This is a genomic window from Paracoccus shanxieyensis, assembly GCF_009711265.1.
In the GTDB taxonomy this organism is placed as follows: domain Bacteria; phylum Pseudomonadota; class Alphaproteobacteria; order Rhodobacterales; family Rhodobacteraceae; genus Paracoccus; species Paracoccus shanxieyensis.
Genome location: NZ_WMII01000007.1, coordinates 1 through 55,578, shown reverse-complemented (window position 1 = coordinate 55,578; position 55,578 = coordinate 1). Strand labels below are relative to the sequence as shown.

56 protein-coding genes and 1 tRNA gene (1 of these 57 only partly in view) are annotated in these 55,578 nt (G+C 64.7%); 11 read left to right on the top strand and 46 right to left on the bottom strand.

The genetic code is table 11. From position 1 onward, the window contains the following. On the bottom strand, positions 1-705 hold the 5' portion of the coding sequence (locus GL284_RS08850) for a class I SAM-dependent methyltransferase (RefSeq protein WP_155044246.1). Its footprint begins 351 nt before the window's first position; the window shows 705 of its 1,056 coding nt (coding positions 1-705); its start codon is at positions 703-705; its stop codon lies off the left edge, out of view. Then, entirely contained in the window at positions 702-1,586 is an 885-nt protein-coding gene (gene lgt / locus GL284_RS08845; protein ID WP_155044245.1) for a prolipoprotein diacylglyceryl transferase, read from the bottom strand. The genes GL284_RS08850 and lgt overlap by 4 nt, the downstream gene beginning before the upstream one ends. Before the next feature lie 126 nt (positions 1,587-1,712). Here lgt and GL284_RS08840 point away from each other — a divergent pair, with 126 nt between their 5' ends. Next, positions 1,713-1,955 (top strand): accessory factor UbiK family protein, encoded by a 243-nt coding sequence (locus GL284_RS08840; protein ID WP_155044244.1) that lies wholly within the window; start codon positions 1,713-1,715, stop codon positions 1,953-1,955. Here GL284_RS08840 and GL284_RS08835 read toward each other — a convergent pair. After that, on the bottom strand, positions 1,945-2,250 hold the full coding sequence (locus tag GL284_RS08835) for a DUF6476 family protein (RefSeq protein ID WP_230383006.1): 306 nt from the start codon (positions 2,248-2,250) through the stop codon (positions 1,945-1,947). The genes GL284_RS08840 and GL284_RS08835 overlap by 11 nt on opposite strands. On the opposite strand from GL284_RS08835, the gene GL284_RS08830 reads away from it, so the two are divergent. The 3 genes from GL284_RS08830 to GL284_RS08820 all read left to right on the top strand — a co-directional run bounded on the left by GL284_RS08830 (position 2,249) and on the right by GL284_RS08820 (position 5,609). Continuing rightward, complete coding sequence (locus tag GL284_RS08830) at positions 2,249-3,304, top strand: RluA family pseudouridine synthase (protein ID WP_155044243.1); 1,056 nt, start codon at positions 2,249-2,251, stop codon at positions 3,302-3,304. The two genes, GL284_RS08835 and GL284_RS08830, sit on opposite strands and share 2 nt — an antisense overlap. A 45-nt stretch (positions 3,305-3,349) precedes the next feature. Then, on the top strand, positions 3,350-4,255 hold the full coding sequence (gene rpoH / locus GL284_RS08825; RefSeq protein ID WP_155044242.1) for an RNA polymerase sigma factor RpoH: 906 nt from the start codon (positions 3,350-3,352) through the stop codon (positions 4,253-4,255). Between the two features lie 337 nt (positions 4,256-4,592). Beyond that, positions 4,593-5,609 (top strand): Rossmann-fold NAD(P)-binding domain-containing protein, encoded by a 1,017-nt coding sequence (locus GL284_RS08820; RefSeq protein ID WP_155044241.1) that lies wholly within the window; start codon positions 4,593-4,595, stop codon positions 5,607-5,609. 19 nt (positions 5,610-5,628) lie between these two features. Here GL284_RS08820 and GL284_RS08815 read toward each other — a convergent pair whose 3' ends face one another. The 6 genes from GL284_RS08815 to GL284_RS08790 form a co-directional block, all read right to left on the bottom strand. Beyond that, positions 5,629-6,639 (bottom strand): SPOR domain-containing protein, encoded by a 1,011-nt coding sequence (locus GL284_RS08815; protein WP_341870337.1) that lies wholly within the window; start codon positions 6,637-6,639, stop codon positions 5,629-5,631. Positions 6,640-6,724: 85 nt separating this feature from the next. Continuing rightward, positions 6,725-7,357, bottom strand: coding sequence for a uracil phosphoribosyltransferase (upp, locus tag GL284_RS08810; RefSeq protein ID WP_155044239.1), 633 nt, complete (start codon positions 7,355-7,357; stop codon positions 6,725-6,727). Beyond that, positions 7,354-8,310: an adenosine deaminase gene (locus GL284_RS08805; RefSeq protein ID WP_341870338.1), complete on the bottom strand. Its 957-nt coding sequence runs from the start codon at positions 8,308-8,310 to the stop codon at positions 7,354-7,356. Before GL284_RS08805 ends, upp begins: the two co-directional genes overlap by 4 nt. Next, on the bottom strand, positions 8,307-9,488 hold the full coding sequence (locus tag GL284_RS08800) for a phosphopentomutase (protein WP_155044238.1): 1,182 nt from the start codon (positions 9,486-9,488) through the stop codon (positions 8,307-8,309). The genes GL284_RS08805 and GL284_RS08800 overlap by 4 nt, the downstream gene beginning before the upstream one ends. Continuing rightward, positions 9,485-10,765 (bottom strand): thymidine phosphorylase, encoded by a 1,281-nt coding sequence (locus tag GL284_RS08795; RefSeq protein WP_155044237.1) that lies wholly within the window; start codon positions 10,763-10,765, stop codon positions 9,485-9,487. The genes GL284_RS08800 and GL284_RS08795 overlap by 4 nt, the downstream gene beginning before the upstream one ends. Next, entirely contained in the window at positions 10,762-11,157 is a 396-nt protein-coding gene (locus GL284_RS08790) for a cytidine deaminase (RefSeq protein WP_155044236.1), read from the bottom strand. Before GL284_RS08790 ends, GL284_RS08795 begins: the two co-directional genes overlap by 4 nt. Positions 11,158-11,303: 146 nt before the next feature. Here GL284_RS08790 and GL284_RS08785 point away from each other — a divergent pair, with 146 nt between their 5' ends. Continuing rightward, positions 11,304-13,583 carry an NADP-dependent malic enzyme gene (locus tag GL284_RS08785; RefSeq protein ID WP_155044235.1) on the top strand — a complete coding sequence of 760 codons (2,280 nt, stop codon included), beginning with the start codon at positions 11,304-11,306 and terminating at the stop codon, positions 13,581-13,583. A gap of 93 nt (positions 13,584-13,676) precedes the next feature. Here GL284_RS08785 and aroA read toward each other — a convergent pair whose 3' ends face one another. The 28 genes from aroA to uvrA form a co-directional block, all read right to left on the bottom strand. After that, positions 13,677-15,008 (bottom strand): 3-phosphoshikimate 1-carboxyvinyltransferase, encoded by a 1,332-nt coding sequence (aroA, locus tag GL284_RS08780; RefSeq protein WP_155044234.1) that lies wholly within the window; start codon positions 15,006-15,008, stop codon positions 13,677-13,679. A gap of 56 nt (positions 15,009-15,064) precedes the next feature. Next, positions 15,065-15,766, bottom strand: a complete 702-nt coding sequence (trmB, locus tag GL284_RS08775; RefSeq protein WP_155044233.1) for a tRNA (guanine(46)-N(7))-methyltransferase TrmB — start codon at positions 15,764-15,766, stop codon at positions 15,065-15,067. Positions 15,767-15,802: 36 nt separating this feature from the next. Continuing rightward, complete coding sequence (locus GL284_RS08770) at positions 15,803-17,479, bottom strand: ribonuclease J (RefSeq protein ID WP_155044232.1); 1,677 nt, start codon at positions 17,477-17,479, stop codon at positions 15,803-15,805. Further along, a complete protein-coding gene (locus GL284_RS08765; RefSeq protein ID WP_155044231.1) occupies positions 17,472-18,251 on the bottom strand; it encodes a type III pantothenate kinase in 780 nt (259 codons plus the stop codon). The genes GL284_RS08770 and GL284_RS08765 overlap by 8 nt, the downstream gene beginning before the upstream one ends. A 10-nt stretch (positions 18,252-18,261) precedes the next feature. Beyond that, positions 18,262-19,014: a biotin--[acetyl-CoA-carboxylase] ligase gene (locus tag GL284_RS08760; protein WP_196216754.1), complete on the bottom strand. Its 753-nt coding sequence runs from the start codon at positions 19,012-19,014 to the stop codon at positions 18,262-18,264. Beyond that, entirely contained in the window at positions 19,007-20,512 is a 1,506-nt protein-coding gene (gene nuoN / locus GL284_RS08755) for an NADH-quinone oxidoreductase subunit NuoN (protein ID WP_155044229.1), read from the bottom strand. Before nuoN ends, GL284_RS08760 begins: the two co-directional genes overlap by 8 nt. A gap of 9 nt (positions 20,513-20,521) precedes the next feature. Then, complete coding sequence (locus tag GL284_RS08750) at positions 20,522-22,063, bottom strand: NADH-quinone oxidoreductase subunit M (protein ID WP_155044228.1); 1,542 nt, start codon at positions 22,061-22,063, stop codon at positions 20,522-20,524. A gap of 1 nt (position 22,064) precedes the next feature. Next, positions 22,065-24,317, bottom strand: coding sequence for an NADH-quinone oxidoreductase subunit L (gene nuoL / locus GL284_RS08745; protein ID WP_155044227.1), 2,253 nt, complete (start codon positions 24,315-24,317; stop codon positions 22,065-22,067). A 7-nt stretch (positions 24,318-24,324) separates the two neighbouring features. Next, positions 24,325-24,630: an NADH-quinone oxidoreductase subunit NuoK gene (gene nuoK, locus GL284_RS08740; protein ID WP_142661222.1), complete on the bottom strand. Its 306-nt coding sequence runs from the start codon at positions 24,628-24,630 to the stop codon at positions 24,325-24,327. Positions 24,631-24,718: 88 nt separating this feature from the next. Beyond that, the gene (locus GL284_RS08735; RefSeq protein WP_155044226.1) at positions 24,719-25,321 is read right to left on the bottom strand and encodes an NADH-quinone oxidoreductase subunit J; all 603 of its coding nucleotides are present in this window, start codon (positions 25,319-25,321) and stop codon (positions 24,719-24,721) included. Next, positions 25,318-25,722, bottom strand: coding sequence for a carboxymuconolactone decarboxylase family protein (locus GL284_RS08730; protein WP_155044225.1), 405 nt, complete (start codon positions 25,720-25,722; stop codon positions 25,318-25,320). The genes GL284_RS08735 and GL284_RS08730 overlap by 4 nt, the downstream gene beginning before the upstream one ends. After that, positions 25,719-26,210, bottom strand: coding sequence for an NADH-quinone oxidoreductase subunit NuoI (nuoI, locus tag GL284_RS08725; protein ID WP_155044224.1), 492 nt, complete (start codon positions 26,208-26,210; stop codon positions 25,719-25,721). The genes GL284_RS08730 and nuoI overlap by 4 nt, the downstream gene beginning before the upstream one ends. Next, positions 26,210-26,392, bottom strand: coding sequence for a hypothetical protein (locus GL284_RS08720; protein WP_155044223.1), 183 nt, complete (start codon positions 26,390-26,392; stop codon positions 26,210-26,212). Before GL284_RS08720 ends, nuoI begins: the two co-directional genes overlap by 1 nt. Positions 26,393-26,395: 3 nt before the next feature. Continuing rightward, on the bottom strand, positions 26,396-27,433 hold the full coding sequence (gene nuoH / locus GL284_RS08715; protein WP_155044222.1) for an NADH-quinone oxidoreductase subunit NuoH: 1,038 nt from the start codon (positions 27,431-27,433) through the stop codon (positions 26,396-26,398). A gap of 18 nt (positions 27,434-27,451) precedes the next feature. Beyond that, entirely contained in the window at positions 27,452-28,234 is a 783-nt protein-coding gene (locus tag GL284_RS08710; protein WP_155044221.1) for a hypothetical protein, read from the bottom strand. Positions 28,235-28,239: 5 nt separating this feature from the next. Next, positions 28,240-30,261, bottom strand: coding sequence for an NADH-quinone oxidoreductase subunit NuoG (gene nuoG / locus GL284_RS08705; RefSeq protein WP_155044220.1), 2,022 nt, complete (start codon positions 30,259-30,261; stop codon positions 28,240-28,242). A 94-nt stretch (positions 30,262-30,355) separates the two neighbouring features. Further along, positions 30,356-30,790, bottom strand: coding sequence for a hypothetical protein (locus GL284_RS08700; RefSeq protein ID WP_155044219.1), 435 nt, complete (start codon positions 30,788-30,790; stop codon positions 30,356-30,358). A gap of 8 nt (positions 30,791-30,798) precedes the next feature. Then, entirely contained in the window at positions 30,799-31,197 is a 399-nt protein-coding gene (locus GL284_RS08695; RefSeq protein WP_155044218.1) for a DUF5333 domain-containing protein, read from the bottom strand. Positions 31,198-31,358: 161 nt separating this feature from the next. Further along, positions 31,359-32,654 (bottom strand): NADH-quinone oxidoreductase subunit NuoF, encoded by a 1,296-nt coding sequence (gene nuoF, locus GL284_RS08690; RefSeq protein ID WP_155044217.1) that lies wholly within the window; start codon positions 32,652-32,654, stop codon positions 31,359-31,361. Positions 32,655-32,661: 7 nt separating this feature from the next. Beyond that, the gene (locus GL284_RS08685) at positions 32,662-32,904 is read right to left on the bottom strand and encodes a DUF5337 domain-containing protein (RefSeq protein WP_155044216.1); all 243 of its coding nucleotides are present in this window, start codon (positions 32,902-32,904) and stop codon (positions 32,662-32,664) included. Further along, entirely contained in the window at positions 32,901-33,590 is a 690-nt protein-coding gene (locus tag GL284_RS08680; protein ID WP_341870339.1) for a helix-hairpin-helix domain-containing protein, read from the bottom strand. The genes GL284_RS08685 and GL284_RS08680 overlap by 4 nt, the downstream gene beginning before the upstream one ends. A gap of 86 nt (positions 33,591-33,676) precedes the next feature. Beyond that, positions 33,677-34,426 carry an NADH-quinone oxidoreductase subunit NuoE gene (gene nuoE / locus GL284_RS08675; protein WP_155044214.1) on the bottom strand — a complete coding sequence of 250 codons (750 nt, stop codon included), beginning with the start codon at positions 34,424-34,426 and terminating at the stop codon, positions 33,677-33,679. Then, positions 34,426-35,664, bottom strand: a complete 1,239-nt coding sequence (locus GL284_RS08670; protein WP_155044213.1) for an NADH-quinone oxidoreductase subunit D — start codon at positions 35,662-35,664, stop codon at positions 34,426-34,428. The genes nuoE and GL284_RS08670 overlap by 1 nt, the downstream gene beginning before the upstream one ends. A 43-nt stretch (positions 35,665-35,707) precedes the next feature. Next, complete coding sequence (locus GL284_RS08665) at positions 35,708-36,325, bottom strand: NADH-quinone oxidoreductase subunit C (RefSeq protein WP_155044212.1); 618 nt, start codon at positions 36,323-36,325, stop codon at positions 35,708-35,710. 3 nt (positions 36,326-36,328) lie between these two features. Then, complete coding sequence (locus GL284_RS08660) at positions 36,329-36,862, bottom strand: NuoB/complex I 20 kDa subunit family protein (RefSeq protein ID WP_196216755.1); 534 nt, start codon at positions 36,860-36,862, stop codon at positions 36,329-36,331. Beyond that, on the bottom strand, positions 36,853-37,218 hold the full coding sequence (locus tag GL284_RS08655; RefSeq protein ID WP_341870340.1) for an NADH-quinone oxidoreductase subunit A: 366 nt from the start codon (positions 37,216-37,218) through the stop codon (positions 36,853-36,855). The genes GL284_RS08660 and GL284_RS08655 overlap by 10 nt, the downstream gene beginning before the upstream one ends. 203 nt (positions 37,219-37,421) lie before the next feature. After that, positions 37,422-37,802 carry a DUF4260 domain-containing protein gene (locus tag GL284_RS08650; RefSeq protein ID WP_341870341.1) on the bottom strand — a complete coding sequence of 127 codons (381 nt, stop codon included), beginning with the start codon at positions 37,800-37,802 and terminating at the stop codon, positions 37,422-37,424. Then, positions 37,799-40,648 (bottom strand): excinuclease ABC subunit UvrA, encoded by a 2,850-nt coding sequence (uvrA, locus tag GL284_RS08645; RefSeq protein ID WP_155044210.1) that lies wholly within the window; start codon positions 40,646-40,648, stop codon positions 37,799-37,801. Before uvrA ends, GL284_RS08650 begins: the two co-directional genes overlap by 4 nt. 144 nt (positions 40,649-40,792) lie before the next feature. Between uvrA and GL284_RS08640 the strand changes: the two genes are divergently transcribed. Beyond that, positions 40,793-41,266 (top strand): molybdopterin-dependent oxidoreductase, encoded by a 474-nt coding sequence (locus tag GL284_RS08640; protein WP_155044209.1) that lies wholly within the window; start codon positions 40,793-40,795, stop codon positions 41,264-41,266. Here the strand turns inward: GL284_RS08640 and moaA are convergent. Further along, a complete protein-coding gene (gene moaA / locus GL284_RS08635) occupies positions 41,263-42,282 on the bottom strand; it encodes a GTP 3',8-cyclase MoaA (RefSeq protein WP_155044208.1) in 1,020 nt (339 codons plus the stop codon). The genes GL284_RS08640 and moaA overlap by 4 nt on opposite strands. Before the next feature lie 140 nt (positions 42,283-42,422). On the opposite strand from moaA, the gene GL284_RS08630 reads away from it, so the two are divergent. Then, entirely contained in the window at positions 42,423-42,968 is a 546-nt protein-coding gene (locus GL284_RS08630; RefSeq protein ID WP_155044207.1) for a hypothetical protein, read from the top strand. On the opposite strand, the gene GL284_RS08625 is transcribed toward GL284_RS08630, so the two are convergent. Further along, positions 42,956-43,657 (bottom strand): DNA alkylation repair protein, encoded by a 702-nt coding sequence (locus tag GL284_RS08625; protein ID WP_155044206.1) that lies wholly within the window; start codon positions 43,655-43,657, stop codon positions 42,956-42,958. The genes GL284_RS08630 and GL284_RS08625 overlap by 13 nt on opposite strands. Before the next feature lie 107 nt (positions 43,658-43,764). Here GL284_RS08625 and GL284_RS08620 point away from each other — a divergent pair, with 107 nt between their 5' ends. Continuing rightward, complete coding sequence (locus GL284_RS08620; RefSeq protein WP_155044205.1) at positions 43,765-44,235, top strand: pyridoxamine 5'-phosphate oxidase family protein; 471 nt, start codon at positions 43,765-43,767, stop codon at positions 44,233-44,235. On the opposite strand, the gene GL284_RS08615 is transcribed toward GL284_RS08620, so the two are convergent. The 6 genes from GL284_RS08615 to GL284_RS08590 all read right to left on the bottom strand — a co-directional run bounded on the left by GL284_RS08615 (position 44,232) and on the right by GL284_RS08590 (position 50,785). Then, complete coding sequence (locus tag GL284_RS08615) at positions 44,232-45,521, bottom strand: PQQ-dependent sugar dehydrogenase (RefSeq protein ID WP_155044204.1); 1,290 nt, start codon at positions 45,519-45,521, stop codon at positions 44,232-44,234. The two genes, GL284_RS08620 and GL284_RS08615, sit on opposite strands and share 4 nt — an antisense overlap. A gap of 389 nt (positions 45,522-45,910) precedes the next feature. Then, positions 45,911-46,537: an SCO family protein gene (locus GL284_RS08610; RefSeq protein WP_155044203.1), complete on the bottom strand. Its 627-nt coding sequence runs from the start codon at positions 46,535-46,537 to the stop codon at positions 45,911-45,913. Then, positions 46,524-47,495, bottom strand: coding sequence for a copper chaperone PCu(A)C domain-containing protein (locus GL284_RS08605; protein WP_155044202.1), 972 nt, complete (start codon positions 47,493-47,495; stop codon positions 46,524-46,526). Before GL284_RS08605 ends, GL284_RS08610 begins: the two co-directional genes overlap by 14 nt. 60 nt (positions 47,496-47,555) lie before the next feature. Next, positions 47,556-47,984 (bottom strand): hypothetical protein, encoded by a 429-nt coding sequence (locus GL284_RS08600; RefSeq protein ID WP_230383007.1) that lies wholly within the window; start codon positions 47,982-47,984, stop codon positions 47,556-47,558. A gap of 257 nt (positions 47,985-48,241) precedes the next feature. Continuing rightward, on the bottom strand, positions 48,242-49,042 hold the full coding sequence (locus GL284_RS08595; RefSeq protein ID WP_155044201.1) for a sugar phosphate isomerase/epimerase family protein: 801 nt from the start codon (positions 49,040-49,042) through the stop codon (positions 48,242-48,244). A gap of 9 nt (positions 49,043-49,051) precedes the next feature. After that, positions 49,052-50,785, bottom strand: coding sequence for an FAD-dependent oxidoreductase (locus tag GL284_RS08590; RefSeq protein WP_230383008.1), 1,734 nt, complete (start codon positions 50,783-50,785; stop codon positions 49,052-49,054). A 136-nt stretch (positions 50,786-50,921) separates the two neighbouring features. Between GL284_RS08590 and GL284_RS08585 the strand changes: the two genes are divergently transcribed. Continuing rightward, the gene (locus GL284_RS08585; protein WP_155044199.1) at positions 50,922-52,802 is read left to right on the top strand and encodes a bifunctional sugar phosphate isomerase/epimerase/4-hydroxyphenylpyruvate dioxygenase family protein; all 1,881 of its coding nucleotides are present in this window, start codon (positions 50,922-50,924) and stop codon (positions 52,800-52,802) included. A gap of 7 nt (positions 52,803-52,809) precedes the next feature. On the opposite strand, the gene GL284_RS08580 is transcribed toward GL284_RS08585, so the two are convergent. Next, entirely contained in the window at positions 52,810-53,217 is a 408-nt protein-coding gene (locus tag GL284_RS08580) for a metallopeptidase family protein (RefSeq protein WP_155044198.1), read from the bottom strand. Positions 53,218-53,293: 76 nt separating this feature from the next. Here GL284_RS08580 and gltX point away from each other — a divergent pair, with 76 nt between their 5' ends. Both gltX and GL284_RS08570 read left to right on the top strand, forming a co-directional pair. After that, complete coding sequence (gene gltX / locus GL284_RS08575; RefSeq protein WP_155044197.1) at positions 53,294-54,619, top strand: glutamate--tRNA ligase; 1,326 nt, start codon at positions 53,294-53,296, stop codon at positions 54,617-54,619. Between the two features lie 361 nt (positions 54,620-54,980). After that, a tRNA-Met gene (locus tag GL284_RS08570) sits at positions 54,981-55,057 on the top strand. Positions 55,058-55,578: the final 521 nt, after the last annotated feature.

Below are 55,578 nucleotides of genomic sequence, written 5' to 3'. Positions count from 1 at the left end.
GCCGAAACCGGCCCAGTTGCCATAGTCGAGGACGATGGCGCAGCCGCCCCGCGCGGCAATCAGCCCGGCGATGCGCGCCATGATCGGCCCGGCCTGCGGGCAGGTCTCGCGGATTTCATCCATGGGCGCGTCCGGTCCCGATGTCACCGGCCCCAGCGCAAAGCCCAGCCCGTCGCCCTGCAAGGCCACCAGCCGGTGCGACCAGCCGCCTGCGACGCGCTGCACCTGCCGGATCGGCAAGGCGTCGAAGAATTCATTCGCCACCAGAAACAGCGGCTGATCGGGCAATTGCGATACATCGTCCAGATGCCGCACATCGCCCAGCCTGTCACGCTGCACGCCGCGCAGATGCGCCGAGACCTCGATCAGCGTGACCTGCGCCGCCTGCGCCATGCCCGGAACCACGCGGATCGTGCGCAGGATATCGGCCATCAGCGTGCCGCGCCCCGGCCCGATCTCGGCCAGCGTGAAGGGCGTGGGCTGGCCCTGATCCAGCCATGCCTGCGCCAAGGCCAGCCCCAGCATCTCTCCGAACATCTGGCTGATTTCGGGCGCGGTGGTGAAATCGCCGCGCATGCCGAACGGATCGCGGGTGGCGTAATAGCCATGGTCAGGATGCAGCAGGCAAAGCTGCATATAGTCGTCCAGCCCCATCGGCCCGGTCATGGCGATCCGCGCCGCGATAATGCGGCCCAAAGGCGTCATGCGGCAACCGCTGGCCGCGCGCGTGCCCGCAGAATGAAGGCCAGACCGATCAGCACCATGGGCAGCGACAGCAATTGCCCCATGCTGAGGCCCCAGACCGCACTGCCCAGCACATGGCCCAGCGGATTGTCGGGCGTGATGAATTGCGCATCCGCCTGACGGAAGAATTCGACGATAAAGCGCGACACGCCATAGCCCGCGACGAACACGCCCAGACACAGGCCGGGACGGCGCAGCGCACCGCGGCGCACCATGACGAACAGGACCAAGGCCAGCACCAGCCCCTCCAGCACGGCTTCATAAAGCTGGCTGGGATGGCGCGCGCAAAGGCCCGCGACGATGCCGGGGCAGGTCTGCGCGGCCTCGCCGGGAAAGATCACGCCCCATGGCAGATCGGTCGGACGGCCCCACAGCTCGGCATTGATGAAATTGGCCAGCCGCCCCAGCCCCAGCCCGATCGGCGTCGCCACCCCCAGCGCGTCGGCCATGCGCAGCGCGGGAATGCCATGCGCGCGGCAATACAGCCAACTGACGATGACCACGCCCAGAAACCCGCCGTGAAACGACATGCCGCCGTTCCAGACCTGCAGGATCTGCGACGGGTTCGCCAGATAATAGGCCGGTTCATAGAACAGCACGAAGCCCAGCCGTCCGCCCAGAACGACGCCAAGGATGATCCATGTCAGCAATTCCTCGGGCTGTTCGGGGCGCATGGGCGCGCGGTCGCCCCACAGGGCGGGGCGGCGCATCAGCATGACCATGATCCGCCAGCCGATCAGCAGCCCGGCCAGATAGGCCAGCGCATACCAGCGCAGCGACAGCGACAGGCCGAACAGATGGACGGTAAAGATATCCGGCGAAATATCGGGGAACGGGATCATGGGTGTCCTTCTCTGGCGGGCGCGAGGCTGTCCCGCGCGTCAGGGGGTGTCAACATGCGAGCGCCCGATTGAACCGCGCCACGTCAGGGGCCATATAGAGGGCCACGCCAAATCGAAAGGCCCGCCATGACCGCAAATAACCGTTTCTTCGACGATCTCTCGAAATTGATGACGAATGCCGTGGGCGTGGCCCAAGGTGCCAAGGATGAGGCGCAGACCGCCTTCAACAGCTGGATCGACCGCTGGCTGGCCGAGCGTGATTTCGTCACCCGTGAAGAATTCGAGGCCGTGCGCGAAATGGCGATCAAGGCCCGCGCCGAAAGCGCCGAGTTGCGCGCCGAGATCGAGGCGCTGAAGACTAAGGCGTGACCGTCTGACGCAATCTGCCCTGCCGGTCAAAGACCAGCACCTCGCCGCCTTCGGTCACCACGACGATCCAGTCGCGGGCAAAGGTCAGGGCGGCGGGGGTGGCCCCTTCGGGCAGGACGAAGCCTTCGGGCAGTTGCGGCAGGGGCGCCTCGGACAGGCGCAGCCACAGCAGCGCCACGATGGCGATGATGCCCAGCCCCATCACCGCGGCAAGCGACGTGACCAGAAGACGCAACCAGCGCAGCATCGGCAGCGCTTCCACCGCGCCCGCTTCCGCCCTATCATCCCGTGACATGCCCGAAATCCTTATCCACGTCCCCGAAGGACATTCCGACCGGCTTGATAAGACGCTTGCCGCCCTCGCGCCAGAGGAAGCGGCGCTGTCGCGTTCACGCCTTGCCAAGCTGATCGCCGAGGGCGCGGTTCTTGGCCCGCGCGGCACCGTCACCGACGGCAAGTCCCGCGCCGAGCCGGGCGAATACGCCATCGACATCGGCGAGCCCGCGCCGCTGGACGCCCAGCCCGAGGCCATTGCGCTGAACGTGGTCTATGAAGATGACGACCTGATCGTGATCGACAAGCCTGCGGGCATGGTGGTGCATCCCGCGCCCGGCGCGCCTTCGGGCACGCTGGTCAATGCGCTGCTGCATCACTGCGCCGACAGCCTGTCGGGCATCGGCGGCGCGGCGCGTCCGGGGATCGTCCACCGGATCGACAAGGAAACCTCGGGGCTGCTGGTCGTGGCCAAGACCGACCGCGCGCATCAGGGGCTGGCGGCGCAATTCGCCGATCACAGCGCGCATCGTCGCTATCTGGCAATTGCGCATGGCATGATCGACCCCGCCGATGCGCGGCTGCGCGGCCTGCCCGGTCTGGCCTTCGAGCCGGGCAGCGTCCTGCGCATCACCACCATGCTGGGCCGCCACCCCAGCGACCGTCAGCGGCAGGCCGTCAGCTTCGACCGCGGCCGGCACGCGGTGACGCGCGCGCGGCTGGTTCAGGCATTTGGCTCGCCCGCCTCGGCCATGCTGGTCGAATGTCGGCTGGAAACCGGGCGCACGCATCAAATCCGCGTGCATATGGCCCATGCCGGGCTGGGTCTGGTGGGCGACCCGGTTTATGGTGGGGCAAGGCGACCCTCGGCAAAGGCGCTGGGTGCAGAGGCGGCGGCGGCGATCATGGCCTTTCCGCGTCAGGCGCTGCATGCAGCCGAACTGGGCTTCGTACATCCGGTCAGCGGCCAGACGCTGACTTTCGCCAGCCCCCTGCCCGCGGATATGGCAGAGCTTCTGGCACGATTGCAGGGCGGGCCCGACGGGCCTTCCGACAGGGAACCGGGTGCGCAATGATGGCGTTCCCATTTACCCGCAGAATTGCGGGCAAGGATTGAACGCATGGCCAATTACACCAACCTTCCGGCACCCAGCCCCGAACAGGGGCTGAACCGTTATCTTCAGGAAATCCGCAAGTTCCCGCTGCTGGAACCTGAGGAGGAATACATGCTGGCCAAGGCGTGGGTCGATCACGAAGACCCGCAGGCGGCCCAGCGTTTGGTCACCAGCCACCTGCGTCTGGCCGCCAAGATTGCCATGGGCTATCGCGGCTATGGCCTGCCGCAGGCCGAGGTGATTTCGGAAGCCAATGTCGGTCTGATGCAGGCGGTGAAGCGGTTCGATCCGGAAAAGGGTTTCCGGCTGGCGACCTATGCGATGTGGTGGATCCGCGCCTCGATTCAGGAATATATCCTGCGGTCGTGGTCGCTGGTGAAGATGGGCACGACCTCGGCGCAGAAGAAGCTGTTTTTCAACCTGCGCAAGGCGAAATCCAAGCTGGGCGCGCTGGAGGAAGGCGACCTGCGCCCGGAAAACGTGCGCCAGATCGCCACGGATCTGAACGTGTCGGAACAGGAAGTCATCGACATGAACCGGCGCATGTCGGGGGGCGATGCCTCGCTGAATGCGACGGTCGGCTCGGGTGACGGGGAATCGACGGCGCAATGGCAGGACTGGCTGGAGGATCAGGACGCAAATCAGGCCGAAGCCTTTGCCGAGGCCGATGAGCTGTCTACCCGGCGCCAGATGCTGCTGTCGGCAATGGATGTGCTGAACGACCGCGAAAAGGACATCCTGATGGAGCGTCGCCTGCGCGACGAGCCGATGACGCTGGAGGATCTGTCCACCCGCTATGAAGTCTCGCGTGAGCGGATCCGCCAGATCGAGGTCCGCGCCTTCGAGAAGTTGCAAAACCGCATCCGGGAACTGGCTCGCGACCGTGGCCTGTCGGTGCCCGAAAGCGTCTGAGACGGAGATTGCCACGGTCCCGCCCGCCATCTGACCCCTCAAGGCGTGACCCCGCAAGGCCGGGCCGCCGGGCTGGTCAGGCAGGGCGGGCGTTTCGCTGCGGCGCGGGGGCATTGCAATCCGGCTTTGCCGCTGCGCCGTCTGATCGTGATGCCATCGCGCGAACCGTAGCCAATGGCTTGATATCGCACCCTGCGGCCCCCCAATCTGCCACCAATCGCGTTTTCGGCCTTTCCTGCGCCGCAAGACCCGCTAGAAACGATGCGGTTTCAGGTGTTTGCGGTTACGGAAAGAAGCAGATGACAGGATCGCCGCGCCCGCCGCCCTCAGGTGCCCGATGACGGCACTGCGCCAATATCAGCGCCTTGAGGCGGGCGGCGTCTGGCGTGAAACCAAGGCCGCAAAGCCGCGCGATGTCGTCGTGTCCTTTGGCGATGCGACGCTGGTGCTGACCGATCCCCGCACGGACATGCCGGTGGCGCATTGGTCATTGCCAGCCGTCACGCGGCTGAACCCCGGCCAGATGCCCGCGATCTATGCCCCCGGTCTTGACGATACCGAGGTGCTGGAGATCGAGGACGATCTGATGATCTCGGCCATCGAGAAAGTGCATCACGTCATCGAAAAGCACCGCCCCGGCTCGGGCAAGCTGCGGCGGGGGCTGATGCTGGTTGCCGCGCTTGGTATGGTCGTTTTGGGCGTGACATGGGTGCCATCGGCCCTTGTGCGCCACGCCGCAGACATTGCCCCACCGGCGCAGCGGGCCGAGATCGGCCGGATGATCCTGTCCGAGATCGAGCGCAGCACCGGCGGCGCCTGTTCGCGCCCGGCGGGGGATATGGTGCGCCTGAAGCTGGCGCATCGCCTGATCGGCCCCGATGCGCAGATTGCCGTCTTGCCCACAACCCTGCGCGGCGCGCTGCGTCTGCCCGGCCCGCTGACCGTCATCGGCGAGGATCTGGTCGAGGGTCAGGCCACGCCCGAGGTCGCGGCGGGTCATATCCTGTCCGCGCAAGCGGCGGCGGTCGCCGACGATCCGCTGCTGCAAGCCTTGCGCTATGCCGGGCCGCGCGCGACCTTTCATCTGCTGACCAAAGGCAACCTTCCCGCCTCGGCGCTGACCGGCTATGGCGAGGCGCTGCTGGCCCAGCCCATCCCGCGCCCCGATGACGAGGCGCTGCTGGGCTATTTCACCCGTGCCCGCATCTCAAGCGAGCCTTTTGCCCGCTCGCTTGATCCCACGGGCGAGGCGACGCTTGGCCTGATCGAGGCCGACCCCTATCGCACCGCCGAGCCGCAGCCGGTGCTGAGCGTGCGCGACTGGGCCGCGCTTCAGGAAATCTGCGACCAGTAACGGGTCTGAGAGAGGCGGGCTAACGCGGATAGGCGTCGCGGAAACCGCCGCGCCGCAACCCGTCCAGGGCACGCACGATCGCCTCGCGGCTGTCGAAGGGGCCTGCCATGATGATCTGCACCTCGGCCCCGCGCGCCCGGTCCCGTCCGCGCAGGACCGGATAGCCCAGGCGCCGCGCACGTTCGGCGGCGCGGTCGGCATTGCCCGCATTGGCATAGGTGCCGATCTGCACATAGCGCGCGCCGGGCGGGATCATTCCCACCGATGGGACCACCGGGGCAGGCGCGGATTTGGGTTTCGGCGTCTGGGCACGCGCGACAGGCGCAGCGGGCGCGGCAGCCGCAGGCGGCGCGGCTGTGCGGCGCGCCGGGCCGACGGTCGCGGTCTCTGCTTTCGCCGCTGGCGGGCCGGGATCTTCGACGCTGCGGTTGGCCGCCGGACGGGCAAAGCTCAGCCGCGACAGATCCATATCCGGCAAGGTGCCACAATAGCCCTTGGTCGGGTCGCTGCCGATGGTCGTGGCGGGCACGGGGCTGCCGTCATAGCCCAGCAATTCGCACAGCCGCTGGTTTGGTTTCAGATCGCGGCCCATCCCCTGCCGCACCGCGCTGGCGGCCTTCACCGTAGCCCGCAGCGCCTCCAACGGAGCCTCGGATGCCGGTTCAGGGCCCATATCGGGCAGTTTCTCAAGCGGGCGCGGATCCGAGCTCAGCTCGCCCGGCTGCAATTGCGTGACCACGGTGCGGGTCAGCGCCTCTTCGATCAGTTGCGAATGGGTCTTGCCCGCATTCGGATCCAACACGGAAAGCCGCGGGCGGCCTTCCAGCCCGCGGATCGTCTGGGTCGGGGGATAGCCGCAGATTTCAGTGCCATCGCGCGCCAGCCGCGCCTGCCAGCGCCCGTCATCGTCGCGCAGAAACACGCAGCCCCGGCTGTCGATATATTGCCGTGCGGCATAGTCATCGGGCGGCATTTCCGCAGGCGCAGCCACCGCCGACAGCGGCAGCAGCAACAAGATCACCCAAAGCACGCACCGACCCATCGCAGCAGTCCCGAATCACACCCAATGCGGATGTGATACGGCAAATGCGCTGAACAGGCGGTTAACGCCGGCCTTATTTCGTGCCGAACATGCGGTCGCCCGCATCGCCCAGACCGGGCACGATATAGCCGTGATCGTCCAGCCGCTCATCAACCGAGGCCGTGACGATCGGCACATCCGGATGCGCCTCGAGCATCCGCGCCACCCCTTCGGGCGAGGCCAGCAGGCACAGGAAACGCAGGTTCCTCGCGCCCTGCTTCTTCAACAGATCGATCGCCGCGACCGAGGAATTGCCGGTGGCCAGCATCGGATCGACAACGATGGTCATGCGCGCGTCCAACTCATTGGGAACCTTGCAGTAATACTGTACGGGTTGCAGCGTTTCGGGATCGCGATACATGCCGACAAAGCCCACACGCGCGCCCGGGATCATCTCAAGAATGCCGTCCATCAGACCATTCCCGGCCCGCAGGATCGAGATCAGCGCCAGCTTCTTGCCCTCAAGCGTCGGGGCCTGCATGGTCTGCAACGGCGTTTCGATGGTCGTGGTCGTCATCTCAAGCTCGCGCGTGACCTCATAGGCCAGAAGCAGGCTGATCTCGCGCAGCAGCCGGCGAAACCCTGCGGTCGAGGTGTTCTTGTTGCGCATGATGGTCAGCTTGTGCTGCACCAGCGGGTGGTCGACGATGGTCAGATGCTGGGTCATGACAGGTCCTTTAGCAGTCGTGTTCGGGTGGCGTCGTCGCAGAAAGCTGCCTCGGCAGCCCATTGATTCATTTGCAGGAACTCGGCCTCGGCCCAGCCGAAATGGTCGGCCAGCATGCGGTATTCCTGCGAGAGCGAGGTCCGGAAGAACGGCGGATCATCGGTCGAGACGGTGACGCGCAGCCCCGCATCCGCCAGCCGCGCAATGGGATGGCTGCGCCAGTCGGTCAGCCCCAGCGCCACGTTCGAGCCGGGGCAGACCTCCAGCGTGATCTGGCGTTCGGCCAGATCGCGCAGCAATTGCGCGTCTTCGATGGCGCGGATGCCGTGGCCGATGCGACTGACGCCCAGCGACAGCGCGTCGCGGATGCTGTCCGGGCCGCGCCATTCACCGGCATGAACCGTCAGACCCAGCCCCGCCTCGCGCGCGCAGTCAAAGGACCACGCGAAATCGCTGGCCTCGCCCGCATCTTCCGCCCCGCCCATGCCAAAGCCCGCCACCCAGCCGCCGCTGGTTTCCGCCGCACAGATCGCCGTCTTGCGTGCGCGGTCGGGGCCGAAATGACGGATGCAGGTCAGGATCGCGCGGCTGTCGATGCCCTGCGCGCGGGCAGTTGCCGCGACCTCTTGCATCGCGCCCAGATGGTCGCGCCATGCGGCCAGATCGGCACCGCCGCAGAACTCGGGCGACACGAACAGCTCGGCATAGATCGCGCCCTGTTCAGCGCATTCCGCCAGCACCACCTCCAGCAGGCGGGCATAGTCGCGCGGCCCCTGGATCATCGCGGTCGCGGCCTCATAAACCCGCAGGAAGTTCTTGAAATCGCGAAAGGCATATTGCCCGCGATCATCGAACATGCCGTGCAGGTCCTGATGCTTTTCGGCAGCAAAGCTGCGGATCAGCGCCGCAGGGGCCGCGCCTTCCAGATGCAGGTGCAACTCGATCTTTTTCACAGAAACGCCTTTCCCGGTCCGACGGGCGGCAGGCCCAGATGTGCTGCGACCGAGGCCGCGATATCGGCAAACCCCACCTGCCCGATGGCCCGCGCGCCATAGCCCCAGCCCAGCACGGGCACGCGTTCGCGGGTGTGGTCGGTGCCGGGCCATGTCGGATCATTGCCGTGATCGGCGGTGAAGATCGCCAGATCGCCGGGCCGCAGCCGCGCCAGCACCTGCCCCGCGACAGCGTCGAACCATTCCAGCGCGGCAGCATAGCCCTCGACATCGCGGCGATGGCCGTAAAGGCTGTCGAATTCGACGAAATTGGCGAATGTCAGGCTGCCCGGCGCGGCCTGATCCGCCAGCCGGATCAGATGATCGGCCAGGACGGCATCGCTGCCCTTGTGCAGCTGGGCAATGCCGCGATGCGAGAAGATGTCGCCAATCTTGCCCACCGCGTAGGTTTGCCGCCCCGCCGCCTGCGCCGCGTCAAGGATCGTCTGACCCGGCGGCGCGATGGCAAAGTCACGCCGGTTCCCGGTGCGGGAAAAGCCGCCCTCGGCGCCGGTAAAGGGGCGGGCGATGACGCGGCCCACGCGCATCGGATGCACCATGGCCGCCACGTCCTGACACAGGCGATACAGCCGCTGCAGCCCGAAGCTGTCCTCATGCGCGGCAATCTGCAGCACGCTGTCGGCCGAGCTATAGCAGATCGGCCAGCCGGTCCGCAGATGCTGCGCGCCCAGCCGCGCGATGATCTCGGTCCCGGACGCATGTTCGTTGCCAAGAATGCCCTCTGTGCCCGCCGCCTGCGCGATACGGGCCGACAGATCGGGCGGAAAGCTGGGGCGGGTGTCGGGGAAATAATGCCAGTCCCACGGCACCGGCACGCCCGCAATTTCCCAATGCCCCGAGGGCGTGTCCTTGCCCGGCGACACCTCGGTCGCGGCGCCCCAGATCCCTTGCGGCGTGGCGCCCAGACCCGGCGCCCGCGCCCCGCTGGCAAGCTGCAATGCCGCACCCAGCCCCAGCGCGTCCAGATGGGGCATGTGCAGCGCGCGCGCCTGCGCGATATGGCCCAGCGTATTGGCGCCGCTGTCGGGCAGCGTGCCGTTGAAAAACTGCGCGGCATCCGGCGCGCCGCCGATACCGACCGAGTCCATGACGATCAGGAAAGCGCGGTTCTGGGTCATGCAGGCAACACCTTGGACAGGATCAGCGGCCCCGGCGCGGGACCATCCCCCATCAGATAGGCGGCCTGCACGGTGGCGATGGCGGCCATGGCCTGACCTTCGCTTGCGGCATGGACCATGCCCAAAGGACGGTCGGGACCGGCCTCATCGCCGATCCGCAGCAGGCTTGCAAGGCCCACGCGCGGGTCGATGCGGTCGCCCTTGTGCAGCCGCCCGCCCCCCAGCGCGACGACAGCATGGCCAAGCGCCTGCGTATCGATGGCCGCAACCCGCCCCTGCGCCGGGATTGGCAGGATGACCGGCGCGGGCGGCAAATGCCGGTCCGGACGCTGGATCAGATCGGCAGGACCGCCCTGCGCCCTGACCATGCGGGCAAAGACCTCGGCTGCGGCACCGCTGTCCAGCGCCTGCACAGCCCCGCTCAGCCCCCCCAGCGCAAGGCAGGCGTCGCACAGCGCCAGCGTCAGGTCGCGCAACGCCCCGCGCCCGCCACGCAGCACGGCAATCGCCTCGTGCAGTTCGACCGCGTTTCCGGCGGCGGGGGCCAGCGGCTGGTCCATGTCGGTGACAAAGGCGCGGGTCGGGCAACCTGCGGCATTGGCGCAATCAACCAGCGCGCGGGCCAGATGCTGGGCCGCATCGCGACTGCCCAGAAATGCGCCGCTGCCCTGTTTGACATCCAGCACCAGACCGTCCAGCCCGGCCGCCAGCTTCTTCGACAGGATCGAGGCCGTGATCAGATCGACCGAGCCGACTGTCGCCGTCTCATCGCGGATCGCGTAAAGCCGCGCATCCGCCGGGGCCAGATCCGGCCCCGCCGCGACGATGGCGCAGCCCACGTCCTGCACCACGCGGCGAAAGCCCGCCTCGTCCAGATCGCAGCGCAGACCGGGGATCGCCTCCAGCTTGTCCAGCGTGCCGCCGGTATGGCCCAGCCCCCGCCCCGAGATCATCGGCACATAGGCCCCGCAGGCCGCCAGCACCGGCGCCAGCACCAGACTGACCGTATCGCCGATGCCGCCCGTTGAATGCTTGTCCAGCACCGGCCCCGGCAGATCCCAGCGCAGCACGCGGCCCGAATCCCGCATGGCGCGGGTCAGCGCAACGCGCCCGGTTTCGTCCAGCCCGCGCGTCAGAACCGCCATGGCAAAGGCCCCGGCCTGCGCGTCGCTGACCCAGCCCTCGGCCAGCCCCCGGGCGATCAGCGCCGCCCCCTCCCCGTCCAGCCCGCGACCGTCGCGCAGGGCGGCGATGACGGGACGAGGATCCTGAATCATCCGACCTCCGACATATGCGAGGCGTCGAACCGGCCCGGCAGCAGTTCCCCGATCGTGGTGTGCAGCACCTTGCCGCTGGTCGTGGCCAGCAGGACCAGCGTGTCGGCATCGCCGAACTCGGCCAGCTTCTGACGGCAGCCGCCGCAGGGCGGGACGGGTTGCGGGCTGTCTGCAATGACCGCAACCTCGGTCAGGCGCGTCTCGCCGCTGGCGACCATCAGGGCGATGGCCCCGGCCTCGGCGCAGGTGCCTTCGGGATAGGCCACGTTTTCGACATTGCAGCCGTGATAGACCGCGCCCGACGCGCCGCGCACCGCAGCCCCGACCTTGAAGCGCGAATAGGGCACATAGGCATTGTCCCGCACCTTGCGTGCCACATCCAGAAGTTCCATTCCCGCGCCCTTTGCACAGCCGTCATTCATCTGTGCATCATTGCGCCCGGCCCAAGGGCGATGCAAGTAGAAGGGCGTGAACAGGACCCCTGTTCCCCCGTTGAAATTTAGTTTAACGCTGAACCATATTTTGAGGAGGCGGCCAGATGGAAGAACGCAGGCAGGACACCGCGCGGCAGGCGGCACTGGATTATCACGAGTTTCCCCGCCCCGGCAAACTGGAGGTGCGGGCCACCAAACCGCTTGCCAATGGACGCGACCTGTCCCGCGCCTATTCCCCCGGCGTGGCGGAAGCCTGTCTGGAGATCAAGGCCGATCCGGCGACGGCGGCGCGCTATACCTCGCGCGGGAACCTTGTCGCCGTGGTGTCGAACGGCACGGCCGTGCTGGGTCTGGGCAATATCGGCGCGCTGGCCTCGAAGCCGGTGATGGAGGGCAAGGCGGTTCTGTTCAAGAAATTCGCCAATATCGACTGTTTCGACATTGAACTGGACCAGCCCGACCCAGAAAAGCTGGCCGAGATCGTCTGCGCGCTGGAACCCAGCTTCGGTGCGATCAACCTGGAAGACATCAAGGCCCCCGACTGCTTCATCGTCGAAAAGATCTGCCGCGAGCGGATGAACATCCCGGTCTTTCACGACGACCAGCACGGCACCGCCATCGTCGTGGGCGCGGCTGCGACCAACGCCCTGCTGATCGCGCAGAAGAAATTCGAGGATATCAAGGTCGTCTCGACCGGCGGCGGCGCGGCGGGCATCGCCTGTCTGAACATGCTGCTGAAACTGGGCGTGAAGCGGGAAAACGTCTGGCTGTGCGACATCGCCGGTCTGGTCTATCAAGGCCGCGAGGATCAGATGACCCCGCAAAAGGCCGAATTCGCGCAGGACTCGGACAAGCGCACGCTGGCAGATGTGATCGACGGCGCAGACATGTTTCTGGGCCTGTCCGGCCCCGGCGTGCTGACGACCGAGATGGTCAGCCGCATGGCCGACCGCCCGATCATCTTTGCGCTGGCCAACCCCACGCCCGAGATCTTGCCCGAAGACGTGCGCACCGTTGCGCCGAACGCCATCATCGCGACCGGACGCTCGGATTATCCGAACCAGGTCAACAACGTGCTGTGCTTCCCCTTCATCTTCCGGGGCGCGCTAGATGTCGGGGCGACGACGATCAACGACGAGATGCAGCTGGCCTGCATCGAGGGCATCGCTGCGCTGGCGCGTGCCACCACCAGCGCCGAGGCCGCCATGGCCTATCGCGGCGAAAAGCTGACCTTCGGCGCGGAATATCTGATCCCCAAGCCCTTCGATCCGCGGCTGATCGGCGTCGTCTCCAGCGCCGTGGCCAAGGCCGCGATGGAAACCGGCGTGGCGACAAGGCCGCTTGAGGACATCAACGCCTATAAGCGCAATCTGGACGGCTCGGTCTTCCGTTCGGCGCTGATCATGCGCCCGGTCTTCGAGGCCGCAGCGACCGCGCGCCGCCGCATCGTCTTTGCCGAGGGCGAGGATGAGCGGGTGCTGCGCGCGGCCAATGCCATGCTGGAGGAAATGACCGACACGCCGATCCTGATCGGCCGCCCCGAGGTCATCGAGATGCGCGCCGAACGCGCCGGCCTGCCGATCCGCCCCGGCCGCGATTTCGAGATCGTGAACCCGGAAAACGACCCGCGCTATCGCGACTATTGGGGCACCTATCACGAGTTGATGGCCCGTCGCGGCGTCACGCCCGAAGTGGCGCGCGCCATCATGCGCACCAATACCACCGCCATCGGCGCGGTCATGGTGCATCGCAACGAAGCCGACAGCCTGATCTGTGGCACCTTCGGGCAATATAGCTGGCACCTGAACTATATCCAGCAGGTGCTGGGCCGGAACGGGCTGGAGCCGATGGGCGCCCTGTCGCTGATGATCCTTGAGGACGGGCCGCTGTTCATCGCGGATACGCAGGTCAATCACGATCCCAGCCCGGAACAGATCGCGGTCGCCGCCATCGGTGCTGCGCGCCATGTCCGCCGCTTTGGCGTCGTGCCGAAGATCGCGCTGTGCAGCCATTCGCAATTCGGCAATCTGGACACCGCATCGGGCCGCAAGATGCGCGCGGCGCTGGATATCCTGCATGCGCGCGACGTGGATTTCATGTTCGACGGCGAGATGCATGTCGACGCCGCGCTGGATCCCGAGGTGCGCGAGCGTTTGATGCCGCATTCCCGGCTGGAAGGCGCGGCAAACGTGCTGATCTTTGGCGGCACCGACGCGGCCTCGGGCGTGCGGAACGCGCTGAAGCTGAAGGCGAACGGGCTGGAGGTCGGGCCGCTGCTGATGGGCATGGGCAACCGGGCGCATATCGTCACGCCCTCGATCACCACGCGCGGGCTTTTGAACATGAGCGCGGTGGCAGGTACGCCGGTCGGCCATTACGGCTGATCCGGCCAATCCGGCTGGTGCGAGAGATGCGAAAGGGGCGCCCGGTGACGGACGCCCGTTTTTGAGTATTTAAGGAACAGAGAAGCCGGGATTTCAGTCGATCCGGGCGCCCAGATCGCGCATCAGCGGCAGGAAGTCCGGGAAGGAGGTGGCGATCGGGCCGCCGTCATCCACGCGAACCGGCTGCTGCGCCGCAAGCCCCGCGACAAGGAAGGACATGGCGATGCGGTGGTCCAGATGCGTGACCGCCATGCCGCCGCCCGGCAGGCTGCCTGTGCCGTGGACGGTCATCGTGTCCTCGGTATCTTCGACCGAGGCGCCATTGGCGCGCAGCCCGTCGACCATGGCGGCGATGCGGTCGCTTTCCTTGACGCGCAACTCCTTGACGCCCTGCATGACGGTCGGGCCGGTAGCGAAGCAGGCGATGACCGACAGGATGGGGAATTCGTCGATCATGCTGGCCGCGCGGTCATGCGGGGTCGTCACGCCCTTCAGCGGGCCGTGGCGGACGATCAGATCGGCCACGGGTTCGCCGCCCTCGTCCCGTTCATTGTCGAAGGTGATGTCAGCGCCCATTTCCAGCAGCGTGATATAAAGCCCGTCCCGCGTCGGGTTGCGGCTGACGCCGGGCACGCGGATGTCCGAGCCGGGCACGATCAGCGCCGCCGCCACCGGGAAGGCCGCGCTGGAGGGATCGCGCGGCACGGCCACGGGTTGCGGTTTCAGCTCGGGGCGGCCCTGCAGCGTGATGACGCGGCCCTGATCGGTGATCTGCGTGGTGATGGTGGCGCCAAAGCCTGCCAGCATGCGTTCGGTATGGTCGCGGGTCGGTTCCGTTTCGATGACCACGGTTTCGCCCGGCGCGTTCAGCCCGGCCAGCAGCACGGCGGATTTGATCTGGGCGCTGGCCACCGGGGTCTGGTAGCGCACCGGCACGGCATCGGTCGCGCCCTTGATGGTGACCGGCAGGCGCTTGCCCTCGCGCGAGGTGACCTCGCAGCCGAAAAGCTGCAGCGGGTCGGTGACGCGGCCCATGGGTCGGCGCGACAGGCTGGCATCGCCGGTGAAGGTGGCGGTGATCGGCGTGGTGGCCATCGCCCCCATGATCAGGCGCACGCCGGTGCCGGAATTGCCGCAGTCGATCACGCCCTCGGGTTCGGCAAAGCCGCCGACGCCGACACCGTTGACCTTCCATTCGCCGATCCCCAGACGTTCGACCTGCGCGCCGAAGGCCTGCATCGCCTTGGCGGTGTCCAGCACGTCCTGCCCTTCCAGAAGGCCGGTGATATGCGTTTCGCCCACCGACAGCGCGCCAAGGATCAGCGCGCGGTGGCTGATCGACTTGTCGCCCGGCACCTGCGCCGTGCCGCTGAGCGGGCCCGAGGGATGGGCGATCATCGGAAGCAGTTCGGCGGAATGTGACATGCAGGGCCCCCTTGGCTGGTCGCGCATGTGATAGCGATCACAGCCGGGGCTTGCAATCAGCCTTGCCTGCGGAAGCTGACGTAATGCGGCACGCGGCCTTCGCGCAGGGCCTTTTGTTCATAGCGCGTGGACAGCCAGTCCTGGGGCGCGTCCGGGCCTTCATAGACCAGATCGAACCCGGCGGGCGGCACTTCCTCAAGCGTCTGGCGGATATAGTCGGGAATGTCCGAGGCCACGCGGAATTCCGCGCCCGGCTTCATGATCCGCGCCAGCGGGATCAGATGTTCGGGCGTGACGAAACGGCGGCGGTGATGGCGCGCCTTGGGCCACGGATCGGGATAGTTCAGGAACGCCTTGTCGATGCTGGCCGCGGGAAACACATCCATCAGGTCGCGGGCATCGCCGGGATGCACGCTGACATTTTCCACGCCCGCCGCGCGGATCTTGCCCAACAGCATGGCCACGCCATTGATGAACGGCTCGCAGCCGATGATGCCGATGTCGCGATGGGTCGCGGCCATGTGGACCATGTGTTCGCCGCCGCCGAAGCCCACCTCCAGCCAGATCGGGCGGTCATCGCCGAAGATCGTGGCGGGATCGACCGGGCTGCGGTCGGGGTTGTCCTGCACGGTGATGCCACGCGGACGCAGGCTGCCCAGATCCTCGGACAGATAGCCTTTCTGGCTTTGGCGCAGGGTCTTGCCATGACGGCGGCCGTAGAAATTGCGGCGCGGAGGATTTGGGTCGAATTCGCTCATGCGCGGGCCATGCCGTGCGACACGGCCCGCGTCAAGTCATTCCGCAGCAAGACGCGAGATGATGACCGTCACCTCGGGCTTCTTGCCGATTTCCTCCATCGAGACCTGACGGGTGATCTTGCGGATCGCCTCTTCCAGCCGGTCGTCGTTCATCACCGTGCGGTCGTCGGCACGGTCCAGGAATTCGGCCAGCTCGCCTTCGATATTGTCGGCCAGCGGCACGCCTGCCCGCCCGCGTTCGGGCAGGCCGCTGAGTTCCACCCAGGCATCGGGGACCGGGCGGTCGTCTTCGTCCACGATCACCGTGACCAGCGCATGACCGTTCAGCGCCATGCGGATCCGGTCGCGCACCACGCCGTCCATCGCGCCGATCAGCACCGTGCCGTCCAGATACAGCCGCCCCGTGTCGATCTGATCGACGACGCGCGGCGTGTCGCCGGTCAGGTCCAGCATCGTGCCGTTGGTGGCGATGGCCGAGGGCACGCCCTTGGCGCTGGCCAGCTTGGCATGTTCGCGCAGGTGCATGTGTTCGCCATGCATCGGGATCACCATGCCGGGCTTCAGCAGATCATGCACCGCCTCGATATCCGGGCGGTTGGCATGGCCCGAGACGTGGTAAAGCCCGTCATCGGCATCGAACAGATCCACGCCCAGTTCCGACAGCGAATTCTGGATGCGGATCACCCCGCGTTCATTGCCGGGGATGGTGCGCGAGGAAAACAGGAAGCTGTCGCCCTCTTTCAGCTGGATGCCCAGATAGCGGCCGCGCGACAGTTGCGCGCTGGCGGCGCGGCGTTCGCCCTGACTGCCGGTGACGATCAGCATCACCTTGTCGCGCGGCATTTCGGCGGCGTCCTCGGGGCTGATGACCGGGGGGAAGTTCGTCAGGATGCCGGTTTCGATGCCGACGGTGACCATGCGGCGCATGGCGCGGCCCAGAAGGCAGATCTTGCGCCCCGAGGCGATGGCGGCGTCGGCCAGCGTGCGCAGCCGGGCGATATTGCTGGCAAATGTGGTGGCGACGACCATCTGGTTCTGGGCTGCGATGAATTCGCGCAGCGGATCGGCCAGCACGGCTTCCGAACGGCCCGGATGCTTGACGAAGACATTGGTGGAATCGCAGGTCAGCACCTTGATCCCCTGCCCTTCATGGGCGATCTCGTGCCACATCACCGGGTCGAAGGCCTCGCCCACGACGGGCGTGCCGTCCAGCTTGAAATCGCCGGTATGCACGATGCGGCCCGCCGGGCTGTCGATGATCAGCGCCGAGCTTTCGGGGATCGAGTGGCTGATCGGCACGAATTGCACGCTGAACGGCCCGACTTCGATCACATCCGGGCGCGGCGCGTGGATGTGGATATGTTCCGAGGGCTGGCCCATCTCCTCCATCTTCAGCCGCGCCAGCGCGCCGGTGAAGCGGCGGCAATGGATCGGCTTCTGGATCTTGGGCCAAAGCAGCCCCAGCGCGCCGACATGGTCTTCGTGACCGTGGGTGATGAAGATCGCCTCGATCCGGTCGCGATTGGCTTCAAGCCATGCGACATCGGCCATGATCAGGTCGATGCCCGGCGCGCTGTCCATATCGCCGAAGGTCACGCCCAGATCGACGACGATCAGCCGTTCGCGCCCCGGCTCTCCATAGCCATAGACATAGGCATTCATGCCGATTTCGCCTGCGCCGCCCAGCGGCAGATAGATAAGGCGTTCAGCCATGTGCCATCTCCTTGTTGTAATCGTGGATCAGGCGCAGCCCGTGCATGGTCAAATCGTCCTCGATCGCGTCGAACAGATCAAAGCCCTGATCGAACAAAGGCGCAAGACCACCCGTTGCGATGACCTTCATCGGACGGGCACGTTCTTGCCGGATCTTGTCGACGATGCCCTGCACAAGGCCGATATAGCCCCAGAAAATGCCTGACTGGATGCAGGCGACCGTATTGGTGCCAATGACGGTTGCGGGCTTCGTGACATCGACATGCGGCAGGCTGGCCGCGCCCATGTGCAGCGCCTCCAGCGACAGGTTCACGCCCGGAGAGATCACGCCGCCCACATAGGCGCCATCGGTATCGACCACATCGAAGGTGGTCGCGGTGCCGAAATCGACCACGATCAGATCCGGGCCGTGGCGGTCGAAGGCGCCCACGGTGTTCACCAGACGGTCGGGGCCGACGACCGTGCCCTGATCGACGCGCGGCGGCACGGGCAGCAGACAGTCGGGCTTGCCGACCACCAGTGGGCGCGTGTCGAAATAGCGGTTGCACAGCACGCGCAGGTTAAAGACCACGCGCGGCGCGGTGGCGCTGATGATGCAATCGGTGATCGCCAGCTCGAATTTCTGCACCGACATCAGTGTCGACAACCAGACGAAATATTCATCCGCCGTGCGCCGGTGATCGGTCGAGATCCGCCACATCGCCAGAAACCTGCTGCCGTCCCAGACGGAAAACACGGTGTTGGTATTGCCGGTGTCGATGCAAAGCAGCATGGATCAGCCTTCAGAAAAAGACATCGGCCGCAGGCAGCACCTGCCGCCCCGCCGGGGTTTTAAGGATCAGCGCGCCGGTCTCGTCGATGCCCTCGAAGATGCCTTGCGCCTCGGCATTGCTGGTGCGGGCGGTGATGGTTTCGCCCAGCCGCGCCGCGCGGGCGAGCCAAGCGTTGCGGATCGGCGCAAAGCCATAGGTCTCAAGCTGCGCCTGCCAGCCCGCGAAGGCCGGGGCCAGCAGGTCCAGAAACTCTTCGGGGGCGACCTGAAAGCCGGTCTCGGACAGGACCGAGACCGGGCTTGCGGCGCGCTGTTCGACCTGCGCGGCGGCGGGCGCTGCGGCCAGATTGACGCCGATGCCCACGCAGACCGCGCCGATCTGGCTGCCCGAGCCCGCGCTTTCCAGCAGGATGCCCGCGACCTTGCCGCCATTCAGCAGCACGTCATTGGGCCATTTGATCGCAAGACGCGCCGCCGGTCCGCACACCGCGCCCAGCACGTCATGCAGCGCCAGCGCGGCGACAAAGGACAGTTGCGCGGCCTGTGCCACCCCCGCCTTGGGCCGCAGCAGCAGCGTGCCTGCGAAATTGCCCTTGGGCATGATCCATTCGCGCCCCCGCCGCCCCCGGCCCGAGGACTGCTCATGCGCCATGACCCATGCCGGCCCGCTTAGATGCGCGGCCAGCCGGATCGCCTCGGCATTGGTGCTGTCGGTGCGGGGCAGCACATGCCGCCCCACGCCGTCTGGCCAGCGATCACTCAACGGGTTGTTGCGGATCGGCTGCGACAGGATCGGCTGGGACAGGATCGGCCATGACGGTCGGCCCCACCAGCGTCTCGGCCGCGCGGCCTGCGGCGGCATCCACGCCGAACATGGTGATCGCACCGATCAGCATGGCCGCTGCAGGCACCATCAGCCCCAGATACTGCACCGGACCCATGCGCGAGGTGACGCCTTCGCCCTCGGCCCCGAAATACATGTAAAAGACGATGCGCAGGTAATAGAACGCGCCGATGACCGAGGCCAGAACGCCCGCCACCGCCAGCCAGCCCATGCCCGCATCGACGGCGGCATTCAGCACACCGAACTTGGCAAAGAAGCCCAGCATCGGCGGCACGCCCGCAAGGCTGAACATCAGCACCAGCATGGCCAGCGCCTTGGTCGGTTCCGCCCATGCAAAGCGGTTCAGCGAGGCCAGATCGGTGACCGGCACGCCGTCGCGCTCCAGCGACAGGATGAAGGCGAAGGTGCCGACATTCATGATCGTGTAGATGGTCATGTAGATCAGCATGTTCTGCACGCCAAGCTGCGTGCCCGCCGCCAGACCGACCAGCGCAAAGCCCATATGCGCGATCGAGGAATAGGCCATCAGCCGCTTGATATTGGTCTGGCCGATCCCGGCGATCGAGCCAAGAAACATCGACATGACGGCCAGCGCCGCGATGATCTGGCTCCAATCCGCGATGACATTGCCGAAGGCGTCAAAGACCAGCCGCGCGATCAGCGCCATCGCCGCCAGTTTCGGCGCGGTGGCAAAGAAGGCGGTGACCGGCGTGGGCGAGCCTTCATAGACATCGGGCGTCCACATGTGGAACGGCACGGCCGAAACCTTGAAGGACAGACCGACCAGCATGAAGACCAGACCGAACAGCACGCCCAGCGACAGCTGATCGCCCTGCATGGTCGAGATGATCCCCGAGAAGGTCGTGGTCCCTGCAAAGCCATAGACCAGCGAGGCGCCGTAAAGCAGCAGACCCGACGACAGCGAGCCAAGCACGAAGTATTTCAGCCCCGCCTCGGACGAGCGGGCGGAATCACGGCGCATCGCGGCGACGACGTAAAGCGCCAGCGATTGCAGCTCAAGCCCCATATACAGCGTCAGCAGATCGCCCGCCGACACCATCAGCATCATGCCGATGACCGACAATGCGACGATGATCGGGAATTCAAAGCGCAACATGCCGCGACGCTGCAGGTAATCCGCGCTCATCGCCAGAACGGCAGCGGCGGCGATCAGCATCACCACCTTGGCAAAGCGCGAGAATGCGTCATCAATGAACATGCCATAGAAGGCGACATGATCGGCACGCCCGCCCAGTCCCACCATCGCGGCGATGACCAGAAAGGCAATGACCGTGGCCCAAAGCAGCGTCTTGGCCAGATTGTCCTTGCCCAGATAGGCACCGGCCATCAGTGCGGCCAGCGCATAGGCGGCCAGCAGCGCCTCGGGAAGAATGGTCGAGAAATCGAGCGATGTCATATCCGCCCCCTAGTGGCTGGCCGAGGCAGCGGCGGTTTCCACCACCGGCTGGCTTTGGTTGTAGTGTTCAAGCAGATTGGCGACCGCAGGTCCGGTCACATCCGTGGCAAGGCGCGGATAGACGCCAAGGATCAGCGTCATCGCCACCAGCGGCACGAAGATCCAGCGCTCGCGCGGGGTCATGTCGGTGATCGACTTCAGGCTTTCCTTGACCAGTTCACCAAAGGTGACGCGGCGATACAGCCACAGCGCATAGGCGGCCGAGAAGATCACCCCCGTCGTCGCCACCAGCGCAACCCAGGTGTTTTCGCGGAACACGCCCATCAGGGTCAGAAACTCGCCGACAAAGCCCGAGGTGCCGGGCAGCCCGACATTGGCCATGGTGAAGAACATGAATACGGTGGCATAGGCCGGCATCCGGTTCACCAGACCGCCATAGGCGCTGATTTCGCGGGTGTGCATCCGGTCATAGATCACGCCGACGCACAGAAACAGCGCGCCCGAGATGAAGCCATGCGACAGCATCTGGAAGATCGCGCCATCGACGCCGACCTGATTGGCGGTGAAGATGCCCATGGTCACATAGCCCATATGCGCGACCGAGGAATAGGCGATGACCTTCTTGATGTCGGACTGCACCAGCGCCACCAGCGAGGTATAGACGATGGCGATGGCCGACATCCAGAAGATGACGGGCTGCATGATCTCGGACGCGACCGGGAACATCGGCAGGCTGAAGCGCAGGAAGCCATAGCCGCCCATCTTCAGAAGCACCGCCGCCAGCAGCACCGACCCTGCGGTCGGGGCCTGAACGTGCGCATCGGGCAGCCAGGTGTGAACGGGCCACATCGGCATCTTGACCGCGAAGCTGGCAAAGAACGCCAGGAACATCAGCATCTGCGTGCCGCCCAGCACCGTGACGCCCAGCAGGCGATAGGTCTCGGACGGGAAATCGAAGGTCAGAAGCGTCGGAATGTCGGTGGTGCCCGAGATACGATACATCGCGATCATGGCCACCAGCATCAGCACCGAGCCAAGGAAGGTATACAGGAAGAACTTGAAGGACGCGTAGATGCGGTCCTTGCCGCCCCAGATGCCGATGATCAGGAACATCGGGATCAGCCCTGCTTCAAAGAACAGGTAGAACAGCACCAGATCCAGCGCGGTGAACACGCCGATCATCAGACCTTCCAGCACGAGGAAGGCGATCATGTATTCCTTGACCTTGGTGTCGACCGTCCAGCACGACAGGATGGTGATCGGCATCATGAAGGTCGTCAGCATGACGAACAGGATCGAGATGCCGTCCACGCCCATCTTGTAGCGCAGACCCATGATCCATGCGTGATCCTCGACGAACTGGAAGCCGGTATTGGCCGGATCAAAGCCGAACAGCACGAACAGCGAAATCAGGAACGTGGCCGAGGTGGCCAGCAGCGCCAGCCATTTCGCGTTCTTCGCCGCTGCCTCGTCCTGACCGCGCAGGAACAGGGCCATGATGCCCGCCGCCACGATGGGCAGGAAGGTGATGATGGAAAGAAGGTTCGTCATATCAGTGCGCGCCCCGCATCATCACCCAGATCAGCAAGCCCACGATGCCAAGGACCATCGCGAAGGCGTAGTGGAACAGATAGCCGGACTGCACCCGGACGGCGGCGCGCGTCAGGCGCGGCACCAGCCCAAGGGCAACCCCGTTGATCGCCCCGTCGATGGTATTGCCATCGCCGCGCTTCCAGAAGAAGCGGCCGATCCACAGCGCCGGACGGACGAAGATGAAGTTATAGATCTCGTCGAAATACCACTTGTTCAGCAGGAACTGACACAAGGCCGGTTGCGCCCGGGCCAGCCGGACCGGGATCGACGGATCACGGATATAGAACACCCAGGCGGTGATCAGACCCAGCAACATGGCGATGAAGGGCGAGACCTTGACCCATTTCGGGGCGTGGTGCGCCTCATCCATGGTGTGGTTGTCTGGGGCCATATAGATCGCGCCGCCGACCGGGGCCGCGATTGCGGCATGATCGCCCGTAGCATGGTCGCCCGTGGCATGGTCGCCTGCGGCCGCGTGGCCTTCGGCAGCCTCGGGCGCAGCCACCGGGGCGGCGTGGCCCTCGGGATTGGCGGTCTGCGTGGTGACGGTGCCTGCGGGGGCGGGTTCCAGATCGGCGGTTTCGATGGTCGTGGTCTCGCCCGCCGTCTGCACCGGAGCGGTGCCATGCGCGGCAGCGCCCGCAGCCTCGCCATGTCCGGCCTCATCCCCGGCTTCGCCATGTTCGGCGCCGGCGATGTGGAAATATTCGACCACGGCGTGATGATCGCCGAAGAAGGGCTTGTACCAGACCATCCCCGCAAAGATCGCGCCGATTGCCAGAATGCCCAGCGGCACGGTCATGATGGCCGGGCTTTCATGCGCATGTTCATGCGCGTGATGATCGCCGCGTTCCTTGCCGAAGAAGGTCAGGAAGATCAGCCGCCACGAATAGAAGCTGGTGAAACAGGCCGCGATGACCAGCATCCAGAAGGCATAGCTGTTGCCCGCCCATGCGCTTTCAATCACGGCGTCTTTCGACAGGAAGCCCGCGAAGCCGATATGGGTCAGGGGGATGCCGACGCCGGTGATGGCGAAGGTGCCGATCATCATTGCCCAGAAGGTCAGCGGGATCTTTTTGCGCAGCCCGCCATAATTCCGCATGTCCTGTTCGTGATGCATCGCATGGATGACCGAACCGGCGCCAAGGAACAGCATGGCCTTGAAGAAAGCGTGCGTCAGCAGGTGGAACATCGCCACCGAATAGACACCCGTTCCCGCCGCCACGAACATATAGCCCAGCTGCGAACAGGTCGAATAGGCGATGACGCGTTTGATGTCGTTCTGCACCAAACCGACCGTCGCCGCGAAGAACGCGGTGGTCGCGCCGATGATGACGATGAAATGCTTGGTCTCGGGCGCGAATTCGATCAGCGGCGACATGCGGCAGACCAGAAACACGCCTGCAGTCACCATGGTTGCGGCGTGGATCAGCGCCGAGACCGGCGTCGGCCCCTCCATCGCGTCGGGCAACCAGGTGTGCAGCAGGAGCTGCGCCGATTTGCCCATCGCGCCGATGAACAGCAGGAAGGCCAGCAGGTTTGCTGCGTTCCAGTCGGTCCACAGGAAATGCATCGAGGTCTGCGCGATCTGCGGCACCTGTGCGAAGATCTCATCGAACTGGATCGAGCCGGTCAGCCAGTAGATGCCAAAGATCCCCAGCAGGAAGCCGAAATCGCCGACGCGGTTGACGATGAACGCCTTCATCGCCGCAGCGCCCGCCGACTGTTTCTTGAAATAGAAACCGATCAGCAGATACGAGGCGACGCCCACGCCCTCCCAGCCAAAGAACATCTGCAGCAGGTTGTCCGCCGTCACCAGCATCAGCATGGCGAAGGTGAAGAACGACAGATAGGCGAAGAACCGGGCCTTGTAATGCTCGTGATGGCCGAAATTGTCGTCATGGGCCATGTAGCCCATCGAATAGGTATGCACCAAGGCCGAAACCGAGTTCACCACGATCAGCATGATGACGGTCAGGCGGTCGATGCGGATGGCCCATTCGGAATGGAAATCGCCGACAACGACCCAGTCCAGCACCGGGATGTGCCGGGTCACGCCGTCAAAGGACAAAAACAGATACCAGCTCAGCAGCGCGCACAGCCACAAAAGGCCGGTGGTCAGATATTGCGCGGTCTTTTCGCCGATCATGCGCCAGCCGAAACCGGCGATCAGCGCCCCGATCAGTGGCGCGAAGAGAACGATCTTTTCCATGCTCGGCTTAGCCCTTCATCACGTTCACATCTTCCACCGCGATCGAGCCACGGTTGCGGAAGAACACCACCAGAATGGCAAGACCGATGGCGGCCTCGGCGGCAGCGACCGTCAGGATGAACAGCGTGAACACCTGCCCCGCCAGATCGCCCAGATGGGTCGAGAAGGCGACGAAGTTGATGTTCACCGCCAACAGCATCAGTTCGATCGACATCAGGATGACGATGACGTTCTTTCGGTTCACGAAGATCCCGAAAATGCCGGTGACGAACAATATTGCCCCCACCACAAGGTAATGTGTCAATCCGATCATCGTCCTCGTCCCTCCGGGCCTTCACCCGTTGAATATCCGTTCGCTACTTGGACCGCGCATGCGGGTCCGGGTCGTGGCTGGGAGGGCCTTAAAGGCCCTGCCCCGGTTTCACGTCCTTCATTTCCATGGTCTTGGCCGGGTCGCGCCACATCTGCTCCAGCACGTTCTGGCGCTTGATGTCGCGGCGGTGCCGCATGGTCAGCACGATGGCGCCGATCATCGCGACCAGCAGGATCAGCCCGGCGATCTGGAAATTCAGCAGATAGCGGTCATAGATCACCAGCCCCAGACCCGCGGTGTTCTGCACGCCGTCGACAATGGGCGCCGCCCGCAGGCTTTCGGCGCTTTGCGACGGCTCCCATCCCGAAAAGGCGATGCCAAGCTGCGCCAGCAGCACGACGGCGATCACCAGCGCCAGCGGCAGATAGCGGGCCAGTTCGCCCTTCAGCTCGGCAAAGTCCACATCCAGCATCATGACGACGAACAGGAACAGCACGGCGACCGCGCCGACATAGACGACGACCAGCAGCATGGCCACGAACTCCGCGCCTTGCAGCACGAACAGACCGGCGGCGGAAAAGAAGGCCAGAATAAGCCACAGCACCGAATGCACCGGGTTGCGGCCGATCACGACCATGAAGCCCGCGACGCAGGCACAGATCGCAAACAGGTAGAATGCGAAGGTCATCATTGCTTGTCCTCCTCGGCATAGACGCCTTGGGCGATTTCCAGCGCCTTCTGCATCGCAGGCAGCCCGCCGAACATACTCATCTGAAAGATCGTCTCGGCGATCTCGCGTTGGGTGGCACCGGCCGCAAGCGCCTGACGGATGGTCATGCGCAATTGCGGCTCGGCCAGCGCGCCCTGAACGGTGATCGCGCCGATGGTCAGCAGCAGGCGCGTCTTGGCGTCCAGCCCTTCCCGGTTGAAGGTCTTGCCGAACCACATCTCAAGCATGTCGGCCGGCATGATCGGCACCAGCTTTTCCATGGCGCGCATGTCGAAATGTTCAAGCGAGGGATTCCACGCTCGGGCCATTTCCTGGCTTGAGGCCATCATCTGCGCGAAAAGCTTGGTGAACGCATCGCTCATCTGTAGGGCGCATCCATGCTGAGGTTGCGGGCGATTTCCGATTCCCAGCGCTCGCCATTCGCAAGCAGCTTCTGCTTGTCATAGAACAGCTCTTCGCGGGTCTCGGTGGCGTATTCGAAGTTCGGACCTTCGACGATGGCATCGACCGGGCAGGCTTCCTGACAGAAGCCGCAATAGATGCATTTCGTCATGTCGATGTCGTAACGCGTGGTGCGGCGCGAGCCGTCCTCGCGCGGCTCGGCGTCGATGGTGATGGCCTGCGCCGGGCAGATCGCCTCGCACAGTTTGCAGGCGATGCAGCGTTCCTCGCCATTGGGATAGCGGCGCAGCGCGTGTTCGCCGCGGAAACGCGGGCTCAGCGGGCCTTTCTCATGCGGATAGTTCAGGGTGGGCTTGGGCGACACGAAATAGCGCATCCCCAGACCGAAGCCCTTGATGAAATCCCACATCAGAAAATATTTGGTCGCCCGCGCAAAGTCGAAGGCCATCAGAAACGCTCCCCTGCTTTCGGGGCCGCGAAACGGTCGAACGCGGCAACATAGTCGCGGACGCGGGCGCTGTCCTGCGCTTGTTCCGCATCGTCCAGATTATTCGCGAGGAAATGCGCCAGTTCCACCTTGTCGGCCTCACTGGCTTGGGCAAATGCCTCGGCTAGCTTGTTGGAATACATCACTTAACCTCCGACGGTGAACCGGGCCCAGAAGCCGCCAAGGACTTCGTAACGGGCAAGGATGGCAACCAGCACGACCCAGCCCAGCGATAGCGGCAGGAACACTTTCCAGCCAATACGCATCAACTGGTCATAGCGGTAGCGGGGCACGATCGCCTTGACCATGGCGAACATGTAGAACCAGAACCACATCTTGATGACCATCCACCACCAGCCATCGGCGATGAAGGGCACCGGCGACAGCCAGCCGCCAAAGAACAGCAAGGACAGCAGCGCGCACATCAGATAGATGGCGATGTATTCCCCGGCCATGAACAGCAGATAGGGCGTCGAGGAATATTCGACCATATGCCCGGCAACCAGTTCCGATTCCGCCTCGGCAAGGTCAAACGGAGGCCGGTTGGTTTCAGCCAGCGCCGAGACGAAGAACAAGACGACCATCGGCAGATGCGGCAGCCAGTACCAGTTCAACAGGCCCCAGTCACCTTTCTGCGCGTTCACGATCTCGGTCAGGTTCATCGAGCCCGAGGAGATGATGATGCCGATGATGATCAGACCCATCGAGACTTCATAGGAAATCATCTGCGAGGCCGACCGCAGCGAGGCCAGGAACGGATATTTCGAGTTCGAGGCCCAGCCGCCCATGATCGCGCCATAGACTTCCAGCGACGAGGCGGCAAAGATGAACAGGATGCCGACATTGATATTCGCCATCACCCAGCCCTCGTCAAAGGGAATGGCGACAAAGGCGAACAGCGCCAGCATCATCGACAGGAACGGGGCAAGGAAGAAGATGAACTTGTCCGCCCCGGCGGGGATGACGATTTCCTTGAAGATGTATTTCGCCGCATCGGCAAAGGTCTGCAGCAGGCCCCAGGGACCAACCACGTTCGGCCCGCGCCGCATCTGCACGGCCGCCCAGATCTTGCGGTCGCCATAGACCATGAAGATCAGCGACCCCATGACGAATGCGATGACGGCCAGACCCTGCAACAGCAGGCTTAGCCCGAAACCGAAGGGCGAACCCCAGAACTCAGCCATGATCCCTCGTCCCCTTCCTCACGCCGCGGGAATGCCGCGCGCCTTGCATTCCTGCAAGGTGTCTTTCGTTGTCATTACCGTCAGTCCCATCGGCTTCTCTTGCGACAAGGTGAAGACCGATCCGACGACCGTTTTGCCATTTCCCTTGTCGCTGAGCGTCCGGATATGGCGAGCGTAGGGCGCACCCTTGGAGTTTGCCCAATTGGCCAACGCGCATGTGGCATAAGCGAAGCCCGTGTCGGCGTCCACCCCACGGCGCAGGCTGGCCGTCACTTCGACAAGGCTTTCGCCCTTATGCCGCGGGCTTTCATAACTTTTGACCGCAGCGCCCTGAAAATCCTGCGGATCTGCGGCAAAGGCCACCGGCAGGTTCAGCTTCATCGGCTTGGTGCGCGCCCGGAAATCGGCCAGTGCCTTTTCCTGCGCGGTGGGCGCGCGGCGCTTGACCGGACCCATGGTGCGCACACCCGACAGATCCAGCCCCAGATTGTCGTTCAGCGCGGCCAGATCGGCCTCGCTGACCGCCCATGCGTCGCGACCGCCCTCGGACTCGAGGTTCATCTCGGTGACCGAGCCATCCGGCTCGAGAATCAGGATATCGCCCGATTTCGTCGAGATGCGGCCCCGCGACAGCACCTTCTTGTCCGGCGCGCCTGCATCGCTTTGCAGCACGGCCACGTTCAATGCCTCGGGCTTGACCCTGGGTCGTCCGTCAGTCGGGGGCTGAGTATCCGTGAAGCAGCCCGCAAGCAGCGTCACGATCAGTCCCGGTCCGATCAGCTTCGAAAGGGTATGCCCCATCGCCGTCACTCCGCCGCCATTGCCGGCGCCCGCCGCGCCGCAGCCATTGCCGAAAGCTCGCCCATAAGCGGCGAAGAACGCGCGATCGGATTGGTCAGATAGAAATCCTTGACTGCATAGCGGAAACCGGCCTTGCCCAGATCGAAGCGGGTCAACGCCGTCCATTCATTGTCCGGCACATGGTCGATCTGCGCCAGATGCGGCACGGCCGCGATCAGCGCGCGGCGCAGCGCGGCAAGACTGTCCCAAGGCAGCGTCGCGCCCAGTTCGGCCGACAACGCGCGCAGGATGGCCCAGTTCTCCTTGCCCTCGCCCGGCGCGAAATTGGCGCGCATGGCCAGTTGCGGCCGGCCTTCGGTGTTGACGAACAGGCCGCTTTCTTCGGTATAGCAGGCGCCCGGCAGGATCAGATCGGCGCGATGCGCACCGCGGTCGCCATGGCTGCCCTGATAGATCACGAAAGCACCGGGGGCGATCTCGACCTCATCCGCGCCAAGGTTATAGATCACCTCGGCACCCTCGATGGCCGCGGTCAACCCGCCTTCGGTCACCGCGCCGACATCCATCGCGCCGACACGGCTGGCGGCGGTGTGCAGGATCAGCAGCTTGCTGCCCGAGTTCTCGGCCAGTTTCATCGCATGGGCCAGTACCGCCTCGCCATCGGCTTCGCGGATCGCGCCCTGCCCGACGATCACCAGCGTCGGCTTGGCCTTCGTCTCGTCCGAGATGTCCTTCGACGACAGGCTTTCCAGCGCCGCGCGGTCGGTGCCGACATGGGCATAGTCATAGGTCAGATCCACCGCCTCACCGACCAGCCCGATCTGCGCGCCGCGCGCCCATGCCCGGCGGATGCGCGAGTTCAGGACTGGCGCTTCCTCGCGCGGGTTGGTGCCGATCAGCTGGATCATCGCGGCAGTGTCGATATCCTCGATCGTGGCATTGCCGACATAGGCCGAGCGGTTGCCCGCAGGCAGGCGCGCGCCATCGGTGCGGCATTCGACGCGGCCACCCAGACCTTCGATCAGTTGCTTCAGGCTGAACGCCGCCTCGACCGGGGCCAGATCGCCGATCAGACCGGCGACCTTCTTGCCCTTCATCGCGCGGGCGGCAGCTTCCAGCGCCTCGGGCCAGCTGACCGGGCGCAGCTTGCCATCGACGCGCAGATAGGGCCGGTCCAGACGCTGACGGCGCAGGCCGTCCCAGACGAAGCGGGTCTTGTCGGAAATCCATTCCTCGTTCACGCCGTCATTGTTGCGCGGCAGGATGCGCATGACTTCGCGGCCCTTGGTGTCGATGCGGATGTTCGATCCCAGCGCATCCATCACGTCGATGCTTTCGGTCTTGGTCAGTTCCCAAGGCCGCGCGGTGAAGGAATAGGGCTTGCTGACCAGCGCGCCGACCGGGCACAGATCAATGATATTGCCCTGCATGTTCGAGGCCAGCGTCTCATTCAGATAGCTGGTGATCTCGCTGTCCTCGCCCCGGCCGGTCTGGCCCATCTGGGTGATGCCCGCGACCTCGGTGGTGAAGCGCACGCAGCGGGTGCAGGAAATGCAGCGCGTCATATGGGTTTCGACCAGCGGGCCAAGGTTCAGATCCTCGCTGGCGCGCTTGGGCTCGCGGTAGCGGCTGAAATCGACGCCGTAGGCCACAGCCTGATCCTGCAGGTCGCATTCGCCGCCCTGATCGCAGATCGGGCAGTCCAGCGGGTGGTTGATCAGCAGGAATTCCATGACGCCCTCGCGGGCCTTCTTGACCATGGGGCTGTTGGTCTTGATCTCGGAGGGCGCGCCTTCCGGACCCGGACGCAGATCCTTGACCTGCATCGCACATGAGGCGGCGGGCTTGGGCGGGCCGCCCACCACTTCGACCAGACACATCCGGCAGTTGCCCGCAATCGACAGGCGTTCGTGATAGCAGAAGCGCGGCACCTCGATCCCGGCCTGTTCGCAGGCCTGAATCAGGGTCATGTTCGGATCGACTTCGATAATCTTGTCGTCGATCTTGATCTTGCGAAGATCTGCCATCTTGTCTTCCCTTATGCCGCGCAAAGGCCAAAGCGGCCCGCGCGATACGATTGCTGGCCGAAGGCTGGCCGGTTCTTGATCGCCCCGGCGCGCATTACTGCACCCGGACGAAATTGCGTTGCGGCGTGCCGATCTCGCGGTCGCCGCGTTCCAGCAGAACCTGCATGGCGTCCTTGCCCTCGCGGAACAGGACGGTCGCGCGCAAAGGCTCGGCGGTGTTGTAATATTCGCTGCGATTGGCGGTCGTGGTGAAACGGCTGCCATCGGGGCGCGCGCAGGTGATCTGCGCGTCCCACGCATTGCCGGTCACGCGCAGGATCGGACGCCCGGCCAGATTGCGCTGGAACTTCGTGCGCACCCCCGGCCCGGTTGCGTCGCAGGTAATGTCTGCGGGCGAGAACAGGTCGAAGGTCAGATAGAATTTCTGCGGCGTGCCCTGCGTGTCACGCGACGGCTCACCTGCCAGCAGATCGCCTGCGACCATGGCAAAGACGGCGGCCAGCAGGAACCCGATGCCGATGCGGTTCATCCATTTCTTCATTTCGCCACCAACAGGCTGCCGATGACATTCTTGCGCGCGATTTCGGCCCGGCCGATGCGGCAGAATGTTTCGGGATCGTTTTTCTTGGCGCCGTTCTGCGTCAGATACTGTTCGGCCACGGCATAGATGCGCTGCTTGTCGGGTTTGCTGTCCAGAAACGCGTCGATCTGCGCGTTGGAATACCCTTTGTTCTGGGCATACCGCTTCAGCTTGCGCGCCTCGCCATAGGCGTAAAGCAACCGCCCGTCGATCGAGGGACAGGTGCGGCGGATGCGGTCGGCCACACGCGCGGCGACCAGACGGTCATTGATGTATTTTTCCTGCGACAGCGGCTCAAGCGCGACGACAGGCGTGGCAAGCGTCGCCGCAATCAGGGCAAGACAGAGGGGCTTCATGGCATTGGTCCTTTTATGACGGGTCCAAGTCATAACACCGGCCAGATTGCCGGGTTCGACACCATGAGGTGACCGGCGCGTGAGACTGCCCGCGCAGCCGCGACCGGCCCCCTTGGGGGCATCGGTCGGTGCAAGCTGTGTGCAGGTCAGCGCCATCGGTCTTACTCGGCCGCCATGGCGCCCATGCGCCCGGTGCGTTTCGCCTTGATGCGATCCTCGATTTCCTCGCGGAAGTTGCGGATCAGGCCCTGGATCGGCCATGCGGCGGCATCGCCAAGCGCGCAGATGGTGTGGCCTTCGACCTGCTTGGTCACGTCGAACAGCATGTCGATTTCCTCGACCTCGGCCTCGCCGCGGACCAGCCGGTCCATGACGCGCATCATCCAGCCGGTGCCTTCGCGGCAGGGCGTGCATTGCCCGCAGCTTTCATGCTTGAAGAATTTCGATAGCCGCCAGATCGCCTTGATGATGTCGGTGTCCTGATCCATCACGATCATGCAGGCGGTGCCAAAGGACGAACGCAGCTCGCGCATGCCGTCATAATCCATGATGGCGTTTTCGCACTGTTCCGCCGTCAGCACCGGGCAGGACGCGCCGCCGGGGATCACCGCTTTCAGGTTCTTCCAGCCGCCCCGGATGCCGCCGCCATGCTTCTCGATCAGCTCGCGCATGGGGATCGACATGGCCTCTTCGACGACGCAGGGCGTGTTCACATGGCCGGTCAGGCCGAACAGCTTGACGCCCGCATTGTTCGGACGCCCGAAGCCCGCGAACCATTCGCCGCCGCGCCGCAGGATCGTGGGGACGACCGCGATGGATTCGACGTTGTTCACCGTGGTCGGGCAGCCGTAAAGCCCCGCCCCTGCCGGGAAAGGCGGCTTCATCCGGGGCATGCCCTTCTTGCCTTCCAGGCTTTCCAGCAGCGCGGTTTCCTCGCCGCAGATATAGGCGCCGGCGCCGTGATGCAGATACAGGTCGAAATCCCAGCCCGAGCCCGCCGCGTTCCGACCCAGCAGCCCGTCGTCATAACATTCGTCGATGGCGGCCTGCAGCGCCTCGCGTTCGCGGATGAATTCGCCGCGGATATAGATATAGGCGGCATGCGCGCCCATGGCGAAGCTGGCGATCAGCGCGCCTTCGATCAGCGTGTGCGGATCGTGGCGCATGATCTCGCGGTCCTTGCAGGTCGCGGGTTCGGATTCGTCGGCATTGATGACCAGATAGGCCGGACGGCCATCGGATTCCTTGGGCATGAAGGACCATTTCATGCCGGTCGGGAAGCCCGCGCCGCCACGCCCCCGCAGGCCCGAGGCCTTCATCTCGTTGATGATGCTGTCGCGGCCGCGCTGGATGATCCCGGCCGTGCCGTCCCAATGGCCGCGCTTCTTCGCCCCGGCAAGGCTGCGGTCGCCCATGCCATAGATATTCGTAAAGATCCGGTCCTGATCGTTCAGCATCGTCGTCTTATCCTTGTCCCCGCGTGGACGCATCGCGCCGCCGCCAGATCCGCCAGGTCACCAGAAGCGACCAGAACAATGCCCCTATCGCCAGAAGATCGGCGAGAAAGACGTATTTCACAGGCCAGCCAAGCTGACCTCCCATCCATTGCACCCCCAGCCATGCCAGCATGGTGACAGCGATGACGACCGCGACCAGACGCATCTGGCCACGGTCCGCCGCTGCACCGGACTGGCCGGGGCGCGTCATTCGTCGACCTCATCACGCCGGATGCGTCGCGAATGTTCGGTCTCTCCTCCGGCGGCCAGAATGCGCGCCTGACCTACCCAATCCTCGGCCGCAATGCGGCTGGAGGTGCGGCCAATGCGCGGCGCATATTCCGCCACCGCGGCCTCATCCCATTCGGCGATCTGCGCAAAGCGCGTGATGCCGTTTTCCAACAGACGTTCGGTCAGCTTCGGCCCGACGCCCTTGATCAGTTCCAGATCGTCCGCCGCAGGTGCTGGCGAAGTCGCTGGTGCCGGTTCTGCCGCCGGCGCCGCTGTCACAGCGGGCTTCGGCTCCGGCGCCTTCGGTTTTGCCTCGGCCTTCGGCTCCGGCTTTGCCTTTGGCTCCGCCTTGGCATGAGCCTCGTGTGGGGTCGCAGCAGCTTGCGGCATCGCCCCCGCCACGATGGGCATCTGCGAGGGCGCGCTGTAAGCCTCGGGGCCAAGTGGCGGGGCCGAGACCAGAAGCGTCTCGGGCTGATGATCCACCACCTGCCGTTCCCAGTCGGTCCCGGTCATGCCGTCCGCTTCCGGGACCAGTTCAGGCCGCGTGTTGCAGACCAGCCAGACCATCAGCGACCCGAACAGGGCAAATGTGATCAGCCCCAGAAACAGACCGCCAGCCCAGCCCATGCCGCCGATGCCCGCCGTGAACAAAAGAACGACCACGCCCGCTATTGCGCCAGCGATCCAGCAGTTCCTGTTGCAAACCGAACGATCCATCGTCACCCCGTCCCTATTCTGCGGCCAGTCCCTTAGCCGTTAATACCATCCTTTGCCGTTCCGGTCGCGTCCTGCTTGCCCAGCCAGGGCGTCGTGATCGGAACCTCGGTGCCGTCGATGCGCTTGATCGTGTCGTTCAGGCGAACGGCCAGACCCACGCTGCCATTATACTGTTCATCCGTGCCCTTCAGATCGGCCAGCGCGGTCGGACCGCCCAGAGCCTCGGCCGAGAAGCGGCCATTCTGCGGACCCGGAACCGGAACCCCGCCCGCCGCAAAGCTGTCGATCAGCTCTGCCAGCTTCTGAACGGTCAGATCTTCGTAGAAATCCTTGCCGATCTGGGCCATGGGCGCATTGGTGCAGGCGCCCAGACATTCCACCTCTTCCCACGAGAAGCGGCCATCTGCCGACAGCGTGTGCGGGGCCGAGGCGATCTTTTCCTTGCAGACGCGGATCAGATCCTCGGCGCCGCAGATCATGCAGGTCGTCGTGCCGCAGATCTGGATATGCGCCACCGTCCCGACCGGATGCAGCTGGAACATGAAATAGAAGGTCGCGACTTCCAGCGCGCGGATATAGGGCATGCCCAGCAGGGTCGCGCAATATTCGATCGCGGGACGCGACAGCCAGCCTTCCTGTTCCTGCGCGCGCCACAGCACCGGGATAATCGCCGATTGCTGGCGGCCTTCGGGATATTTGGTCATCTGCGCGCGGGCCCATTCAAGGTTCGCGGGCAGGAACTCAAAGGATTCAGGCTGGATGGGGGACAGACGGCGCAGCATCAGCGGTCAACCTCTCCGAAAACGATATCAAGGGTCGCGATGATGGCCGGAACGTCGGCCAGCATGTGACCTTTCGACATCCAGTCGATGGATTGCAGATGCGCGAAACCCGGTGCGCGCAGCTTGGCCCGCCACGGCTTGTTCGTGCCGTCCGAGACCAGATAGACGCCAAATTCCCCCTTGGGCGCCTCGACGGCGGCATAGACCTCGCCCGCCGGGACCTTGAAGCCCTCGGTATACAGCTTGAAGTGATGGATCAGGCTTTCCATGTCGCGCTTCATGTCAAGGCGCCGGGGCGGCGTCAGCTTGCCACGCGCCAGCACGTCGCCCGCAGGCTCAGCCCGCAGCTTCTGGACGGCCTGCTTCATGATCTTGGTCGACTCGCGCATTTCCTGCATCCGGATCAGGTAGCGGTCATAGCAGTCGCCATTCTTGCCAACCGGGATCTGGAAGTCGAATTCGTCATAGCATTCATAGGGCTGCGCACGACGCAGATCCCATGCCATGCCCGAGCCGCGCACCATGACTCCGGTATAGCCCCATTCAAGGCAATCCTCGGGCGAGACGATGCCGATATCGACAAGGCGCTGCTTCACGATGCGGTTTTCGGTCAGCAGCGTGGTCAGGTCATCGACCAGTTTCGGGAACTGCTCGCACCATTCCTCGATATCGTCCAGCAGGTCGGGCGGCAGATCCTGATGCACGCCGCCGGGCCGGAAATACGCCGCGTGCAGACGCGCGCCGCAGGCCCGTTCGTAAAACACCATCAGCTGTTCGCGCGCCTCGAAGCCCCACAGCGGAGGCGTCAGCGCGCCGATGTCCAGCATCCCGGTCGTCAGCCCCATCAGGTGGTTCAGAATGCGGCCGATTTCGGAATACAGCACCCGGATCAGACTGGCGCGGCGCGGAATGACCGTGCCGGTCAGTCGCTCGATGGCCAGACACCAGGCATGTTCCTGATTCATCGGCGCGACGTAATCCAGCCGGTCCAGATAGGGCAGGTTCTGCAGATAGGTGCGGCTTTCCATCAGCTTTTCGGTGCCGCGATGCAGCAGGCCGATATGCGGGTCCGCACGCTCGACGATCTCGCCGTCCAGCTCCAGCACCATGCGCAGAACGCCGTGCGCCGCCGGGTGCTGGGGGCCGAAGTTGATGTTGAAGTTGCGAATGCTCTGCTCGCCCGTCAGGAAATCCTGCGAGCCGTCATCATAGCTGTTCTTGCGGATGTCGCCGTCCATGGTCATCCCTCACCGCGCTGCGTGGCACAAAGGTGCTGCGTCATCACTTTTTCGCCTCGGGGGCCTTTTCATCGCCAGGAAGCACATATTTCGCGCCCTCCCATGGCGACAGGAAATCGAACTGCCGGTATTCCTGCACCAGCTTCACCGGCTCATAGACGACGCGCTTTTCCACGTCGTTCCAGCGCACTTCGGTATAGCCCGTGGTCGGGAAATCCTTGCGCAGCGGATAGCCGCGAAAGCCGTAATCGGTAAGGATCCGGCGCAGGTCGGGATGGCCCGAGAACAGGATGCCGAACATGTCGAAAATCTCGCGTTCATACCAGTTCGCGCCGGGGAAAACCCCGGTCAGGCTGGGCGCGATTTCATCCTCGCGCAGCTGCGCCTTCACGCGGATGCGGTGGTTCTGGAACATCGACAGGAAGTGATACACCAGATCGAAGCGCGCCGGGCGCTGCGGATTGTCCACCGCCGTGATGTCGATCAGCGTCGAGAACCGGCAATTCGCGTCATTGCGCAGATATTCGATCAGGTCGATCAGGCCGGACAGCGTGACGGTCACGGTCAGCTCGCCATAGGCCACCTCGGTCGAGACGATATCCGTGCCGCGACGAAGCGTGATGTGTTCGGCAAGTTCGGAAAGGGCTGCGGTGTCAGTCATGGCCTACCTCACCAGCGTGCCGGTGCGCCGGATGCGGCGCTGAAGTTGCAGGATGCCGTAAAGCAGCGCCTCGGCCGTGGGCGGGCAGCCCGGGACATAGATATCCACCGGCACGATGCGGTCGCAGCCGCGCACCACGGAATAGGAATAATGGTAATAGCCGCCGCCATTGGCGCAGCTTCCCATGCTGATGACATAGCGCGGCTCGGGCATCTGGTCATAGACCTTGCGCAGCGCCGGGGCCATCTTGTTGGTCAGCGTGCCCGCGACGATCATCAGGTCGGACTGGCGCGGAGAGGCGCGCGGCGCGGTGCCGAAGCGTTCCACGTCATAGCGCGGCATCGACACCTGCATCATCTCGACGGCGCAGCAGGCCAGACCGAAGGTCATCCAGTGCAGCGAGCCGTTGCGCGCCCAGTTGATGATGTCCTCGGTCGTGGTCAGCAGAAAGCCCTTGTCCTGCAATTCACGGTTCAGCTCGACCGTGGCGACATCGCGGTCGGCCCCGGCCGTATTGGCTCCGGTCATCACGCCCATTCCAGCGCACCTTTCTTCCATTCATAGGCAAAGCCCACGGTCAGAACGCCCAGAAAGACCATCATCGACCAGAAGGCCACTTCCGACAGCCCGCCAAAGGCCACCGCCCATGGGAACAGGAAGGCCACTTCCAGATCGAAGATGATGAACAGGATCGACACCAGATAGAATCGAACGTCGAACTTCATCCGCGCATCGTCGAATGCGTTGAAGCCGCATTCATAGGCACTGACCTTTTCGGGGTCCGGGTTGCGGATGGCGACGATCGCCGCGGCCAGAATCAGCACGATTGCCAGGGCCGAGGCCATTCCCAGAAAGACCAGGATCGGCAGGTATTCTTGCAGCAGGTATTCCACTGGAGTTGGGCTCCCTTTCGCTCGCGGGAACCGGGTGGCGCGCCGCGATGGGTTTGGCTGCCGCCCGTTTATCCCCGCCGCGCGGCAGGGTCAACGGTAGCTGCGGCAATCTGGCGCATTGTAACCATGCTGCGGCGCAGAAGTCATCCACATGATAATACCCGAGTATTTCTGTAAATTGCGGCGGCGCGGCATGGCCGCAGCTACAGGCCGATGCGGCCCAGATGGGTATCGCGATACCCGCTTGGATACTTCAGCCCGAAACCCATGGCGCGCGAGATGCCGATATGCGCCAGCCACAGACCGCCAACCGCAATCAACAGCGTCGCACCAAGGCCGACGCCAAGGATCATCAGCAGAAATGACGCTGCGTAGAGATGCGTCAGATTATAGACGAACGCCCCGATCCGTGGCCCGGCCAGATAGGCGGCGGCGCTGATTTCGGGGGCCACCAGCACCAGAAGCCACGCCCACCACGGCCCGAATGACGACACCCCGGCAATCACCATGCCGCCAAGCGCCATGCCTGCGCCTTCCACCCGCTGCCAGTCGCGGGTCGGGTGGCCCTCGCTTTGTGGCGTCACTCGGCAGCCCGTTTGCGGGCGGCGCTCAGCATCGGGGCCAGATAGCGGCCGGTATGGCTGTCCTTGACCTTGGCGACATCCTCGGGCGTGCCGGTCGCGACGATCCGTCCGCCGCCATCGCCGCCTTCCGGGCCGATGTCGATGATCCAGTCGGCGGTCTTGATGACATCCAGATTGTGTTCGATCACCACGACCGTATTGCCCTGATCCACCAGGGAATGCAGCACTTCCAGCAGTTTGCGCACATCCTCGAAATGTAGGCCGGTGGTGGGTTCGTCCAGAATATACAGCGTCTTGCCTGTCGCCCGGCGCGACAGTTCCTTGGACAGCTTGACCCGCTGCGCCTCGCCGCCCGAAAGCGTCGTGGCCTGCTGGCCGACCTTGATATAGCCCAGACCCACCTCAAGCAGCGCGTCCATCTTGTCGCGGATCGAGGGCACGGCCTTGAAGAATTCCTGCGCGTCCTCGACGGTCATGTCCAGCACATCGGCGATGGACTTGCCCTTGAACTGCACCTCCAGCGTTTCGCGGTTGTAGCGCTTGCCCTTGCAGGTTTCGCAGGTGACGTAAACGTCGGGCAGGAAATGCATCTCGATCTTGATGACGCCATCGCCCTGACATGCCTCGCAGCGCCCGCCCTTGACGTTGAAGCTGAACCGGCCGGGCTTGTAGCCGCGCGCCTTGGATTCCGGCAGACCGGCATACCAGTCGCGGATATGGGTATAGGCGCCGGTATAGGTGGCCGGGTTACTGCGGGGCGTGCGCCCGATGGGGCGCTGGTCGATGTCGATGACTTTATCCAGCAGCTCCAGCCCCTTGATCGTCTCGCAGGGGGCGGGGGTCTGGCGCGCGCCGTTCAGGCGCAGGCTGGCGGTCTTGAACAGGGTTTCAATCGTCAGGGTGGACTTGCCGCCGCCCGACACGCCGCTGACGCAGACGAACTTGCCCAGCGGAAACTCGGCGGTGACGTTTTTCAGGTTGTTGCCGGTCGCGCCCACGACCTTGATCGCCTTGCCATTGCCCTTGCGCCTATTGCGCGGGACCGAGATCTCGCGCGCTCCGGAGAGGTATTGCCCGGTCAGGCTGCCCCCGGCGGCGATTTCGGCGGGCGTGCCTTTGGCGACGACCTGCCCGCCATGCACCCCTGCCCCCGGCCCCATGTCGAACACGTAATCGGCATGGCGGATCGCATCCTCGTCATGTTCGACAACGATGACCGAGTTGCCTTGATCGCGCAGCCCTTTCAGCGTGTCCAGCAGCCGGTCATTGTCGCGCTGATGCAGGCCGATGCTGGGTTCGTCCAGCACATACAGAACGCCCGTCAGGCCGGACCCGATCTGGCTGGCCAGACGGATGCGCTGGCTTTCGCCGCCCGACAGCGTGCCCGCCGCGCGCGAAAGCGTCAGGTAATCCAGCCCGACATTGACCAGAAAGCCCAGCCGCTCGCGGATTTCCTTCAGGATGGCGGCGGCGATTTCGTTTTTCTGCTTCGTCAGATGTTCGGGCGCGGCTTCCACCCAGGCGAAGGCCTCGCGGATGGAAAGCTCGGTCACCTGCCCGATATGGCTGCCGGCGATCTTCACCGCCAGAGCCTCGGGTTTCAGGCGATAGCCGCTGCAGGCACCGCAGGGGCGGTTGTTCTGATATTTCTCGAATTCCTCGCGGACCCACTGGCTGTCGCTTTCGCGCAAGCGGCGTTCCATATTGGGAATGATGCCCTCGAAGGTGCGGCTGATCTCATAGACGCGGCCCGCATCGTCGAAGCGGAACGGGATCTCTTCGGAACCCGAGCCCTGCAGGAACATCTTCTGCACCTCGGCGGGCAGATCCTTCCACGGGGTTTTCTTGTCAAAGGCGTAATGCTTGGCCAGCGCATTCACGGTCTGGGTCAGATAGGCCGATTTCGACTTGGCCCATGGCGCCAACGCGCCTTGCGCAATCGACAGCGCGCTGTCGGGCACGATCAGGCGTTCATCGAAGAACAGCTCGACCCCCAGCCCGTCGCAGACCGGACAGGCCCCGAAAGGCGCGTTAAAGGAAAACAGCCGCGGCTCGATTTCCGGGATGGTGAAACCGCTGACCGGGCAGGCGAATTTTTCGCTGAAGGTGATCCGCTCGGGCGTGTCGCCGGTGGTTTCCAGCAGCGCGATGCCGTCGGCCAGATCCAGCGCGGTGCGGAAACTGTCGGCCAGCCGCGTCTCCATGCCCACGCCCACGACGATGCGGTCGACCACCACGTCGATATTGTGACGGAATTTCTTGTCCAGAACCGGCGGCTCGTCCAGTTCATGGAATTCGCCATTCACCTTGACGCGCTGGAAGCCCTGCTTCCTCAGCTCAAGAAATTCCTTTTTGTATTCGCCCTTGCGGTCGCGCACGATGGGGGCCAGCAGATAGGCGCGCGTGCCGTCCGGCATCGCCATCACGCGGTCCACCATGTCCTGCACCTGCTGCGCCTCGATCGGCAGGCCGGTCGCCGGGCTGAACGGCGTGCCCGCCCGCGCAAACAGCAGCCGCAGATAGTCATAGATCTCGGTCACGGTCCCCACGGTCGAACGCGGGTTCTTCGAGGTCGTCTTCTGTTCGATGGAAATCGCCGGAGACAGGCCGCTGATATGGTCCACATCCGGCTTGCCCATCATGTCCAGAAACTGCCGGGCATAGGCCGACAGGCTTTCGACATAGCGCCGCTGTCCTTCGGCATAGATCGTGTCAAAGGCCAGACTGGACTTGCCGCTGCCCGACAGGCCGGTGATGACCACCAGCTGATCGCGCGGAATATCCATATCCACGTTTTTCAGATTGTGTTCGCGCGCGCCGCGAACCTCGATGAACTTCTGTTCCATCTTGCCCGATCACATTCTGATTCCGCCAAGCGCATCACATAGGCATTGAGGTCGAAATGGCAACCGCTCACGGGACAAAGTGCGAACATTTCCGCAGTCCGCCTTTCCGCTTGCCAAGTCTGCGCGACATGTTAGCAATTCGATATGTTCAACGCAGCGCAACGAATCCCCGCATTGCTTTTGGCCGGTCTGCTGGCTCTGCCCGCCATCGCGGCGGAAACCGCGCAACTGACCCTGCCTGACCGCGCGGCGGAAACGCTGGATGCCGAAAGCCTTGCGCAATTGCCGCAAACGCAGGTCGCCTCGGCCTATCGCAGTTCCAAGGGGATCGAGACCGGGATCTATACCGGCGTCTTGCTGTGGGATCTGTTATCGGCCAGGGGGCTGGTCGATGACCCCAAATCCGCGCTGCGCCATACGCTGCTGGTCCGCGCGGGCGATGGCCATGCGGTCGCGTTTTCGGTTGGCGAGATCGCGCCCGATTTCGGCGCGCGTCCCATTCTGCTGGCCTATCAGATGAATGGCGCGCCCATTCCGGATGGTCTGCGCATCGTCGCGCCCGGCGATATGCGCGGCGCGCGCCACATCAAGGATATCGTGGCGATGGAGTATCGCTAGCCGCCGGTATGGCTCATGAAGCGCGGCATCTGGCCCGAGACATGCCCCCCGTCCGCGCGGCGCGAATAATCGAAGTCATGGCCCTTGGGCTTGCGGGTGATCGCCTCGCGGATGGCATCGCGCAGGATGCCGTCATCATCGCTGGCGCGCAGCGGCGCGCGCAGATCGGCGCGGTCCTCTTGCCCCAGACACATGAACAGCTCACCCGTGCAGGTCAGCCGGACGCGGTTGCAGCTTTCGCAGAAATTATGCGTCAGCGGTGTGATGAAGCCGATCTTCTGCCCGGTGTCATTCACCCGGACATAGCGCGCAGGCCCGCCCGTCCGTTCGGCCAGAGGCGTCAGCGTGAACCGTTCCTGTAACCTGCCGCGCAGATCCGACAGCGCCGAATACTGGTCCAGCCGCTGTTCTTCGCCCATGTCGCCCATGGGCATCACCTCGATGAAGGTCAGATCGTGGCCTTCGCCCGCGCACCAATCCAGCAGCGAAAACAGCTCATCCTCGTTGAAGCCCTTCAGCGCGACGGTGTTGATCTTGACGCGCAGACCGGCGGCCTTGGCGGCGGCAATGCCCTCCAGCACCTGCGGCAGCCGCCCCCAGCGGGTGATCTGCGCGAAACGGTCCGGATCCAGCGTATCCAGCGAGACATTGACCCGCTTCACGCCGCAATCGGCCAGTTCCTGCGCGAACCGCGCAAGCTGGCTGCCATTGGTCGTCAGGGTCAGCTCATCCAGCCCCTGCCCCAGATGCCGCGACATGGCGCGGAAGAATTCCATGATATTGCGCCGCACCAGCGGCTCGCCCCCGGTCACACGCAGCTTGCGCACGCCCAGACCGACAAAGGCCGAACACAGCCGGTCCAGTTCCTCAAGCGTCAGCAGATCGCGTTTGGGCAGGAACTGCATGTGCTCTGCCATGCAATAGGTGCAGCGGAAATCGCAGCGATCCGTCACCGACACCCGCAGATAGCTGATCGGGCGGTGAAAGGGATCGACAAGAGGGGCCAGCGCGTCCATCCCCCGAATGTAGGCCCCCGCCCCCATCGGCACAAGCCAGCCGAATGGTTAATAGTCTGGCAACCAGAATCGGTGGTTGCGGTGGACATTGCCGCGCACTCGCCCTTAGCCTGTGGGCAGAAAGCCGAAGGGGGCATGTCATGACGAAACCGTTTCGCCTGCTGGGGCTGCTGGCCGTGCTGGCCATCGCCGCCTGCAGCCAGACCGGCAGCAAGGACAGCGCCAGCGGGTCCGCGCCGGTCATGCCGACGATGACCGACCCGGCCACCGGCCAGCCGGTGATCGCGGGTCCGGTGCTGACCGGAACCGCGCCGCGCACGCCGGGCAAGTCGGTCTCGGCCTCGACGATCGGGGTGTCGGCGGCGCAGAGCGTGGCCAATCTGGACACGACCAGCAGCGCCGAGCGGGCCCAAGCGGCCGCGCCCGTGGCGGGCGGTCAGCGGCTGGGCACGACCGTCGCCTCGCTGGGGGATCCGTCGCAGGCGGGGTTCTGGATGAAGACGCCGCTGGTCAGTTCGGAAATCGCGGGCCGCGTCGTCAACCCGGCCACCGGGAAATCCGCCAATCTGCGGCTGATCCCGCTGGGCGGTCCGGCCAGCGGCGGCAGCCAAGTCTCACTGCCCGCCTTGCAGTTGCTGGGTGTCAGCCTGACCGACCTGCCCACGCTTGAGGTTTATTCCGGCTGAGCCTTGCCATCGTCCGGCAGCCAGCGCGCCGCCTCGCGTCGGGCAGCCGGACGAAGTTGCGCGCCGTCGGCGGCCAGCCAGTCGCGGACACGCTGCGGATCGTGCTTCGACAGATCGCGCAGCCAGACGCCGATGGTCTTCTGGATGTCATTCTGGCGGTCGCCCGCCAGCCGCGACAGCCAGCCCAAGATCTGGTCGCGCTGCGCCAGATCGGCGGGTTTCGGGTTGCGGATGCGGGTCCATGGCAAGGTGCCGGTCAGCGCGGCGCGGCGCACCCAAGGATCGGGATGGTCCAGCCAGCCCTCGACCTCGGCCAGCCGCGACGGATCGGCGACCAGCCGCTTTTCGCCCGCCTTCATGACGTGATCGGCAATCGCCGCACCGTCGAATTGCGCCACCCATCCGGCAATCAGCCGCCACGCCGCGTCATCGGGCCGGATCCGCGCCTGCGTCAGCAGCTTTGCGGCGGCAATGCGTCCCTCATGCACGTCGCTGTCCCACAGCCGGGCCGCAAGATCCAGCCGCGCGGGCAGATCCAGCCCCTCGCGCCAAGTCCGCGCCAGATCGTCGATGACCGGGACGGCGACGCCCAGATATTCGCGCGCCACCTTGTGATACTCTGCCGCCTGCGCGGCCTTGTCCGGATCGGCCAGCGCGCGCAATTGCGCCAGTTCGGGAAAATCTGTCATGCCGCGCTCCTTCGCTTTGCCCGCTTCAAGCCGGGACGATGACAAATGTCAAATGCCGGAACCCCGACCGCCCGGCGACGTTGGCCCCGACACAGCGGAGAATGAAGATGAGCGATCAAGACACTTTCTGGAAACGCCTTGACGGTATCAATGCCGGGATGCTGGGCAGCGTCGAGCATCTGAACTTCGTGCCCATGTCGCATTATGCCGATCCCGATCAGGGCGCGCTGTGGTTCATCACCGCCGAAGGCACCGATCTGGAAAAGCAGGCCGCCGCCGGCGCCTTCGATGCCATGCACATCGTCGGCGACGCCTCGGGCGGCCTCTGGGCCCGGATCGAGGGGCAGATCGAACTGTCGCAAGACCGCGCCAAGCTGGACGAGCTGTGGAGCGCCGTCGCCTCGGCCTGGTTCGAGGACGGCGAGCAGGATCCCGATATCCGCCTGCTGAAATTCACCCTGACCGGGGCCGAGGTCTGGTCGACCACCGGCGGGCTGGGCTTCCTGTATCAGATCGCCAAGGCCAATCTGACCAGCAGCAAGCCCGATATCGGCGAACATTACCGCCTCAGCTTCTAAGCCGCCGAGACGCGCCAGATCACGTCGCCCACATCGTCGGCCATCAGGAGCGACCGGCCATCCGGCCCGATCGCCACGCCGACCGGCCGCCCGCGCGAGAATTTCTCGTCCTCGGACAGAAAGCCCGTCAGGATATCGCGCGGCGGCCCCGACGGGCGGCCATTGGCGAAGGGCACGAAGATCAGCTTGTAGCCGCTAAGAACCGAGCGGTTCCACGACCCGTGCTGCCCGATCACCATGCCGTCGCCAAAGCCCGGCAAGGTGCCTTGCGGCATCCAGCACAGCCCCAGCGACGCGGTATGGCCGCCCAACGCGTAATCGGGCCGCACCGCCTGCGACACCAGCAGCGCATCCTGCGGAACCCGGTCATCGACCGTTTGGCCCCAATAGCAATAGGGCCAGCCATAGAACGCGCCATCCCGGACCGAGGTCAGATAATCGGGCGGCGTTTCATCGCCCAGACCGTCGCGTTCATTGACCACCGTCCACAGCGCGCCGGTCTGCGGCTCCCATGCCAGCCCGACCGGATTGCGCAGACCCGAGGCGAAGATCCGCGCCCTGCCCTGTTCCAGATCCAGTTCCCAGATCGCGGCCCGGCCCTGTTCGACCTCCATGCCCTGATCGCCGATATTTGACAGCGACCCCACGCCCGCATAAAGCCGCGTGCCATCGGGTGACACCAGCAGGCTGCGCGTCCAATGCCCGCCCGGCTTGAACTCCACCAGCCGCTGACCCGGCCCCTCCAGCCGCGTGGCGCCCTGAGTATAGGGAAAGGCCACGATGCCATCCGTATTGCCCAGATAGAAAACGCCATTCGCCAGCGCCATGCCGAAGGGCTGGTTCTGGTTTTCGACAAAGACCTCGCGCTGTTCGGCCACGCCATCGCCGTCGCGGTCACGCCACAGCGTCACGCGGTTGGCACTGTGGCCGGTCGCCTTGGCGCGGCGCATGGTCGCCACCATGGCGTGATCCATCAGATCGCGGGGCTTGCGTTCCTGTTGCAGCGCCTCGGCCACCAGCACATCGCCATTGGGCAGAACCTCGATCCAGCGCGGATGCTGCAATTCGGTCGCGAAGGCATTGACCTTCAGACCCGGTGCGGCCACGGGCTTTTCGCCCGCAGCCCAACCCCGAGCCGTCGGCATCTTCAGCGTCATGATGCCCTGTTCGCGGGCTTCCGGAATGCTGGGCGAATCGCCCACCGCCTGCGCCGCGGGCAGATGCCGTTTGCGCAGCGCGACCATGACCGCCCCCACCGCCTGCACTGCCTTTGCCATGTAATCCATTTGCTGCCCCCCTGCTGGTTGCGCAAAGGCTAGCCATGCAGGCCGCGGGGTCAAGCGCCGGGGATTGCTGAGATTTCTTTTATCCGCCCGCCGGCCGGCGAAATCCCTGACAATTATAGTAAACCATTTGATTTTTCTGAATTTTATCTTGACTTCCCGTGCCAGCGCGCCTAATTACACTCTAACGGAAATGCAAGCGAGCCATAGCGCCAGCCAGCCTCCGTCCTTCCTGACACCGCACCGATGCCGCCCCGGCAGCTTGGGAATTCCCAGCCACCAAGGCACGGCATTCAGCGCCAGGCGGACCGCCACCCAGCCCCTGCGGGCAAGGTCGCCATCATTGCCCAGCCATGACGGAAAACGCCGCCCCTTGGGGCGGCGTTTCTGTGTCAGCTTGCGGCCATCAGCCGGTCCAGACTGTCCCGCGCGCGGGCGGGGTCTTCCTGATAATTGATCAGGCCGAAGTAATTGCCCTGCGCATCGAACAGCAGCACCATGGCCGAATGGTCCATGGTGTAGTCGCCGCCCTCGGTCGGGACTTTCCTGGCATAGATGCGGAAGGCGCGGGTGGCCTTGGCGATCTCCTCCTCGGAGCCGGTGACGCCGGTGACGCCCGGAACCCATGACACATAGTCGCGCAGAATATCGGCGGTGTCGCGCTGCGGATCGACGGTAATCAGGAAGGCGCGCAGTTTTTCCTGCTTTTCGGCCAGATCCTCTTGCCAGCCCGCGATATCGCCCAAGGTGGTCGGGCAGACATCCGGGCAATGGGTAAAGCCGAAGAACACGGCACTGGGCTGACCCTTCAACGTTTCCTGCGTGAAGGCCGAGCCGTCGGTGGCGACCAGTTGGTAATCCCCGCGCCCCAGCGCGTCGATGCCCGATTCAGACAGGGTTTGCAGCCGGGGCGAGATCAGAAAGAACCACGCCACGCCGACCAGCGCGATGGCCACCAGCGACCACAGCAGCCAGCGGATCAGGCTCAGCGGATTGCGTTTGGGGTCAGTGGTTGGCATGTGCGTCTCCGTCCTGATCGCCGCGGGCGTTGATCGGGCCGACCGGCAGCGTCATGTCCACATCGCCCGCCTGTTCAAAATGCAGGGTCAGCGGCACGGTTTCGCCTTCGACCAGCGGCTGCGTCAGGCCCATCAGCATCAGATGATACCCGCCGGGCTTCAATTCGACCACCTGCCCGGCAGGCAGCGGCAGACCATCAGGCAGCGCGCGCATCTTCATGACATCGCCGTCCATGCTCATCTCATGAATCTCGGCCCGCGCGGCCACCGGCGTCGACACCGAGACAAGCCGATCATCGCTGCTGCCGTCGTTTTTCAGCACCATGAAGCCGCCCGCGATCTTGGCGCCGGGGGGCGTCGCGCGGGTGAACTGGCCCGAGATGCCGATCTGGCCCAGCGTGACCGCGCCCGGCATGGCATGGCCGCCGTGATGGTGGCCCGGCCCGGCTACGGCCTCGGTGATCTGCAGACTGGGCGCGGGGTTTGACACGTCATCGGCCCCAGTCACGTCGATCCATGATTCCCTTGCACCGTCGCATTCCTGCACGGTCGGGAAATACAGCGTGCTGCCGGCCACCAGCTCCGGGCCGACCGTGCCGCGCAGCGTGAATTCATCATACCATTCATCGGGCAGATCGCCGCCCGACCAGACGATCTCGCGCACGCCCGAGGTCATCTGTTCACCGTGATTGTCGAATGGCCGCGCATAATCGCCGGTGATGGTCTGCAATTCCCAACCGGGTTTCGGCATGGGCTTTGCGTTGTAAAATCCGTCGGGGATCTGCACGCGCACGGCCTTGGTGGCCTTGTCACCGCAGCCATGCCCGATGCGCAGAACGGCCTTATAGGTCGAGCCAGCCGCCGCCTCGGGCAGTTCCAGCGTCACATGCGCCAGCGCGGGCAGCGTCATGGTCAGAGTCGCGCCCAGCACGGCGCCAAAAAACAACTTGGATGTCATGATCGGTCCATCGTCCGAAAGGATCGTTGCGGCAGACAGCTCTGCCCGGAAGCGGTCGGTTCAGGCGATGGCCGGAGGGCCGCGCGCCACAGGCACGGGCTGCGGCAACAGCCGCGCGCCCGCCTGCCGCGAGGGCGCAAGGTCCAGCGCGATCTGCGACAGATGCGGCAGCGGCATCGCGGCAAGCGTCCCGCCCAGCAGCGGCTGGCCATGCGGCGCCCAGGCACATGTCGCGTGGCGGTCGGCGGGCTGGTGCTTTTCCAGTTCGGAAACCGGGGTCAGCGTGCCATCGGCGGCAACCGCCATTTCCACCGGCATGTCGTCGCCGCACAGCACGACCATCATGCGGCCTTGCGCATCGGCGGCCAGCATCGTGTCGGGCTGGATCAGCGAAAACACCACAAAGGGCAAAAGCAGCAACGCCGTCAGAAGGCGCGCCGCAACGCCCCTTTCACCGCCGTTTCGGGCTGATCGCCGCCATGCTGCCATGCAACTCCTCCGCGTTCGGGTTGCTGCCAGAAAATGCGATGTCTGGAAAGGCCCCATATTGTCGCAGCAGGGCCGAGTTGGCGGCGGGGGCACTGCAACCGCCGCCAGACGCTCTGCTGCTTATCGCGCCCAACATATGCAGGAGCGACGGGCGCGATGAGCTTCAGCGCGCCAAGCGGCGGTGCTTAGTCCCGTTCAATTCCCAAGCGCAATGCCGGATGATAGCACGTTCCGCAGCGTCAATTTGTATGTTTTGCTCAAAGCTGCGTGAGGAATTGCCGCGTCGCTGCGATGACATGGGCTGCCACCGCCTCTTCGCCCTCAGCCAAGGCCTTGGCCGTCATGGGAATTTCCAGCGTCACCGGCAGGTCGGGCGGCAGTTCGGCCATGATCGGGGCCAGCGGGATCTGCCCCGCGCCGGGCGGCAGACGCTCGACCCGGCCGGCATGGAAAAACTGCTCGGTCGTATAGGGCGGATGGACGGGCGCGTCGCACAGATGCAGGAAGGGCATCCGGGGCAGCGCGCGGCGCAGATCCTCAAGACTGCTGCCCGAGCGGTTGAAATGCAGCGTATCGACCAGAATACCCAGATCGGCCACGGGTTCGACCACGCGCAGCGCCGTCGCCAGATCCGGCACCGAGGTCCAGGGAAAGAACTCCAGCACCGCCTGCATGCCATGCGCGCGACATTCCTGCGCCATCAGCGCCAGATTGTCGGCAAGCCGCGACAGGTCGGGGTCATAGGGCGCGCAGATCACATGCGCTGCGCCCAGTTCCGCGCCCGCGCGCAGAAACGGGCGCAGCGCGTTCAAGTCGAATTCCGGCGTGATGCGCACGAATTCGATATCCTGCACCCGCAGCCCGGTTTCGGCCAGCGCCGCGCGGGTCTGAGCCATCATCTGCGGATCGTCCATCAGCGGATAGCCGGGGGTTTCCGGCGTCACGCGCAGCAGGCGCAGCCCGACGGCATCGTAACCCAGCCGCGCCGCCATGCGGATCATCTGCGGCGGCGCCGTCTCGACAACCGTCAGATGCGCCAGAGAAATCGCTCGGTTCATGTGCTTTCCTTACAGAAGTCCCGCCGCATCCAGCGCGGCGATATGGCCAAAGGTCAGTGCAGGGCCAAGGTTGATGCCGCCTGCGGGATAGTGCCCGCCCATGACGCTGGCCATGTCGCAGCCCGCCGCGTGCAGCCCCGCGATGGGCTGGCCCTGCCCGTCCAGCACGCGCGCGCGGCCGTCCGTCGCCAGCCCCGCGAAGGTGCCGAAGCTGCCGGGGATGACCTTCACGGCATAGAACGGGCCTTTTTCGATTGGCGCGACGCAGGGGTTCGGATGCTGGTCGGGATCGCCTTGCAGCCGCATATAGGCGGTCGTGCCGCGCCCGAAGGCCGGATCCTCGCCCCGCACCGCGTCGCGGTTCCAGTCGGCCAGCGTTCTGGCCAGCCCCTGTGGGTCGATGCCACAGGCCCGCGCCAGCGCCTCGGGCGTGTCGCCGGTCTGGATATAGCCGCGCCGGATCCAGCCGCCGACCGGGACGGGCGCAGGCCGCGAGATGCCCAGACCATAACGGCGCTGAAAGGCGCGGGTGCAGATCAGCCACGACTCGGGCGGCTGACCGGGCGGCACGCTGTTCAAGAGCGCCGCGACATAGTCGTGATAGCCCAGCCCTTCGTTGCAGAAGCGTCGGCCATCGCGCAGCACGCCGATGATGCCGGGCTTGCCGCGTTCGATGATATGCGGAAACGCGCCGACCCGGCCATCGGGCCAGCGCACCTCGGATACGGGGCACCATGCGCCGGGGCTGGCAAGGCTGCGGTCCTGCACCGCGCCGACGGCCTCGGCCAGCCGCAGACCGTCGCCGGTCGCCTGCGGCACGGCCAGCGTCGCATGCAGATCGGGCGCGGGAAACTGCGCGGCGCGTCGGGCGATGTCCTGCGGCCAGCCTCCGGTCGCCAGAACCACGCCTTTGGTGGCCTGCACGGCGATGTCGCCCCTGGCCGTTGCCAGCACCGCGCCACGGACCTGCCCATCGGATTGCAGCAACCGCGTGGCAGGCGCTTCGGTGATGAACTCGACACCGGCCTTGCGGGCGGCCAGCATCAGCCGGGCGACCAGCGCATTGCCGTTGCGCAACTGCATGCCGCGCCCGTGCCGCAGCAGATCCCACAGATGCCGGGTAAACCGGCGCGTGACATGCACGAAAGCCGGGACCGAGCGTGTCATCGTCATGAAGGCGCGCAGATCCGGGCCGGACTGAATCGTCATGCCCATGAAGCTGGTTTCCGGCAGCGGCTTGCGCAGCAGCCGGATATCTTCCCCCAAGGCAAGCCCGTCGAACGGGGCCGCGATGACCGAGCGTCCCCCCATCCCCGCGCCGGGTTGCGTGCTGTAAGTGTCGGGAATATGCAGCCCGCCCTGAAATTCCAGCCCCTCCGCCTCAAGAAAGGCGATGGTGCGCGGCGCGTGATCCAGAAAGGCATCGACCTTGCCGGGGTCGAAATTATTGCCCAGCACGGCCTGAAGATAGGCGCGCGGCCCCTCGGGCGGCTCATCGACGCCGCTGCGCTGGACGACCGGGTTGCGCGGTGCCCAGATCCAGCCGCCCGACCACGCGCTGGTTCCGCCCAGAACGCTGTCTTTTTCAGCAAGGATCACCCGCAGACCATGCCGCGCCGCCGTCAGCGCCGCCGACAATCCCGCAGCGCCCGATCCCAGCACCAAAAGATCACAGTCCCGCGTCGCCATCGGGGGGGCAGACGTTTCCGGCGTTTCGGGTCTGGGATCAGGGGTGGAAGACATGGCTGCATCCATTATTGGAACATCATTCCACTATGGAATAACAATTCGCTTGTCCAGTTGTTTCGCACTGCGGCCTTCCCTCGCCCCTCGATATGTGCTGATGATCGAACCGCACGGCCCGCAAGGAAATACACGCATGAAGACTTCGATCGCCACGGTTTCGCTTTCCGGAACATTGCCCGAAAAACTGGCCGCCATCGCCGCCGCAGGCTTCGACGGGATCGAGATCTTCGAGCAGGATTTCATCGCCTCGGATTTCAGCCCCGCCGAGGTCGGACGTATGGTCCGCGACCACGGGCTTGAGATCACGCTGTTCCAGCCCTTCCGCGATTTCGAGGGCCTGCCAGAGCCGCATCGCGCGCGCGCCTTCGGCCGCGCCGCCCGCAAGTTCGAGCTGATGAACCAGCTTGGCACGGATCTGGTGCTGTTCTGTTCCTCGCTGCATCCGGCTGCCATGGGCGGCATCGACCGCATGGCGGCGGATTTCAACGAACTGGGCGATCTGGCTGCGCAATACGGCGTCCGTGTCGGCTTCGAGGCGCTGTGCTGGGGCCGCTTTATCAACGATCACCGCGACGCATGGGAGGTGGTGCGCCGCGCCGATCACCCCAATATCGGCCTGATCCTGGACAGTTTCCACACGCTGGGCGGCAAGGTGGACCCGGACTCGATCCGCTCGATCCCCGGCGACCGCATCTTCTTCGTGCAACTGGCCGATGCCCCCGCGGTCGACATGGACCTGCTGTATTGGTCGCGCCATTTCCGCAATATGCCCGGCGAGGGCGATCTGGACGTGCCCCGCTTCATGCGCGCCGTGCTGGCAACCGGCTATGATGGCTGGCTGAGCCTTGAGATCTTCAACGATCAGTTCCGCTCGGGCTTGCCGCGTCTGGTGGCGCTGGACGGCCATCGCAGCCTGATCGGATTGCAGGACCATGCGCGGCGGGCCGAGCCTGCGCTGTCCGTGGACCTGCCCGAGTTCCCCGCCCCCGCGCCCGTGGATCAGGTCGAATTCATCGAATTCGCCACCTCGGAGGACGAGGCGCCGGGCCTGAACGCCCTGCTGACCGCCACCGGCTTCACGGCGACCGGCAAGCATGTGTCGAAATCGGTGACGCGATGGCGTCAGGGCGATGTGAACCTGCTGGTGAATACGGATGCGCGCGGCTTCGGGCGCACCGCCTATATGGCGCATGGCACGACGGTTTCGGAAATCGGCCTGAACGTGCCGGATGCGAAAGCCAGCTTCGACCGCGCCACGGCGCTTCTGGCGCAACCCCATGGCGAAGGCATCGGCGCGGGCGAATTGCAGATCCCCGGCATCCGCGGCATCAGCGGCAGCGTCATCCGCTTTCTGGACGAAAAGCCCGATCTTGCCCGCATCTGGGACGTGGACTTTCAGCCCGAAGGCCCGGCCCCGGTCGGCGCGGGCATCACCGGCATCGACCACCTTGCCCAGACCATGCCCTATGACGAGATGCTGAGCGCCTCGCTGTTTTACACCGAGATCTTCGACGCCCGCAAATCGCCCATGGTGGATGTGATCGACCCCGACGGGCTGGTGCGGTCGCAGGCCATCGAATCCGGCCGGATGCGCGTGACGCTGAACGGGGCCGAGGCGCGCCGCACGCTGGCCGGGCGCTTCATCGAGGACAGCCTTGGCTCATCCGTGCAGCATATCGCCTTTGCCACCGCCGATATCTTCGCCACCGCCAAGGCGCTGGCGGATCTGGGCTTTCCGGTTCTGCGCATCGGCGCGAACTATTATGACGACGTGGCCGCGCGCTTTGGCCTTGATGCGGGCCTGACCGACCGGCTGCGCCAGTTCAACGTCATGTATGACGAGGATGCGGGCGGGCAGTTCTTCCAGCTGTATTCCGTCCCCAGCGAGGACGGCTTCTTCTTTGAAATCGTCCAGCGGCAGGGCAATTATCGCGGCTATGGCGCGCCGAATGCGCCCTTCCGCATTGCCGCGCAAAAGCGCACCTCGCGTCCTGCCGGAATGCCGCGCGCCTGACGTGCGGCTATTCCCACCAGCGGTCGATGGCGGCGATATCGTCGTCCGACCACCCGAAATGATGGGCGAATTCGTGGACGACGACATGGGCGACCAGCGCAAACAGCGTGACATCGCCCCGCGCCGCCCATTCGTCCAGAATGGCGCGGCGAAACAGCCAGACGGTATCGGGGAAATGCTGCGGCTCGCTGGGTGATTTTTCCGTCATCGGCACGCCGTCATAAAGCCCGGTCAGCTCCAGCGGATCGTCGGTCTCCAGCTCATCCAGAAACTCCTCCGAGGCGAAATCCTCGACGCGCAGCACGACCTGCGCGGCGGGACCGGCGAATTCCGGCGGCAGACCGGCGATCGCTTCGCGGGCCATCTCTTCGATCAGCGCAAGATCGGGGGCTTCGGCAGTCTTCCAGTCAATCATCCGCTTACCTCTCTTTGTCCCCCGATATGGACAAAAACCGCCGTTTGTGAAAGAGCGAAGCGGACAGGAGAACGTCATGACAACCACCCGTTTCGCCCCATCTCCCACCGGCCACATCCATGTTGGCAACCTCCGCACCGCGCTGATGAACTATCTGATCGCGCGCAAGGCGGGCGGCACCTTCATCCTGCGGCTTGACGATACCGACCGTGAACGGTCGAAGCAGGAATATGCCGATGGCATCCAGCGCGATCTGGAATGGCTGGGGCTGGAATGGAACCGGATCGAACGCCAGTCCGACCGCCTTGACCGCTATGCCGAGGCCGCCGAGGGCCTGCGCGACGGCAAACGCCTGTATGAGGTGTTCGAGACGCCGACCGAACTGGACCTGAAGCGCAAGAAACAGCTGAACATGGGCAGGCCGCCGGTCTATGACCGCGCCGGGCTGAACCTGTCGGCCGAGGATATCGCCAAGCTGCGCGCCGAAGGCCGCGACGGCTATTGGCGCTTCCTGCTGGATCAGGAACGCATCGAATGGACCGACGGCATCCTTGGCGACATCTCGATTGACGCGGCCAGCGTGTCGGATCCGGTGCTGATCCGCGCCGATGGTCAGGTGCTTTATACCTTCGCCTCGTCGGTGGACGATGCGGATATGGGCGTCACGCATATCGTGCGCGGCGCCGATCACGTCACCAATACCGCGACCCAGATCCAGATCATCCGCGCCTTGGGGGCCACGCCGCCGTCCTTTGCGCATCACAGCCTGCTGACCGGCCCGCAGGGCGAAGAGCTTTCCAAGCGTCTTGGCGTGCTGGCGATCAAGGATCTGCGCGAAAACGGCGTCGCGCCGCAGGCGCTGCTGTCGCTGATGGCGCGCTTGGGCTCGTCGCAGCCGGTCGAGTTGCGGATGTCGCTGGACGACCTAGCTGCCGGGTTCGACCTGTCGCAATTCGGCGCCTCGCCCACCAAATTCGATGCCGAGGATCTGTGGCCGCTGACGCGCGAGGCGAACCAGTCCAAGCCCTTCGCCGAGGTCGCCGACCGCATCGCAGCCCTTGGTGTGCCTGCCGATATGGCGGAACGCTTCTGGCGCGTGGCGTCGCAGAACATCACCAGACTGGATGATCTGGGCGCATGGTGGGACATTTTCTCGAAAGGGGCCGATCCGCAGATCGACGCCGAGGATGCCGATTTCGTGGCGCAGGCCATGACCATGCTGCCGCCCCCGCCCTATACCGACGCGACATGGGGCGAATTCACCGCTGCCGTGAAACAGGCGACCGGCCGCAAGGGCAAGGGGCTGTTCATGCCGCTGCGCAAGGCGCTGACGGGGCAGGCCCATGGCCCGGACATGTCAGACGTAATGCCGCTTTTGCAGGTCGTGCGCGCCCGCAGCTAAGACGACGGGCGGCGGGTCACGGGCTGACCCCGCCGCCTGCCTTTCGCGCAGAGCCCTGACCCGGCGATGCCATGTCCGGCAATGCCATGTCCGGCAGCGCAGCCGGATCGCTGCGACCGCGCGGCAACCCATCCCCGAACCTTGCCAAACCGCCGGAAACCCGCCCAACGCGATTTGCGGGCCAAGGCCGAACGGTTGTGAAGCCCGTCATCCCAGCGCCCGGTGCAGTCGTTCCGAACGGTCCTGCAACGCCTGTTTTCATGAAAAATCCACGACCGTTTCCCCGGCGCAGAATTCCGGAAAATAGTGCGGAATGGTCCTTGACGCCCCCCGCTCCTCGCCGTAATTACCCCGCACCCGTGGCGGAGTAGCTCAGCTGGTTAGAGCAGAGGAATCATAATCCTTGTGTCGGGGGTTCAAATCCCTCCTCCGCTACCATTTTCCTTCATTATGACTTTATGATGAAGGAAAATTTCGGATGTCTGCGGGGATACCTGCTTCCCCCTTTCGTTTGACACGATTGGCCGCATGGCATTGCGATATTCTCATCAAAAATACCGGCTGATATTTTAGGACGCTTTTGCCGTCTTCTGGAAATCATTTTCCGCATCGCCGCTGATTTTGAACACTTCAGGCGGAGTTGCCGGGTAGCTCAGCCTTCCAATCGTGGCCCCACCACCCTGACCGGCAATTCCTGATCCGGAAGTCGACCGCGCTTGTGGGCGCGGACCCGTACAACCTTGCCATTCGCATAGCGCCTTTCGTGCTCGCTAACCCAGTGCTGCATCGGGGTCGCGCGGCCGAAAGCCCCGGTAATCCTCCCCGTTTTAACGGGGTTTGGCCGTAGACTTCAGGCAGCCATTTTCAGTTTCTGTGCGGGTGTTATGCCGCCGATGCCCATGTTGGGTCGCTCGTTGTTGTAAGTCCATAGCCAGTCGGTTGCGATGCTCTGTGCCTCC

What these genes read in the sequence shown, in the direction of transcription:
- lgt (WP_155044245.1), bottom strand. Translation starts at nt 1,586, where the DNA reads ATGATCCCGTTCCCCGATATTTCGCCGGATATCTTTACCGTCCATCTG.
- GL284_RS08700 (WP_155044219.1), bottom strand. Translation starts at nt 30,790, where the DNA reads ATGAACCGCATCGGCATCGGGTTCCTGCTGGCCGCCGTCTTTGCCATG.
- GL284_RS08820 (WP_155044241.1), top strand. Translation starts at nt 4,593, where the DNA reads ATGACGGCACTGCGCCAATATCAGCGCCTTGAGGCGGGCGGCGTCTGG.
- uvrA (WP_155044210.1), bottom strand. Translation starts at nt 40,648, where the DNA reads ATGGAACAGAAGTTCATCGAGGTTCGCGGCGCGCGCGAACACAATCTG.
- GL284_RS08730 (WP_155044225.1), bottom strand. Translation starts at nt 25,722, where the DNA reads ATGAGCGATGCGTTCACCAAGCTTTTCGCGCAGATGATGGCCTCAAGC.
- GL284_RS08625 (WP_155044206.1), bottom strand. Translation starts at nt 43,657, where the DNA reads ATGACAGATTTTCCCGAACTGGCGCAATTGCGCGCGCTGGCCGATCCG.
- GL284_RS08620 (WP_155044205.1), top strand. Translation starts at nt 43,765, where the DNA reads ATGAGCGATCAAGACACTTTCTGGAAACGCCTTGACGGTATCAATGCC.
- nuoG (WP_155044220.1), bottom strand. Translation starts at nt 30,261, where the DNA reads ATGGCAGATCTTCGCAAGATCAAGATCGACGACAAGATTATCGAAGTC.
- GL284_RS08710 (WP_155044221.1), bottom strand. Translation starts at nt 28,234, where the DNA reads ATGGGGCATACCCTTTCGAAGCTGATCGGACCGGGACTGATCGTGACG.
- GL284_RS08750 (WP_155044228.1), bottom strand. Translation starts at nt 22,063, where the DNA reads ATGACGAACCTTCTTTCCATCATCACCTTCCTGCCCATCGTGGCGGCG.
- GL284_RS08665 (WP_155044212.1), bottom strand. Translation starts at nt 36,325, where the DNA reads ATGACTGACACCGCAGCCCTTTCCGAACTTGCCGAACACATCACGCTT.
- GL284_RS08735 (WP_155044226.1), bottom strand. Translation starts at nt 25,321, where the DNA reads ATGATGACCTTCGCATTCTACCTGTTTGCGATCTGTGCCTGCGTCGCG.
- GL284_RS08605 (WP_155044202.1), bottom strand. Translation starts at nt 47,495, where the DNA reads ATGACATCCAAGTTGTTTTTTGGCGCCGTGCTGGGCGCGACTCTGACC.
- GL284_RS08600 (WP_230383007.1), bottom strand. Translation starts at nt 47,984, where the DNA reads ATGGCAGCATGGCGGCGATCAGCCCGAAACGGCGGTGAAAGGGGCGTT.
- GL284_RS08765 (WP_155044231.1), bottom strand. Translation starts at nt 18,251, where the DNA reads ATGCTGCTTTGCATCGACACCGGCAATACCAACACCGTGTTTTCCGTC.
- GL284_RS08585 (WP_155044199.1), top strand. Translation starts at nt 50,922, where the DNA reads ATGAAGACTTCGATCGCCACGGTTTCGCTTTCCGGAACATTGCCCGAA.
- trmB (WP_155044233.1), bottom strand. Translation starts at nt 15,766, where the DNA reads ATGAGCGAATTCGACCCAAATCCTCCGCGCCGCAATTTCTACGGCCGC.
- nuoE (WP_155044214.1), bottom strand. Translation starts at nt 34,426, where the DNA reads ATGCTGCGCCGTCTGTCCCCCATCCAGCCTGAATCCTTTGAGTTCCTG.
- GL284_RS08610 (WP_155044203.1), bottom strand. Translation starts at nt 46,537, where the DNA reads ATGCCAACCACTGACCCCAAACGCAATCCGCTGAGCCTGATCCGCTGG.
- GL284_RS08790 (WP_155044236.1), bottom strand. Translation starts at nt 11,157, where the DNA reads ATGGAACTTCTGGATGTGGCACGCAAGGTGCGGGACAATGCCTATGTG.
- nuoN (WP_155044229.1), bottom strand. Translation starts at nt 20,512, where the DNA reads ATGACATCGCTCGATTTCTCGACCATTCTTCCCGAGGCGCTGCTGGCC.
- GL284_RS08770 (WP_155044232.1), bottom strand. Translation starts at nt 17,479, where the DNA reads ATGGCTGAACGCCTTATCTATCTGCCGCTGGGCGGCGCAGGCGAAATC.
- nuoH (WP_155044222.1), bottom strand. Translation starts at nt 27,433, where the DNA reads ATGGCTGAGTTCTGGGGTTCGCCCTTCGGTTTCGGGCTAAGCCTGCTG.
- moaA (WP_155044208.1), bottom strand. Translation starts at nt 42,282, where the DNA reads ATGGACGCGCTGGCCCCTCTTGTCGATCCCTTTCACCGCCCGATCAGC.
- aroA (WP_155044234.1), bottom strand. Translation starts at nt 15,008, where the DNA reads ATGTCACATTCCGCCGAACTGCTTCCGATGATCGCCCATCCCTCGGGC.
- nuoL (WP_155044227.1), bottom strand. Translation starts at nt 24,317, where the DNA reads ATGGAAAAGATCGTTCTCTTCGCGCCACTGATCGGGGCGCTGATCGCC.
- nuoF (WP_155044217.1), bottom strand. Translation starts at nt 32,654, where the DNA reads ATGCTGAACGATCAGGACCGGATCTTTACGAATATCTATGGCATGGGC.
- GL284_RS08835 (WP_230383006.1), bottom strand. Translation starts at nt 2,250, where the DNA reads ATGTCACGGGATGATAGGGCGGAAGCGGGCGCGGTGGAAGCGCTGCCG.
- GL284_RS08800 (WP_155044238.1), bottom strand. Translation starts at nt 9,488, where the DNA reads ATGACCCAGAACCGCGCTTTCCTGATCGTCATGGACTCGGTCGGTATC.
- GL284_RS08795 (WP_155044237.1), bottom strand. Translation starts at nt 10,765, where the DNA reads ATGATTCAGGATCCTCGTCCCGTCATCGCCGCCCTGCGCGACGGTCGC.
- nuoI (WP_155044224.1), bottom strand. Translation starts at nt 26,210, where the DNA reads ATGGCCTTCGACTTTGCGCGGGCGACCAAATATTTTCTGATGTGGGAT.
- GL284_RS08695 (WP_155044218.1), bottom strand. Translation starts at nt 31,197, where the DNA reads ATGAAGCCCCTCTGTCTTGCCCTGATTGCGGCGACGCTTGCCACGCCT.
- GL284_RS08615 (WP_155044204.1), bottom strand. Translation starts at nt 45,521, where the DNA reads ATGGATTACATGGCAAAGGCAGTGCAGGCGGTGGGGGCGGTCATGGTC.
- GL284_RS08685 (WP_155044216.1), bottom strand. Translation starts at nt 32,904, where the DNA reads ATGACGCGCCCCGGCCAGTCCGGTGCAGCGGCGGACCGTGGCCAGATG.
- GL284_RS08660 (WP_196216755.1), bottom strand. Translation starts at nt 36,862, where the DNA reads ATGGGCGTGATGACCGGAGCCAATACGGCCGGGGCCGACCGCGATGTC.
- GL284_RS08830 (WP_155044243.1), top strand. Translation starts at nt 2,249, where the DNA reads ATGCCCGAAATCCTTATCCACGTCCCCGAAGGACATTCCGACCGGCTT.
- GL284_RS08590 (WP_230383008.1), bottom strand. Translation starts at nt 50,785, where the DNA reads ATGTCTTCCACCCCTGATCCCAGACCCGAAACGCCGGAAACGTCTGCC.
- GL284_RS08785 (WP_155044235.1), top strand. Translation starts at nt 11,304, where the DNA reads ATGGAAGAACGCAGGCAGGACACCGCGCGGCAGGCGGCACTGGATTAT.
- upp (WP_155044239.1), bottom strand. Translation starts at nt 7,357, where the DNA reads ATGACCCAGCATCTGACCATCGTCGACCACCCGCTGGTGCAGCACAAG.
- GL284_RS08640 (WP_155044209.1), top strand. Translation starts at nt 40,793, where the DNA reads ATGTTCAACGCAGCGCAACGAATCCCCGCATTGCTTTTGGCCGGTCTG.
- GL284_RS08840 (WP_155044244.1), top strand. Translation starts at nt 1,713, where the DNA reads ATGACCGCAAATAACCGTTTCTTCGACGATCTCTCGAAATTGATGACG.
- GL284_RS08670 (WP_155044213.1), bottom strand. Translation starts at nt 35,664, where the DNA reads ATGGACGGCGACATCCGCAAGAACAGCTATGATGACGGCTCGCAGGAT.
- GL284_RS08720 (WP_155044223.1), bottom strand. Translation starts at nt 26,392, where the DNA reads ATGTATTCCAACAAGCTAGCCGAGGCATTTGCCCAAGCCAGTGAGGCC.
- GL284_RS08595 (WP_155044201.1), bottom strand. Translation starts at nt 49,042, where the DNA reads ATGAACCGAGCGATTTCTCTGGCGCATCTGACGGTTGTCGAGACGGCG.
- rpoH (WP_155044242.1), top strand. Translation starts at nt 3,350, where the DNA reads ATGGCCAATTACACCAACCTTCCGGCACCCAGCCCCGAACAGGGGCTG.
- GL284_RS08630 (WP_155044207.1), top strand. Translation starts at nt 42,423, where the DNA reads ATGACGAAACCGTTTCGCCTGCTGGGGCTGCTGGCCGTGCTGGCCATC.
- nuoK (WP_142661222.1), bottom strand. Translation starts at nt 24,630, where the DNA reads ATGATCGGATTGACACATTACCTTGTGGTGGGGGCAATATTGTTCGTC.
- gltX (WP_155044197.1), top strand. Translation starts at nt 53,294, where the DNA reads ATGACAACCACCCGTTTCGCCCCATCTCCCACCGGCCACATCCATGTT.
- GL284_RS08580 (WP_155044198.1), bottom strand. Translation starts at nt 53,217, where the DNA reads ATGATTGACTGGAAGACTGCCGAAGCCCCCGATCTTGCGCTGATCGAA.